This window comes from Pseudomonas lundensis (assembly GCF_002269125.1).
Classification (GTDB): Bacteria; Pseudomonadota; Gammaproteobacteria; order Pseudomonadales; family Pseudomonadaceae; genus Aquipseudomonas; species Aquipseudomonas lundensis_A.
The window spans coordinates 1-57,671 of record NZ_NQKI01000025.1 but is presented as its reverse complement, the minus strand read 5'-3'; the positions used below and the strand labels follow the sequence as shown (position 1 = coordinate 57,671).

Here is a 57,671-nt window from a genome sequence, read left to right as displayed (position 1 = left end):
TTTCAGTACCGTCTGGATATTTGGATATTCGTCCGGATTGATTTCGGCAGCAATCCCGGCTGGGTACTTATCCTTCCAAAAGCCTTCAAACATGGAAGCCCACTCCTCAGCGACGCGAATTCTTCACCGCATTTGATGCGGTTATTATTTGTTTGATTTTTATAATTGATAACTCTGGCTTTTTACTTACCGAGAAGTCACAAAGCGCGCCGAGAGTAGCAGCTTTGCCAAAGGCCGCCTAGAGCCAAAAATGGGCTCCAAAGTCACCAACCTGACTGTAGGACAATCCTAAGTCATCATTAGAATATAAACTCTATAACGTCCAAAACCCTTCTGCGCCGGGCCTTTCAGCGCGACAAACAGGTATTGGATGCATGAATGAGGACGAATAAAAACGCCCGTTTACTTTCCATAAACGGGCGTTTGTCGCCTCCTTGAACGAATCAGGCGATATCACGTAACTCGCGGCGCAAAATCTTGCCTACCGGGGACATGGGCAATGCGTCGCGTACGACGATTTGTTTTGGGACTTTATAACCGGTGAAATTGTCTTTGCAGTACGCCTTAAGTTCTTCAACGGTGATGCCGCCCGCACGCGCCACCACAAACAATTTGACTGCCTCGCCCGTGCGCTCGTCCGGCACGCCGATGACTGCACAGTTCGCCACTTGAGGGTGGGCCATGACGACGTCTTCGATTTCATTGGGGTACACATTGAAACCGGAGACGATAATCAGGTCTTTTTTGCGGTCCACAATCCGCACAAAACCGTCGGGATCAATCACGGCCACATCGCCGGTCTTGAACCAGCCTTCCGCGTCCAGCACCTCAGCAGTCGCCTGCGGATTCTGCCAGTAACCCTTCATCACCTGCGGGCCCTTGACGCACAACTCACCGCGCTCTCCAAGGCCAAGATCGACGCCGTCATCGCTGATGACTTTCATCGCTGTGCCCGGCACTGGCGTACCGACAGTGCCGAGCCGTGCCAATGAGCCACACGGGTTGGCGCTGGCCACCGGTGATGTTTCCGTCAAACCATAACCCTCGACGATGCGGCAACCGGTGAGTTTCTCCCAGCGCTCGGCCGTGGCCTTGACCAATGCCGTACCGCCGGAGTTGGTGACTTTTAGCCCCGAGAAATCCAGCGCCTTGAAGTCCGGGTGATCCATCAACGCCACGAACAGCGTGTTGAGCCCCAAAAACGCCGTGAAACGCCAGTTATTGAGCTCTTTGACAAAGCCCTTGATGTCGCGGGGATTTGTGATCAGCACGTTGTGGTTGCCCGTCACCATCATGCACATGCAATTGGCGGTGAACGCGTAGATATGGTAGAGCGGCAACGGCGCGATCATGATTTCACGGCCATCGCGAAGGATCGACTGGCCTTGCGCGTCGTGCTGGGACAGGCACCCGCGAACTTGCAGCATGTTGGCAACCAGGTTGCCGTGGGTGAGCATCGCGCCCTTGGGTAAACCGGTGGTGCCGCCGGTGTATTGCAGCACGGCAATATCGTCGAGGGTCGCGCTCAGGGATTGAAGGGGCTGGCCCGCACCACGCTGCAAAACGGTTTTGAACGAAATTGCCTGCGGCACGCTATAGGGCGGTACGAGCTTTTTGACCTTGTCGACCACCAGGTTGGTCACCCAGCCCTTAACGACGGGCATCATGTCGCCCATTTTTGCTTCAATCAGGTAATCGATTTCGGTGTCTTGAAGGACTTCCTGCACCCGCTTGCCGAACATGTTCAAGTACACCAGCGCACGAATGCCGGCGCTCTGGAACTGATGACGCATTTCACGGGAGGTGTACAGCGGGTTGGTGTTGACCACTACCAGACCTGCCCGCAGCGCACCAAACACGGCAATCGGGTATTGCAAGATATTGGGCATTTGCACCGCGATGCGGTCGCCCGGCTTAAGGTCGGTGTGCTGCTGCAAATAACCGGCAAAGGCCGCACTGTAACGCTCAAGCTCGGCATAGGTGAGGGTCACGCCCAGATTGCTGAAGGCGGGCCGGTCGGCGAATTTCTTGCAGGAGCGTTCAAACACATCCACGACCGACGAAAAGGCCGTCATATCGATGTCCAGCGGTACACCGGCGGGACGTTTGTCATTCCAGAAATCAGGTTGCATTGTTTTTATCCTCTTACCTGAGCGAGTCTGGCCGCCTCTTTCATGCACTAAAAAGCGGAACCTGCGGACGTTAACAGTTCTCAAGTAGTAGGCAAATACAGCGATCTTCGCCATTTACATCTTGAATTGTTTTGCTGCAAGCAGGCTGTTAAGTGGCCAGCACGCAAATGCGCTATACACTGCTACGACTCGCGAGGAAGGACTCACCATGACCACGGACAGTTTTTGGCTGGATGCAAACGACCGCACCGGTCTTTTCGTCAATCGCTGGCTGCCCACTGGCGCAGCCAAAGCCATTGTGTTGCTGGCCCATGGCATGGCAGAACATGGCGGGCGCTACGCACGCCTCGGCCGCGCCCTGTGCGACGCCGGTTTTGGCCTGTATGTTCACGATCAGCGCGGCCACGGCAAGACCGCTGAAGGCGGCACGCCGGGCTATTTTGCCGATCACGATGGCTGGTGCGCAGTGGTCAGCGACGTGGCAAGCCTGCAACAGCACATTAACCAGGCGCATCCTGGCATCCCTGTGTTTTTGCTGGGGCACAGCATGGGCAGCTACATTGCCCAGTCCTATTTAGTGCACCACAGCGCCAGCCTGCACGGCGCGATCCTCAGTGCATCGAACTTTCAGCCAGTCATGCTTTACCGTGCTGCCAGCCTGATTGCCCATGTTGAACGCTGCCGTCAGGGACCCAAGGGGCGCAGTGCGCTGATCGAATGGCTGTCGTTCGGTTCGTTCAACAAAGCCTTCACACCCAATCGCACCCGCTATGACTGGCTCAGCCGTGACCCTGCCGAGGTCGATGCCTATGCGGCAGACCCGCTGTGCGGGTTTCGCTGTACCAATCAACTCTGGATCGATCTGCTGGACGGCTTACAGCAAATCAGCAAACCCGCGAACCTGTCACAGATCGACGCGAGCCTGCCAATACTGGTCATCGGCGGAGAATGTGATCCGGTCAGTGCAGGCAAGCGTCTCACTGACCTGGCCAATGCATTACGCCAATCGGGCAATCCGTCTGTGCAACTGAAGGTGTACCCGCAGGCGCGGCACGAACTGTTTAATGAAACCAACCGCGACGCGGTGATGGACGACGTCATTGCCTGGCTGGAAGAGGCGCTGAGCTGCCCGCGGCCCGTTCGCAGCGAATGAACACCATTTATTTAAAAAGCCTTTAAAATCAAACACTTGAAATTAAATACCCGGCACAGGACATGCGCTAGATGACTCAGGTTACCAACACCCCGTACGAAGCTCTCGAAGTCGGCCAGACGGCCAGCTACAGCAAGACTGTGGAAGAGCGTGACATTCAACTGTTTGCGGCCATGTCCGGCGACCACAACCCGGTCCACCTTGACCCCGAGTTCGCCGCCGCCACCATGTTCAAGGAACGCATTGCGCACGGCATGTTCAGCGGAGCGCTGATCAGCGCAGCGGTCGCCTGCGAGTTACCCGGCCCAGGTACCATCTATATCGGCCAGCAAATGAGCTTCCAAAAACCGGTAAAAATTGGCGACACCCTCACCGTTCGCCTGGAAATTCTGGAAAAACTGCCGAAGTTTCGCGTCCGTATTGCTACCCGCGTATTCAACCAGCGCGACGAACTGGTGGTGGACGGTGAGGCAGAAATCCTCGCCCCACGTAAACAACAGACCGTCACCCTGCCGACATTGCCAACGATCAGCATTGGTTAAATGACGCGCACAAAAAACGCCGGCTAACCGGCGTTTTTTTCATTTCAGGCTGCACTCAAGACTGAGCGCGGGCCTGATTGCGCAACGCTTTCACTTGGTCGTGGTTACGTTGTACACCGTGGTACTGGCGCTCTACCAGGTCACGGATGCCCACCAGATTATGCTTATTGATTGTTTCGATGGCGTCTTTGTAAGCCTTCAGCGCATGGTCTTCACCGCGCTCGGCTTCATTCAACACAGCCTCTTCATCCTTACCGGTAAACATGGACTTCACGTCCACCCAACGGCGGTGCAAATCACCGGCAACGCTGGTGCTGGTCTCCGGGTCGCCGCCCATGCTGCGCACGGCAGCCTGGAGTTCTGCCGCTGCGGCGGCGCAATCAGCGGAGCGCTTGGCGAACAAAGCTTTTAGCTCAGGGTGCTTAATGTCTTCTGCACAGGTTTTGAAACCTTCCTGGCCGTCTTTGCTGGTTTCGATCAGATCGTTCAAAACTTTGATGGATTCTTTATTGATGTCAGTCATTGTTCAATTCCTTACAAGGTTGAGGATCGTGCAATAGAGATTGCATGGCCCGTGCCAGACTTTTTATTTTTAAAAATACCTTTAAAAACAATGACTTAGTAATTAACTGAACTTCTGTATCCGGTTTTTTTGCATGATCTGTCAATTGGCCTGCATGCAGAATGCCTGTATTTTCCTGTTCAACGTTTCACGTAAGAAAGGCCGAACCATGAACCCCGAAAAACTCGAACTGCTGGTGACCCGCGAAATGCCGTTCGGCAAATATAAAGGCAGAATCATTGCCGACTTGCCCGGCCAGTACCTCAATTGGTTTGCGCGCGAAGGGTTCCCTCATGGAGAGCTGGGTGGTTTGCTGGCCTTGATGCAAGAGATCGATCACAACGGGTTGTCCGACCTGCTTGACCCGTTGCGTGCCAAACACGGAAAACCCAAACCCCGCCATTGACAGAGCGCCTCTATGCCAAGGATTGAAGATAACGCTCGCGACGAACACTTCTGGCACGCCATCACACAACGCTACGACTTGGCCCCCGGCCCGATCAATCTGGAGAACGGCTACTTTGGGCGCATGACCCGTGGCGTCGCGCAGGACTATGAGCGTCAGGTCGACTTCATTAACCGCAGCAACGCAGTGCATGTACGCCAGCGGTTTGATAACACGCAAAACCTGGAAATCCGCGATCAATTGGCCAACGTGCTCAAGGTCAGTCCTGCCAGCATTGCCCTGACCAACCGCGCATCAGATGCGTTGCAATCGCTGATCCGCAACTACAAGGGGTTGCAGCCCGGGGATCAGCTGCTGATCTGCGACCTCGAATACCACAGCGTTGAGTACGCCATGCGCTGGGTGGCGCAACAACGAGGGCTGGACGTCATTGAGATCACCCATGCCCATCCCGCCACGTACGAGAGCCTGCTGAACAGCTACCGCGAAGCCTTTGCGCAAAACCCGCGCATCAAACTGATGGCCCTGACCCATGTCACCCATCGCACCGGGCTGGTGATGCCAGTGCAGGCGATTATCGAATTGGCCAGAGAGCATGGTGTCGAGGTCATCCTGGACGGCGCTCATGCGCTGGGGCAGATCGAATTTGACCTGCCTGCCATGGGTGTCGCGTTTGCCGGGTTCAACCTGCACAAATGGATCGGGGCGCCGCTGACACTGGGTTTTATGTACATCGACCCGCAACGGCTGGCCGACATTGAACCGGACATGGGCAGCCAGCACTACCCCGAGCCAGACATCCGCAACCGCGCCCCTTACGGTACGCCTAATATTCCGGCCTGGTTGACCTTGCCCAAGGTGCTGCAAGAACACATCGACCTGGGGGGGGCACCGGTCAAGGGCGCACGCCTCAAGTACCTGCGTGATCTGTGGGTCAGTGAAGCGCGCAGATTGCCGGGTATCGAAGTACTGACGCCGGATGACCCGCGGCTGTATTGCGCCATTACTTCGATGCGCTTTACCCACGTGGACGATCAGCAGCCGATGGTTGAGCGCCTGCTTAAGGACTACAACATTTTTACCGTGGCGCGTAATGGCTCGGCGTGTGGCAGTTGCATTCGCATCACCGTAGGGTTGGCCACGACGCTGGATGACATCCATCAGTTGATCCGGGCCTTGCGAGAGATGGCGCAGGGCTAAATATCACAGGTAAAAAAAAGGTGCGCCGACCAAGCGCACCGAAAAACCGTAGAACACACAACACATTCGTTACAAAAGAATCAGTCCAGCAAGGCCAGGGCTTCAGCTGTGCACTCCTGAATGCGACTCCAATCGCCGTTTTTGATCCACTCGCTGTCGAGCATCCAGCTGCCGCCGACACACATCACGTTTTTCAACGCCATGTAGCTGCGGATATTGGCCGGGCTGACGCCACCGGTCGGGCAGAATTTCACTTCACCGAATGGCCCGCCCAGTGCCTTGATGGCCGCCACGCCACCGCTCACCTCTGCCGGGAACAGTTTGAAACGGCGATAACCCAGCCCGTAACCTTCCATGATCCCCGACGCGTTGCTGATACCGGGCAGCAGTGGAATATCGCTGGCCACACTGGCTTGCAGCAGGTCGCGGGTGATGCCCGGCGTCACGATAAATTGCGAACCCGCTTCTTCTGCCGCCGCCAGCATATGACGGTCCAGAATGGTGCCCGCACCGGTCACCAGCTCAGGGCGCTGATCACGCAGGATGCGAATCGCCTCCAGGCCAAACGCCGAACGCAGCGTGACTTCAAGGGCAGTGAGACCGCCCGCTGCCAGCGCATCGGCCAGCGGCAGAATGTCCTGCTTACGCGCAATGGTGATGACCGGCAGGATCCGGGCCTTGGCACACAGCGCATCGATCAGGGCGACTTTCTCAGCCATCGAAACGTTCGGGGTGGTTGTTTGCATGGCAGCTGATCCTTGGCTCATGGGCACCAGTAAATCTCTAACGTGGGTTGCAGAAAGGCACGAATCGGCAAGGCAGCAACATCAGTGCCGGCCAATGCCGTGTCAAGGGTGTTCAATTTGGCCTGCCCCTGAATCGACAGCACGGTGTGCTTTGCGCTGCTCAGCAGGCTACGGCTCATGCTCAGGCGCTGATGGGGCACGGTAGGCGCCAACATGGGCCAGCAACGACGCGGGTTATCCAGGTCTAAAGCGCTGGCCAGATTCGGGCTGCCCGGGAACAACGAGGCGGTGTGACCGTCATCGCCCATGCCGAGGATCAGCACGTCAATCGGCGGCAACTCGGCCAACTGGCGATCCGCTTGTTGTGCGGCCTCCTCAAGATTGGCCGCCACGTTGTATAAACCCACAAAGCGCGCCTTGGCTGCCGGGCCTTGCAGTAAATGCTTTTTAAGCAGGCCTGCGTTGCTGTCGGCATGTTCAACCGGCACCCAACGCTCATCGGCCAGACTGACCACTACGTGTGACCAGTCCACAGGCTGTTCAATCAGGCTGTGAAAAAACGCCACCGGGCTACGCCCGCCCGACACCACCAGCGTGGCGACGCCCTGCTTTTTAATCGCGTTGTTCAGTTGCAGGGCCACTGCCGCGGCCAATGTATCGGCCAACACGGCCGGAGCCGTGAAGGTGTGCGCATGGACGCCTTCAGGCAGTTTCAAATCAGATATCGCCATACCAGGACCTCCCGTCTCGGGTAATCAGGGCAATGGAACTCATCGGTCCCCAGGAGCCCGCCGCGTAAGGCTTGGGCGCATCGCCAGACTTCTTCCAGCCGGCGATCAACTGGTCGCACCATTTCCATGCCGCTTCAATTTCGTCTTTGCGCACAAACAGGTTTTGATTACCGCGCATGACTTCCAGCAATAGACGCTCGTAAGCGTCCGGGACCCGCGCACTGTGATACGTGTCGGAAAAATTCAATTGCAGCGGACCGCTGCGCAACTGCATGCCTTTGTCCAGGCCCTGGTCTTTGGTCATCACACGCAAAGAAATGCCTTCGTCCGGTTGCAGGCGAATGATCAGCTTGTTGCCGATTTGCAGACGCTGCTCAGGGGCGAAGATGTAGTGCGAGGGTTCTTTAAAGTGAATGACGATCTGCGACAGCTTCTGTGGCATGCGTTTACCGGTGCGCAGGTAAAACGGCACACCCGCCCACCGCCAGTTACGGATGTCGGCACGCAGCGCGACGAAGGTTTCGGTGTCGCTCTGGGTGTTGGAATTCTCCTCCTCCAGATAGCCCGGCACCGACTGCCCTTCGCTGTACCCGGCGATGTACTGGCCGCGTACAACCTGGGTGGTCAGACCCTCCGGGGTGATCGGTGCCAGCGCCTTGAGCACCTTGACTTTCTCATCACGAATGCTGTCGGCCGAAAGGTCCGCCGGCGGGTCCATGGCAATCAGGCACAACAGCTGCAACAGGTGGTTCTGGATCATGTCGCGCAGTTGACCGGCCTTGTCGAAATAGCCCCAGCGCCCTTCGATCCCGACCTTCTCCGCCACAGTGATTTCCACGTGGGAGATGTAACGCTGGTTCCACTGGGTTTCGAACAGGCTGTTGGCAAAACGCAGAGCGATCAGGTTCTGGACGGTGTCTTTGCCCAGGTAGTGGTCGATACGGTAGATACGGTTCTCGGGGAAGAACTGCGCAACGGCATCATTGACCTTGCGCGAAGATTCGAGGTCCGAACCGATCGGTTTTTCCAGCACCACACGGGTATTTTCGGTCAGGCCGACGCGGGACAAGTTTTCGCAAATGGCCCCGTACACCGACGCCGGGGTGGCGAAATAAGCGATCAAACGTTGTGCAGCGCCGGCCTGTTCGGCCAATGCCACGTAATCGTCCGTCTTGAGAAAGTCCACATGCAGGTAGCTCAATCTGGCCAGAAAGCGGCTGATGGCCTGGTCTTCGATTTCCTTGTCGCCCACGTACTGGCGCAACTGGCTGTCGATATGGGCCAGATGCGTGAGGGCGTCACCCGGCTCGCGGGCCAGTGCCAGAATGCGCGTGTTGTCATGCAACAGACCGGCACGATCCAGTTGATATAAAGCAGGGAACAATTTGCGCAGTGCCAGATCGCCAAGGGCGCCAAACAAGGCAAAGGTGCACGGTTCAACCGTAATCGAAGACATGATGTTGGTTCTTTTATCAAGTTAAGCTACAAATACCTTTTTTCAAGGCATCACTCAAGGAGAAATGTAGTAATAAACACAACATTTTCTCTAAATGCAGATTGCTACTAGTGGTGGTATCGGGCCAACAGTAGGATAGGCCACCTTCCAGCGCCGCATTCACGTGCGGCTCTTTTGCATCGACGCCCCAAGGAACATAAATGGACCGCGTGCGCAATTTACTCGAACAAATCAAAGGCCGCCTCGAAGAGCTGAACAAGGCCGAGCGCAAAGTGGCCGAAGTCATTCTGCAAAACCCGCAGCAGGCGACCCGTTTCAGCATCGCGGCGCTGGCCCAGGCCGCGTCGGTCAGCGAACCGACCGTCAACCGTTTCTGCCGCTCATTCGGCGTCAGCGGTTACCCCGAGCTCAAGCTGCAACTGGCGCAAAGCCTGGCCAGCGGCGCCGCGTATGTCAGCCGCGCCGTGGAAGCGGACGACAACCCCGCCGCTTACACCCAGAAAATTTTTGGCAGCGCCATCGCCTCGCTGGACAGTGCGTGCCAGGCACTGGACCCAAACCTGATCAGCCGCGCCGTGGACCTGTTGATTCAAGCCCGACAGATCCACTTTTTCGGTCTCGGCGCCTCCGCCCCGGTCGCACTGGACGCCCAGCACAAATTTTTTCGCTTCAATTTGGCAGTCACGGCTCACGCGGATGTGCTGATGCAACGCATGATCGCCTCCGTGGCCCACACGGGCGAACTGTTTGTGATTATTTCGTACACCGGGCGCACCCGCGAACTGGTGGAAGTGGCCCGCATTGCACGGGCCAACGGCGCTTCCGTGCTGGGTTTGACGGCAGAAAACTCACCACTGGCCAAGGCCAGCACCTTGAGCCTGAACATTCCGCTGCCTGAAGACACGGACATCTACATGCCCATGACCTCACGCATTATCCAACTGACAGTGCTGGACGTGCTGGCAACCGGCATGACCCTGCGCCGTGGTGTGGATTTCCAGCCGCACCTGCGCAAAATCAAAGAAAGCCTCAACGCCAGCCGTTACCCGGTGGGCGATGAGCTGGAGTGAATGGCCTCCAGATCGCGGCCTGATCCCGGGCGATTACCCGGCACACAACCCCGCTCGCGCATGCAGGCTTAAATGCGCCTGTTCACCCGGCGCCAGGCTCTGATGCCGGGTGCCGCCACTGGTGGACTCGACACACACAAACCCCATGACTTCGCTCCAACTGACGCCCAGCAACGGGCGTTTGCCAGGGTGCCACACCACGGTGTTGCCACTGTCGCCGGTATCAATGCTCAACGCACGCTGCCAGGCCTGGTCGTTGAGCTGCATTTCACCGTCGTGGTGAAACACGCGCTGGCAACCGCCTTCCACCCGCAACTCGCCTTTTTGTTTACACGGCTCACGATTCAACTGGTCATACCCCACCACCCCGTCCAGCCCGGACAGCGCTACCTCAGCAACGTCACCAATACGCCAGTAAGCGCGTAGCGCCTGACTCATGTGGCAGGGTTCATCATCTTGATGCTCAGTACTCAGGCGCAATTCCATGTTCTCACCCAACCGGGCGTGCAAATCCACTTGCCAGTCGCACAACTGCAAACGCCAGTGCAGGCTTACGCCCTCTTCGTCCGCATGGCTGTCCAGCAACTTCCAGTCGATCAACCGCGCCCAACCATGGGACGGCCACGCATTTTCGCTTGGATGACGGCCGTACCAGGGCCAGCAGATCGGCACACCTCCGCGAATGGCGCCCACTTGCGGCCATTTCGCTGCACACCAGAGCCAAGGCTTTTGCCCGGTCGGCTTGAAGTGCAGCAACTGCGCGCCCTGACGACTGAACACGGCCTGACAATGGGGATGGTCGATTACCAGCACGTCGCGTTGCTGAAAGCGTTCCCACTGAAAAACAGGCTGTTCACGTTTGGATTTGAAAAAGCGATGAAGTGGATGCTCGTGCATGTGCCGCAGTCCTGAAAAATCATGCGTCGGGTTGGGCCGACCCGAAAAAAAGCGGATAGCCGAGGCTACCCGCTAGATAAAGCGCAAGCTTAGCGCAATTAGAACGTCGACTGAATTTTCAGCCCGGCGACCAATGCGTTATCAACGTTGTCCACGCCGCCCGGGTGAGCGATGTATTGCAGGTTTGGACGCACGGTCAACCAATTGGTCACGTGGAAGCCGTAGTTGAGTTCGTAGTTGTACTCAGTGGAGCGCAAAGGCGAGTACAGCGGATCACTGTAATCGGTAGCGCCGATGGACGCGTTAATCAGCTCAGCGCTTTTCTTCACGTCATCGTTGACATGGATACGGGCTGCGCCGATGCCGATGTCATCTTTAGGACGCGCATCGAAAGGCCCTTTGTACACGAACATCAGCGACTGGTAGTTGTCGACGATGTTGGTGGCCTTGTCGTGAAAGGTAGCATTGGCAGCTACGTGCAGGCCGCGAGACGGGTCACCGTTGTGTTGCGTGAGCTGTTGCTGCACGACAAACCAGTAACCATGCTTGCTGTCGCGCACCCGGTAGCTTTGACCGTCATTGGTGAGGTCGACCCGCACGTCATCAGCTGGCGCGGTGCTCTTGTAGTAACCGACCCGGTACTCGCCCGGCAAATCGTTGACCTTGGGCGACCAGACCAATTCAACCGGCAAGACGGTGCCTTTGGTGCCGCTGCCACTCAGCTTGAAACCATTGCCGTGTTCGAGCTGCGACGGGTTCTGGTTGTAGGCGCCGATCTGCGCATAAAGCTCGGGCGTGATGTTGTACTTGACCCGCAACGCCGCCTGACTGACCGGCCAGTTGTACCAAATGTTGGTGGCCCAGTTGCCCACCTGGGAGCCGCAGAACGCCAGGTTCTGGAACTCGCAAGGGAAGGTATTGAAATCCTCGCCTTCGCCAAAGTACCCCGCTTTGACGTCCAGCTTACCTTCGAGGAACTGATGCTGGATCCACAATTGGGTCAAACGCACCATATGGCCACGGCCGTAAACTTCCTGCGAGGAACTCAACGTGCCTGCCCGCGGATCGCCTACGCGGTCATTGGAGATACTTTGGCCATTACGGTTTGTGAGCTGAATCTTGGCCTGGGTGTTATCCCATCCCCAGAGTTTTTCCAGGTCCAACGCCACGCCCAAACCAAACTGATCGCTGTAACGCGCCGTTTTGTCGTGGTTGTACCCCCCATGCAGGTTGGCCCCCACTTCACCAACGTAATCCGCCTTGATGTCGATACCCTGCTCGATCAATTTGGTCCGCTCGCCGCCCCAGTCGCCTGTCATCCATTTCGAGTCGGCGCTGAAGGCTTCGGCCGCATAACTGCCGGTCGCACCCAAGCTGAGTGCGGCAATCACCGACAACTGGCAGGCCAGACGGGTGCGGGTCATTGTGTTGTTCATCCCTTGGATCCTCGTTGGTTTCTTATTGGCTTTGTTTAACGCGGCACCGCTCAAGAAGCACCTGATGACAGGCTCCCTGTACAGATTCAACGCCCCTTGAAATGCGCCACGTTATCCGCCCGGTTCTGCGCGGGGGGCGCACTCATTGCCCCCAATCGCTCACCTGTGTTTGCATCAAACAGTAGCACTTTCGCAGGATCGAACTGCAAGTTGAGGCTTTGACCGACCTGAGGCGCATCATCAGGGGCCAGACGGCAGCACACTTTGCTGCCATTGAGGCTCACAAACACCAGCGTGTCCGGCCCGGTGGGCTCTACCACCTGCACTTCAGCGCGGATGGTCGGCAGCCCATTGGGCTCGCTTGCCGCCAGCACGATCTGTTCGGCGCGAATACCAATGATCACGTCACGGTCTTCCAGACCCGCGTCACGCGTGCCCAACGGCAACTCGCAACGCGCCTGACCGCTGTCGAGCAACGCCAATAAGCGCCCTTCCTGGCGCTGTAAACGCAACGGGATGAAGTTCATCGGTGGCGAGCCAATAAAGCTGGCGACAAACAGGTTAGCCGGATCGTTGTAGATCTGTTTGGGGGTGCCGAACTGCTGGATGATGCCATCCTTCATTACCGCCACTTTGTCACCCAGGGTCATGGCTTCGATCTGGTCATGGGTGACATACACGGTGGTCGTTTTCAGGCGTTGATGCATCAACTTCATTTCGGTACGCATCTCGACCCGCAGCTTGGCGTCGAGGTTGGATAACGGCTCATCGAACAGATAGATCTTCGGCCGGCGAGCCAGCGCCCTGCCCATGGCCACGCGCTGCTGTTGCCCGCCCGACAGTTGGCCCGGCTTGCGATTGAGCAGGTGCTCGATTTGCAGCAACTTGGCCACCCGCGCCACCTCTTCATCAATGGCTGCAGTGCTCATTTTGCGAATCTTGAGGCCGAAAGCGATGTTGTCGCGCACGTTCATCGTCGGGTACAGCGCGTATGACTGAAACACCATGGCGATGTCACGATCCTTGGGGCTCATGCCACTGATGTCGGCATCGTCCACCAGAATCGCCCCGCCGCTGATGCTCTCCAGCCCCGCGATGCAGTTCATCAACGTGGATTTGCCGCACCCCGACGGGCCAACCAGAATTAGAAACTCGCCGTCGTCGATTTTCAGTTCGATGTTTTTCAGCGTGTCCGGCAAACCCTTGCCATAGGTTTTGTTGACGTTGCGTAATTCGAGCGTTGCCATGCGTTACCCCTTGACCGCGCCGGACGTCAGCCCGCGCAGGAAATACTTGCCCGCAAAAATGTAGACCAGCAGTGTCGGCAGCCCGGCAATCATGGCCGCAGCCATGTCGACGTTGTATTCCTTGGCCCCGGTGCTGGTGTTGACCAAATTGTTCAGCGCCACAGTGATGGGCTGCGCGTCGCCACTGGCAAACACCACGCCGAATAGAAAGTCGTTCCAGATTTGAGTGAACTGCCAGATCAGGCACACCATGATGATCGGCACCGACATCGGCAGCAGAATCCGCCCGAAAATCGTGAAGAACCCCGCACCGTCCAGACGCGCCGCCTTGACCAGTGCGTCGGGGATGCTTACGTAGTAGTTACGGAAAAACAGCGTAGTGAAGGCCAGCCCGTAGACGACGTGCACCAGCACCAGACCGGTGGTGGTGTTGGCCAGCCCCAGCTTGCCGATGGTGAACGAGGCTGGCAGCAAGACGGTCTGGAACGGCAGGAAGCAGCCGAACAACAGCAATCCGAAAAACAGCTGCGAGCCGCGAAAGCGCCACATCGACAGGACATACCCGTTCAGGGCGCCGATGAACGTGGAGATCAGCACCGCCGGAACGGTGATTTTGACCGAGTTCCAGAAATAGCCGCCCACCGTGTCCCAGGCCTTGAGCCAGCCAATCCCGTCGATCACCTGCGGCCAGCTCAGCAGGTTGCCGGTGCGGATGTCTTCCGGGCTTTTGAAACTGGTGAGCAACATCACCACCAGAGGCACCAGATACACCGCTGCGGCGAGGATCAACGTGGCGTAAATCGCCAGACGGCTGAAGGTAAAACGCTGCGCATTAATCATGGCGTTTATTCCTCAGTTCGGAATACAGGTACGGCACCAGAATGGCCAGGATCGCCCCCAGCATCATGATTGCACTGGCAGAGCCGACGCCCATTTGCCCACGGCTGAATGTAAAGGAGTACATGAACATGGCCGGTAAGTCAGACGAGTAACCCGGCCCGCCTGCGGTCATCGCGGACACCAGGTCAAAACTCTTGATCGCGATGTGCGACAGAATCATGAACGCGCTGAAAAAGACCGGACGCAGGCTGGGCAACACGATGCGTAAATAGATGGTCGGCAGGCTTGCACCATCGACTTGAGCGGCGCGAATGATAGATTGATCCACACCGCGCAACCCGGCCAAAAACATCGCCATCACAAACCCCGAGGCTTGCCACACGGCGGCGATCACCAGGCAATACACCACACGGTCCTGATCCAGCAGCCAGTCGAACCGAAAGCCCTCCCACCCCCAGTCGCGGAGCATCTTGTCGAGCCCGAGCCCGGGATTGAGCAGCCATTTCCAGGCGGTACCGGTGACGATCATCGACAGCGCCATCGGGTACAGGTAAATGGTGCGAATGAAGCCTTCTTTGCGGATGCGCTGGTCGAGTAGCACGGCCAGAAACACGCCTAACACCAGGCTGATGGCAATGAACAAACCGCCAAACACTGCCAGGTTTTTACTGGCCACCCACCAGCGATCGTTTTCCATCAGGCGCACGTATTGCTGCATGCCCACCCATTTGTAGCTGGGCATGAAACTGGAGTTGGTGAACGACAGCACAAAGGTCCACAGAATGTAGCCATAGAAGCCAACCAATACGATCAGCATGCTGGGTGCCAATACCAACTTGGGCAACCAGCGTTGCAGCGCATCAAACGGCGAGGCTTTACTCAAAACAGCCACGGCACTCATCGAATTGCTCCCGAGAGGGTATGCCGGCATCTGCCACTGCAAATGCCGCACAAGCCGGGTAAATAAGAGGACGCCGCACGGGCGTGCGGCGGTTCATGTCAGCGGATTACTGGGCTGCCTTGATCGCTGCAAACAGTTTCTTGCCTGCCTTTGACGGGTCGGCGTTTTTGTCACTCATGAAGTTGGACACGGTGTCGAAGATCGCCCCCTGCACCGCCAGGGAGGTGGCCATGTTGTGGGCCATGCTTGGCACCTGGCCTTTTTCACCCGCGCCGGCAAAGTCTTTGGCCGAGGCTTGAGCACAGCTGTCGAACTTGCTCATGTCCAGGTCATTGCGAACCGGAATCGAGCCTTTGTTCTGGTTGAAGACGTACTGGAACTCAGGTTCCAGCGCGACTTTGGCCAGATCGTCACGTGCTGCATTGTTGCCGGGGGTGTCATTCTTTTTGGCCAGCTTGAACATCGCCAGTGAATCGATGTTGTAGCTGAAGCTGCCGTCGGTACCGGGGAATGGCACGCATTGGTAATCCGTGCCGGCTTTTTTGCCGGCCGCCGTCCATTCACTTTTCGCCCAGTCGCCCATGATCTGCATACCGGCCTTGCCGTTAATGACCTTGGCTGCTTCCAGGTTCCAGTCCTGCCCCGTGCCGTCCGGATCCATATAGCCCTTCAGCTTTTTCAGGTGGGTGAAGACTTCGGTCATCTGCGCGCTGGTCAACGTCCCTTCGTCGAGGTCTACAAAAGCCTTTTTGTAGCCCTCTGGCCCCATAACACTCAGCACCAGGTCCTCGAACACTGTGCTGTCCTGCCAGGGTTGTCCGCCGTGGGCCAATGGAATAAAACCGGCCGCCTTGAGCTTGTCGCCTGCGGCATACAGTTCATCCAGGGTGGTGGGCGCCTTTTCGATACCGGCGCTCTTGAAGACTTCAGGGTTGATCCACAGCCAGTTCACACGATGGATGTTCACCGGTACGGCTACGTAGTGGCCGTCGTACTTCATGGTGTCGGAGACCGTTTTGGGGAGCAGCTTTTCCCAGTTGTTGGTCTTTGCCACTTCATCCACGTTGGTCAGCAAGCCGAGGGCGGCCCAGTCCTGAATATCGGGTCCCTTGATTTGCGCGGCAGACGGCGGGTTACCCGACACGGCACGGGTCTTGAGCACGGTCATGGCCGCTGCGCCACCGCCCCCTGCCACCGCGCTGTCCTGCCAGGTGTAGCCGTCTTTTTCGACCAGCTTTTTCAGCACATCGACTGCTTTGGCTTCGCCACCTGACGTCCACCAGTGCACCACTTCAACGTTACCGTTGGTGTCGGCTGCATAGGCATTGAGAGGGAAAATGGAGGCGAGAGAAATAACAAGGGCGAGGCGATTGAACGCGTTCATCGGTAGACCTTTCTTGTTGTTATGACGGGGCAAGTCTGGTGCTTGCGCTTGGGTCGAGTGTAGTCATCCGGCATTGGCCGCACGTAACGAAGAGATGCGTCTTTGTCACCATCCAGTGACAAAGCACGTAAATACGATCGTTTTAAACAGCATTCACGTACTACAAGCTGGTGAATCTGAAAAAAAGAAGATTCTTTTCCATCAGACGTGTAAAGCAATTTCCGCATTGCCTGTAGGACGCATCCCTAAGTCCCTTTCCCACGTTGTACCCATTAAATACATCGGCGAATCTTCTCTACATCGTTACAACTTATGAACGGATGTCGACACCCATCAGGAGATAACAGCCATGTCCAGAAGTAACCCTTTTCTGCCCAACCAGCACTTCATCTACCCGCTTAAACATCAGAACGGTGAGATTTACGCCTGGAAAGTCGATATCCAGCGTGCAGGAAAAGTACACGTTCAAGTGTTCGATGCGAACGAGTATGGCGGTATAGACGCAGCGTTACAGGCCGCTGAGCATGCGCGCAATCAATGGGTGTTGAAAATGCCGCAGACCTTTAGCTATGAGAGCCGTCAACGCTTGATGCCTCACAACACCAGCGGCCATGCCGGGGTTTACCGGATCCAGTCCAACAATATTGAATATTGGCGGGCCACAACCCGCATTCACGGTTACAACTTGAGCAAAAGTTTTCGCATCGACCGTTATGGCGACGAGCAGGCCAAAATGATGGCACTGCAAGAGCGCAAGCGGCAGTTAACGCTGTGTAACGAACCTTACGACGTGGCCATGGAAAAGCTGCAGCAGCACTTCAGTCAAACCAGCGCACGCATTCGAGAAAATCGTATCAAAGCGGCCATGAGCAAAAAGGTTCAAGAACCCGAAACCGAGCCCGCTGCCAGTTCTTGCCTGGAGCCTGTGCTGCCCATTACGCCAGAACAGGCAAGCCTGTCCATCAGTCGGCATTTGGCGGCAAGCGGCAAATGACCCGAAGGTTTGCGATGTTGCTCTTGCAGTCTTGGGCCGGGAACTCCCCGGGCCCGTTTTAATCCGCCGCTCGCGGTATCGACAACGTGACCCGCAAGCCACCCTCGCGCAGGTTCTGCAAGCTGACTTCCCCTCCGTGGCTATGGGCGATGTTGCGGGCGATACCCAGCCCCAAACCATAGCCCTGCTGATGCCCGGACAGCCGAAAATGCGGCTCGAACACTTGTTCCAGCCGCTGCTCAGGAACCCCGGGGCCGTCATCGTCTACATGCAAGACGAACGTGTGCGCATGGTCTTCGATCACCAAATGCGCGTGCTTGCCGTACTTGAGCGCATTGTCGATCAAGTTACCCATGCAGCGCCGCAAGGCCAGGGGTTTGCCGGAAAAGGGCCGCAACGCGCGCCCGGTCACTGTGACGCGACCATTACCGTGCGGCAGCACGTAGGGCTCGATCAGACAATCCAGCAAAAGAGTCAGGTTCACCGATTCGATGTTCTCGTGAATATCGGTGTCTTTCACACATTGCAAAGCACCTTTGACCAGCAACTCAAGCTCATCAAGATCCCGCCCGAACTTGTGTTGTAACGCCTCGTTTTCCAGTAGCTCGACGCGCAAGCGCAATCGGGTGATCGGGGTCCGCAGGTCGTGGGAAATTGCGCTGAACAATTGGCTGCGCTCCGTGAGATAACGGCTGATGCGTACCCGCATGGTATTAAACGCTCGCCCGACCTCAGCCACCTCGCTGCCGCCCCCGATCTCGACCGGCTCGACGTCTTCCTCGCCCAGCGACAAATCCCGCGCAGCACGAGCCAGACGCTTGAGTGGACGACTTTGCCAGTGCACCAGCAAACCGATGGAGAGCAACAAGAACCCGCTGCTCAGCGCGATAAACCATAACTGCATCGCGGGCAGGCCTTCTTCCTCGAGGCTGGTGTAAGGCTGGGGCAGCAAGGAAGCGATGTACAGCCACTCTCCGGGGGACATTTGGATTTGCGTCACCAGAACTGGGGGATTGACCGGTTCCAGCGTCAGGGCAAAGTGCGCCCAGGAACGTGGCAGCTCATCCAGCGTCAGGCCGGCGTTGAAAATCCGCAGGTCTTGCGGGCTGACGAATTTCACCGACATGTCGACAGCGGGGCCCAAGGATTCACGCAGCACCTGGTCCACCGCCTCAAGAACAGCCTGTTTGCGCTGTGTCAGCGGCAACGCGCGCATCTCTAGGGGCCGCTCATTGAGGCTCACAACAAAGCGCGTACCGCCCATGCTGCGCATCTGGTCCAGTACCAGTGGCCGGTAGGCCAGCGGCAGTGACTTCATATAACTGACGGTGGCATTCATCGAATGCGCCAGGCTGCGCGCACTGGTGACGAGCCCTTGCAGTTGCGTCGCCCGCAGTTGCGACAGCCAGATCACGCTGGACAAGGTTTGTGCCAGCAAGATGGCGATCAACGTGAGCAACAGCATGCGGCCAAGCAATGAGCGGGGTATACGCGGCCTGCGCCAGTTCTTAATGGCCATGACCCGTCGTCACCTCGGCAGCCAACTGATAGCCGCTGCCGCGAATGGTGCGGATCAATCGCGGGGGCTTTTCGGTATCGCGCAGGCGCTGGCGCAAACGGCTGACTGCCATGTCGACAATTCGATCCAGCGGCATCAGGTCGCGACCACGGGTGGCATTGCCGATGGTGTCGCGGTCCAGAATTTGTTGCGGGTGGTCGAGAAACAGTTTGAGCAAGGCAAAGTCGGCCCCCGACAGAATCACCTCTTCGCCGTCCGTGTGAAATAGCCGATGGGTAACGGTGTTCAGGCGCCACGCTTCAAACGCCATGATTTCATGGCCTGCCCCTGCGCCAGCAGTGGCAAATTCCACACGCCGCAGCAGCGCCTTGATTCGCGCCTGTAATTCGCGGGGGCTGAACGGTTTTCCAAGGTAGTCGTCGGCGCCCAGTTCCAGGCCGAGCACGCGGTCAGTTTCATCGGAACTGGCGGTGAGCATGATGATGGGCGTGCGGGCACAACGCGGATGCTGCCGGACCCAGCGACACAGGCTGAAGCCATCCTCGTCGGGCAACATGACGTCCAGAATCAACAAATCGCAGGGTGTGTGTTCGAGGGCGTTGCGAAAGCTTGCGCCATCACCCACCGTGCACACCTGAAAACCGGCGCGGGTCAGGTAGATATCCAGCAGTTCACGAATTTCCTGATCGTCGTCGACCAGCAAAATGGATTTACCGAGTGAGCTCACAGCGGTGTTCCTTATTATTTTTGTGAGTCCGGGGTTCCGCGGTCAGGCGAACGCTTGTTGCAGTGCTACGCCCGCCCCCATCAACCCCGGATACGGCGCCGTCACCAGCCACACCGGTATGCCCTTGAGGTAGTCGCTCATGCAACCCTTATCAGCAAAGCTGTGGGCGAAACCGCTGGCCAGAAAAAGATCGGCGAAACGTGGCACTACGCCACCGACAATGTACACCCCACCCCGTCCGCCCAGCGTCAGGACATTATTGCCCGCCACCCGACCCAGCCAGCAACTGAAATGCTCGATCACTTGCAAAGCAATCGGATCACCTGCCAAAGCTGCAGCGGTGATCGCCCGGTCGGTGTCCAGCACCGGCGTATGGCCATCAACGGCGCAGATGGCACGGTAGACACGCGGCAGTCCGCTGCCACTCAACACAGATTCGGCGCTGACATGGCCGATTTCGTTATAAATGTGCTGCCACAACTGGACTTCACGCGGGGTACTCATCGGCAAGTCGACATGCCCCCCCTCCCCCGGTAAAGCCCTCCACTGCGCTTCGCCCAGATTCAACAGCGTGCCAACGCCAAGCCCGGTGCCGGGCCCGATCACCACCGCAGGTCGCGTGGGTTCTGCCAGACCGGCACACACCTGGCGCACGTCGCCGGGTTGCAAGCGCGTCATGCCCAGCGCCATGGCACTGAAATCATTGATTAGCAGCAGGTTGTCCACTTGTAAGGTCTGACAAAACGCCGAACGGCTCAGGCGCCAGTGATTATTGGTAAAGCGGAATTCATCGCCGCTGACCGGTCCGGCCACCGACAGACAAACCGCACCTACCGCGCCCAACGGTAAGTCCAGGCCTTGCAGGTAGAGCGCGATGGCGTCTTCCGGGCATGCAAAGTCGGCGGTGGCCAGCACGCTGATAGCGCGCAATTGATCGTTTTCCCACAACGCAAACCGCGCATTGGTGCCGCCGATGTCACCGACCAAAGCAAGCTTCATTTAAGGTTTTCCAGAGACGAGGTAAAGGTACTGGCGCCCTGCTCGGCCGAACTGAAGGCCTGACGCATAAACGCAAACAACTCACGCCCGGTACCTACCGCGTCGCTCAGGGTGCCGATGGCCGGGGTGCGCGCGGCGAATTCTGCCTCATCCACCAACAGTTGCAACGTCCCTTTGACCCCGTCGACGCGAATCATGTCGCCATCCTGCACGCGGGCCAGCGGGCCGCCGACGGCGGCTTCGGGGCTGACGTGGATTGCCGCCGGGATTTTGCCCGAAGCGCCCGACATGCGTCCGTCCGTAATCAACGCGACTTTGAAACCGCGATCCTGCAATACCCCCAAAAAGGGCGTCATTTTGTGCAGTTCCGGCATGCCATTGGAGCGCGGTCCCTGAAAACGCATCACGGCGACAAAATCGTGTTCCAGCTCACCGGCTTTGAACGCATCCGCCAGTTGTTGCTGATCCTGAAACACCCGTGCCGGGGCTTCGACAAGTTGATGCTCGGGCGCCACGGCCGAGACTTTCATCACCCCACGGCCCAGGTTGCCTTCCATTACGCGCAAGCCGCCCTCTGCCGAAAAGGCACGCGCCACAGGGCGCAGGATGCTCTCATCAAGGCTTTCAATCGGGCCCTCACGCCATACCAGCTCACCGTCCACCAGGAACGGTTCACGGGTGTAACGGCTCAATCCCCGGCCAGCGACAGTGTTGACGTCTTCATGCAGCAAGCCGGCTTCCAGCAGCTCGCGAATCAGGAACGCCATGCCCCCCGCAGCCTGGAAGTGGTTAATGTCGGCCTTGCCGTTGGGATAGACGTGGGACAAGGTAGGCACCACCTCGGAGAGGTCCGCCATGTCTTGCCAGGTCAGTTGAATACCTGCGGCCTGTGCGATGGCGGGCATATGCAACGTGTGGTTGGTGGAGCCGCCGGTGGCATGCAGCGCCACAATCGAATTGACCAGCGAGCGCTCATCCACAATCTCGCCCAACGGCATGAAGTTGCCGCTTTGCTTGGTCAGACGGGTGACTTGATGCGCGGCCTCGCGTGTCAGCGCATCGCGCAATGGTGTGTAGGGATTGACGAACGAGGCACCCGGCAAATGCAGTCCCATCACTTCCATCAACAGCTGATTGGTGTTGGCGGTGCCATAGAACGTGCACGTGCCGGGGCTGTGGTAAGACTTCATCTCCGACTCCAACAGCTCTTCGCGGCTGGCTTTGCCTTCGGCGTAGCGCTGGCGCACGTCGGCTTTTTCCTTGTTGGAAATGCCTGATGGCATCGGCCCGCCCGGCACAAAGATCGTCGGCAGATGACCGAAACGCAGGGCGCCCATCATCAAGCCCGGCACGATCTTGTCGCAAATGCCCAGCATCAGCGCGGCGTCGAACATGTTGTGGGACAGCGCGACCGCCGTCGACAGGGCGATCACTTCGCGGCTCAGCAGGCTCAGCTCCATGCCCGCCTCACCTTGGGTCACGCCATCGCACATCGCCGGGGTTCCGCCGGCGAATTGACCCACAGAGCCCATTTCACGCAGGGCCTTTTTGATTTGTTCGGGAAAGTGTTCGTACGGCTGATGCGCCGACAGCATGTCGTTATATGACGAAACAATCGCCACATTGGCGGCGTTCATCAAGCGCAGGTTGTTTTTATCTTCCGTGCCACATCCGGCCACGCCATGGGCGAAATTGGCACATTGCAGCTTGCCGCGTTGCGGGCCGTCACTGGCGGCGCCGCGAATGAGTGTCAGGTATGCCTCACGGGTTGCTCGACTGCGGGCAATAAGACGCTCGGTGACTTCAAGAACGCGGGGATGCATGTGTTGAACTCCAGGCTAACGGATGTGGCGACCTGTGCGTGTCCTATGCTGATCGAGGGGCCAGACACGCACTTCGATCATTTGGACCCGTTGATTCAGGTCACTCGTTGTAGATAAAACAAAATATTGCCACCAAAATGGCTTGTTTTCTATTTCTATGCGAATAATCTTGTAATTCCAACAACAAATCGATGGCAGGCGCTTTCCATGACTCTACGAATCGCAATCAATGGTTTTGGCCGGATCGGCCGCAACGTCCTGCGCGCACTGTATACCCAAGGCTACCGTCAGGACCTGCAGATCGTCGCCATCAACGATCTGGGTGACAGCGCAATCAACGCCCACCTGCTCAAGTACGACACCGTTCACGGTACTTTCGATGCCACCGTTGAACACGATCAGGAAAGCCTGACAGTCAATGGCGACCGCATTGCCGTCACTGCCATTCGTAACCCGGCTGAACTGCCGTGGGCTGCCTTGAAGATCGACGTGGTGTTCGAATGTACCGGTTTGTTCACCGAACGCAGCAAAGCTCAAGCACATATTAGCGCTGGCGCGCGCAAGGTCATCATCTCCGCACCGGGCAAAAACGCTGATGCGACCGTGGTGTATGGCGTGAACCACGACATCCTGCGCCAATCGCATCAAATTATTTCCAGTGCTTCCTGTACCACTAACTGCCTGGCGCCGGTCGCACACATCTTGCACCGCGAACTGGGCATCGAAAACGGCTTGATGACCACCATCCACGCCTACACCAATGACCAGAACCTGACCGACGTTTACCACAGCGACCCCTACCGCGCGCGCTCGGCCACGCAGAACATGATCCCGAGTAAAACCGGGGCCGCTGAAGCGGTGGGCCTGGTACTGCCGGAACTGGCGGGCAAATTGACCGGCATGGCGGTACGCGTCCCGGTAATCAACGTGTCGCTGGTTGACCTGACCGTTGAGCTCAAGCGCGAAACCACGGCCGCTGAAGTCAACGCACTGTTTAAGGAGGCCAGCCAGCATTCCAAAGTGTTGGGCTATAACAGCCTGCCACTGGTATCGAGCGATTTTAACCACAACCCGCTGTCGTCGATTTTCGATGCCAACCACACCAAGGTCAGCGGCAAAATGCTCAAAGTGCTGGCGTGGTACGACAACGAATGGGGCTTCTCCAACCGCATGCTCGATAACTGCCTGGCGCTGTGCAACGCGGAGTGACGCGATGATCGGTATCAGCTTTACGACGGCCACCCTGGCGGCGCGCAAGCGTATCGCCCTGGTGGCTCACGATCACTGCAAAGGGTTTCTGCTGGAGTGGGCTGAACGCCACAAGGCCACCCTCAGCCAGCATGACCTGTGCGCCACCGGCACCACCGGTCTGCTGCTGAGCCAGCACCTTGGGCTGCCGATCGAAAGCATGATCAGCGGCCCGTTGGGCGGGGATCAGCAAGTGGGCGCACGCATCGCCGAGCAACGGGTCGACATGCTGGTGTTCTTCTGGGACCCTTTCGAGCCGCAGCCCCATGATCCGGATATCAAGGCCCTGTTGCGGGTCGCAGCAGTCTGGAACATCCCCGTGGCGTGCAATGAATGCAGCGCGGATTACCTGCTCAGCAGCCCGCTCATGAGCCAGCCCCACGATCACCGGATCCCTGATTACGCTGCGTATTTAAAGGGACGTGTGTAAACCCGCAGCGCTGCTGGCGTTATTGGCCGCTTAAACGGCCGGTAACAAAAACAGCGCTTGACCCAGCCCATAGATGATAAGCATTATCATTCGCTAATATCTGGTCTGGTAGTGCTGTGAGTCAGTCCCACTTCAATCACGTCTTCCTGACGCAACGGGTGATCCTGTTGCGCACCTTGCAGCGCATGGTCAACAACCCGAGTACCGCTGAGGACCTGTTGCACGAGACTTACCTGCGCGTCACCCGCGCGTTGAACGAACGCACGGTCGAGCATCTTGAGCCGTTTGTGTTCCAGACCGCACGCAACCTGGCACTCGACCACCTGCGCTCGCGGCGCATTCAGTCGCGTACGGTGCTCGAAGACGTGCCCACCGACGTCATCGAAGGCGTCCCTTCCTCTCTCAGCACCCCCGAAGAAGCCCATCAAGCCGCACAACTACTGGAGCGTTTGAGTGTGAGCCTTAGCCAGCTAAGCGCACGCCAGCAGCGGATTTTCATACTCAGTCGCCTGCATGGTTGCAGTTACCAGGAGATCGCCCAGGCGCTTGAGGTGTCTCTGAGCACGGTTCAAAAGGAACTCAAACTGATCATGGCAATCTGTGTCGGGGTAGCCGATCGAATCAATCGGCCGTAATCTTGCCGGGACACACCCGTAAGAAAATTCCGATATGGCAGCTTTCACGCCATGGATTCCGAGACGTTGAACAACACTGTGCCTGAGACTGCCAAGGATCACCCGTGAAGGACACTCCACCCCCTGCCGTGCCGGAACTGGCGCAGGATGCTCTGCAAGACAGCGCCATGGATCAGGCGCTGGACTGGCTGATCACCCTGGAGTGTGCCGACGCGTCCGAAAAAGCAGCGTTCCAAATGTGGCTCAAGGCAGATCCGGCCCATGCCCAAGCGTTTGCCAAAGCCAATGCCGCATGGAACAGCCAGCCGCTGATTGAAGCGGCACGTACCCTGAACACCCGGCGTGCGCCTACGCTGTTGCGACGTATTGGCCGTCACTGGAAGCACGTGGCCACTGCCGCGGTACTGGTCATTGCTGTGGGCAGTTACAGCAATGTGCCATTGCGCTTGCAGGCCGATCACTTGACCGTGGTGGGCGAGCGCCAGCACCTGGAGCTGGAAGACGGTTCAAAAGTGTTGCTCAACACCAATTCGGCGTTCTCCAGCGACAGGATCAATGCGCAAAGTAATGCGCGGTTGTATCAGGGCGAAGCATTTTTCGAGGTGCCAGCCAATCTTGAACGCCCGCTGGTTCTCGATGCCGGGCCGGTGCGCGTCAGCGTGCGCGACACTGCTTTCGCCGTCAGCTACCTCAACGGGCAGGCTCAAGTACGCGTACAACGGGGTGATGTCGATTTACGCATGAACAGCATTGGCACGCAGATGCGGTTGTCTGCCGGTAACAGTGTGAGTATCGGCCCCAATGGTTTTGGCCAACCGGTCAAGCTCAATCAGCAAACCGATCTGGCGTGGGTTCAGGGACGACTGGTGTTTGAAAATTGCCCCATGAGCAAAGTGCTGGATGAAGTGCGGCGCTATTACCCCGGCTGGATCGTCAACAATAACGAGCAACTGGCCAGCGTCGCAGTGACAGGCAATTACCGTCTGGACCAGCCTCTGGACATCGTCCGCTCCCTCGCCCACATCACCTCGTCCAGCCTCTCCGAATTCCCGGCACTGGTTATTTTCAACTGAATACAGTTTTTTTTACGCGATAGCCCAAGGTCATACGTCTCGTTTTAGTCAATGCAACTGATTCGCATTTTGAGTCAGCTTCGCAACTATAAGAGTCGTTCACCACGGAGCGCTATCAATGCCCACACGTTTCAACAGCCGGTCTTCATCCAAGGGTCGCACCCGCCCTACGCACTCGCGTACTTTGTCGTTGTTGACCGTCGCCCTGCTGATGGCTGGCGTACATGCCGTTCCGGCAATAGCTGCGACCGATACGCCATCTGAAAGCCGCGCTGTGGGCAATTATAAATTTGCGATTTCCCAGCAACCGCTGGTGGCTGCGCTCAACGACTTTACGGCGGTCACTGGCTGGCAAGTCGGTTTGCCGGCAGAGCTGGGGCAGAACGTTTCTTCCCCGGGTGTACGCGGGTCTCTGCCAGCAGAAAAAGCCCTGGACCGTCTGTTGATCGGCACCAATTTGGGCTATCGCAAACTGGGCGGCAATAACATCGTCCTCGAAAAACGCGCCCCCGGCAGCGGCACCCTCGCCTTGCAGCAAGTGACCATCAGCGCCACGCGCCAGGCGCAAGACGTCATCAGCGTGCCCAGCACCGTGACCGTGCATGACCGCGAAGAACTCGACCGTCAGAACGTCAACACCATCAAGGAACTGGTGCGCTATGAACCGGGCGTGTCCGTGGGCGGAGGCGGCCTGCGCGGAGGCATCAGCGGTTACAACATTCGCGGCATCGACGGTGACCGGATTCTGACGCAGGTCGATGGCGTTGAAATCCCCAACTCGTTCTTCAACGGCCCGTTCGCTAAAACCCAGCGTAATTACGTCGACCCGGAGATCGTCAAGCGTGTTGAAATTCTGCGCGGCCCGGCCTCGGTGCTGTACGGCAGCAATGCCATCGGCGGCGCGGTGAGCTACTTCACCCTCAACCCGGACGACATCATCAAACCGGGTCAGGATGCAGGCGCACGCCTGAAGACCGGTTACAGCTCGGCCGACCGCAGCTGGCTCAAGTCCGCCACCGTGGCAGGCCGTGCCGACCAGTTCGACGGTTTGCTGCATGTGAGCCGCCGGGACGGCCACGAAACCGAATCCTATGGCAACCACGGCGGCACCGGCCTGAACCGCACTGCGGCCAACCCTGAAGACGTGAACACCACCAACGTCTTGGCCAAGGCTGGCTGGAACTACAACGATGACGACCGCCTGGCGTTTACTTACGAAAACTACCGGGACGAACGCGACATCAACTTGAAAAGCGTGGTCGGTGGCCCGTTTAACTACGGCGTACCGATGGGCATGTACAAGTCGCGCAACGGCACTGACACCGTCACCCGCGAGCGTTTTGGCCTTGAGAACACCTTCGCGCTGGACAGCCTGCTAGCTGACCACGGCAAGCTGAGCCTGAACTATCAAGTGGCCAAGACCGACCAGAGCACCGAAGAGCGCTACTTCCCGTTTAGTCGCGACGTGTACCGCACCCGCGACACCCGCTATAAAGAGCAGCAATGGGTGTTCGATGCACAGTTCGACAAAGCCTTCGCGGTCGGCCCGACCGACCATTTGCTGACCTACGGCACCACTGTCAAACACGACAAAGTCACCGGCTCGCGTTCCGGCAGCGCGGTGTGCCTTGCTGTCGGGAGGAACTGCGCAGCAGTGGGCGCGCTGAGCACGGCCAAAGGCGATGTGTTCGCCAAAGTCAGCGACTTCCCGGACCCGACCATCGACACCTACAGCCTGTTTGCACAGGATGAAATCAGTTGGAACCAATGGACGTTCATGCCCGGCGTACGCTACGACTACACGCGCCTCAAGCCCAAAATCACCCAGGAGTTCCTGAACGCAGTAAACCCGGATGGCAAGTACTCTGTCAGCGACCCTGAAAAAACCTGGCATCGCCTTTCGCCAAAACTGGGCGTGACCTACGCGTTCAACGACCACTACACCTGGTTCGGCCAATACTCCGAAGGCTTCCGCACGCCAACCGCCAAAGCGCTGTATGGCCGTTTCGAAAACCTGCAGGAAGGCTACGTCGTCGAGCCCAACCCGAACCTTGAACCGGAAAAAAGCAAAAGCTACGAAACCGGCCTGCGCGGCAATTTCGACGAAGGCTCGTTTGACCTGGCTGTGTTCTACAACAAATACCGCGACTTCATCGATGAAGACAACGTCACTCCCGGCTATGACCTGAACAGCTTCCAGAGCCGCAATATCAAGCACGCCACCATCAAGGGCATCGAACTCAAAGGCCAGTTGCAACTGGACGCCTTCGGTGCACCGCGTGGTCTGTACACCAAAGGTTCGATTGCTTACGCCTATGGCCGCAACGACGACAACGGCCAGCCGCTCAACAGCGTCAACCCACTGACCGGTGTGTTTGGCCTCGGGTATGACCGCGACAACTACGGCGGCCTGGTGAGCTGGACGCTGGTCAAGAAAAAAGACCGCATCGACGACACGGCCTTCAAGGCGCCAGACATTCAGGGCAAGCGATTCGAAACCCCGGGGTTCGGGATTGTGGACGTGAGCGCCTACTACAAAGTGACCCGTGACGTGACCGTCAGCGCAGGCGTGTACAACCTGACCAACAAGAAATACTGGCTGTGGGATGACGTACGCAGCTACGACGGGGTGGGTGAAGCGTCCACCGTGAACCCGGCCAACCTCGATCGCCTGACTCAGCCGGGCCGCAACTTCGCGATCAACCTGGCCTGGGACATCTGAGCCAGCCTCCTCACTGCGCGGTGTTTTTCACTGAGCAGTGAGGATTTTTTACTGTCACGCGTCTTCTTGTTCGTCTAGTTACCAAGCGCATCTCATTCTCAAGGACATCTTCATGACCTCCCAAGACACTGCACAGCGTCCTGCCCTGCGTTCACAACGCCTGAACCAGATCACCAACGAGCCTCATCAAAAACTCGACGCGCTGGTCAAGGCCCACAAGCCCTTTGAGACACGGGAAAACTTTGCCCGTTTTGTAGTGGCTCAATACCTCTTTCAATCAGAGCTGCAAGCGCTGTACACCGACCCGGCCCTCCAAGAAATCGTCCCGGACTTGCCTGCACGGTGCCGCGCAGAGCAAGCCAAAGCTGACCTCGCTGACCTCAACACAGACGTCCCGGCCCCTGTCGCGGGCGCGGTGAACGCGCCAAGCAAGGCACAAGCACTGGGCTGGCTCTTTGTATCGGAAGGTTCCAAGCTGGGCGCCGCCTTCCTGATCAAACGTGCCGTGGCACTGGAACTGAGCGAAACCTTCGGCGCCCGTCACCTGGGCGAGCCAGCCGGTGGCCGCGCCGAAGGCTGGAAAAGCTTCGTCAAAACCCTTGATAGCCTGCAACTGAGCGCCGAAGAAGAGGCCGATCTAGACCAAGGTGCAGTAGCCGCTTTCGAGCGTTTCACCGTATTACTGGAACACGCCTACGCTGCTCAGCCAGAACTGGCTTAAGCTAGACCCGCTCGGTCGGCGCGCGCTGGCCGAGCACTCTTTTTTGCGTCTTGAGCTTATGACCCGCCAAACTCAATCCCCGTCGAAAATAGCCCAAATCCTCTTCGGCTTGCTGGCCTACGTCAGTCTGGGTATCGGATTGGTCGCCATTGTGGTGCCGGGGCTGCCGACCACCGAATTCATATTACTGGCGGCCTGGGCCGCAACCAAAAGCTCGCCGCGGCTAAGTGCCTGGCTGGAAAACCACCGCCTGTTCGGCCCGATCCTGAGCAATTGGCGCAATGGGAAAATCATTCAACGCAAAGCCAAAGTCAGCGCCACCCTCAGCATGCTGATCTGCGCGGGGTTGATGCTGTATGTGCTTGAGCATCAATGGCCGTTGTTTCTGGCCATTGCCGGCATGGGCCTGGGCAATGCGTGGATTTGGTCCCGGCCGGAACGTTTACCCCCAGCGTTGTAGAAGGCTGCTCCACAGGTTCAGCCCCGCACGGGCCAAGGCTTTATCTTTCTTACAACGTCAACACACTGCCATAGAGCCCATAAGCCGCCGCCAGCGCAGCCACCACCACAGCACCGAATATCGCCCGCTCTGCCGCCACAAACAGCGGCTCACCCTGTTCGTGCTTGGCCTTGGCAAAGAAAAACACCCCGGGCGCGTACAGCAACGCCGAGAGCAGCAAGTACTTGGGCCCCGCCGCATACAGCAACCACATGGCGTAAACCAGGGCGATCAACCCCACCAACAGGTCTTTGAACCGCGAGCGGCTGGCGTGCGAGTAGGTTTCGCCCTTGATGCACAACAACACCGAATAAGCCGCCGACCACAGGTAAGGCACCAGAATCATCGACGACGCCAGGTAGATCAGGCTGGTGTAAGTCCCTTTGGACACGAGGGTGATGAGCAGGAATATCTGGATCATGCTGTTGGTCAGCCACAGCGCGTTGACCGGTACATGGTTGGCGTTTTCCTTTTTCAGGAAAGCCGGCATGGTGTTGTCCTTGGCCGTAGCAAACAGGATCTCGGCGCATAACAACGCCCACGACAGCAGCGCACCCAGCAACGAGATGGCCAGCCCGATACTGATCAAGATCGCGCCCCACTCCCCCACCACATGTTTCAGCACGCCAGCCATGGACGGGTTTTGCAGTTTGGCCAGCTCCGGCTGAGTCATGATCCCCAGCGACAGCACATTCACCAGCACCAGCAGCGCCAGCACTCCCAGAAAGCCGATTACCGTGGCTTTGCCCACGTCGGAGCGTTTTTCGGCGCGTCCCGAATACACACTGGCGCCTTCGATGCCGATAAACACAAACACCGTCACCAGCATCATGTTGCGCACCTGGTCCATCACGCTGCCAAGGCTGGGGGTTTCGGTCCCCCAGAAATCCAGGGTGAAAATGTCGGCCTTGAACGCCACGCCAGTCAACACGATGAACATCACAATCGGGACGATTTTCGCGATGGTGGTCAACTGGTTGATGAACGCGGCTTCCTTGATGCCGCGCAGCACCAGAAAGTGCACCCCCCACAGCAACAGCGAGGCGCAGCCAATGGCTACGGGGGTGTTGCCCTGCCCGAACATTGGCACGAAATACCCTAACGTACTGAACAAGAGTACGAAGTAACCGACGTTACCCATCCACGCACTGATCCAGTAACCCCAGGCTGACGAAAAGCCCATGTAATCGCCAAAACCAGCCTTGGCATAGGCGTAGACACCCGAGTCGAGTTCCGGCTTGCGGTTGGCCAGGGTCTGAAACACGAACGCCAATGCCAGCATGCCGACGGCGGTGATTGCCCATCCGATCAACACGGCCCCGCCCGCTGCCCGTTCGGCAATGTTTTGCGGCAGGGAAAAAATACCGCCGCCAATCATTGAACCGACGACTAACGCGATCAGAGCATTGAGCCGAAGCTTCTGGGTTTGTTGCGTCATCGCCACCTCTTTATACGGTCTTGGACATTTTTTGATACACAGGCCACAGGCTACAGATGTTCACTGACTAAATATATGCACCGGTTAAACGTCTATTAGTACCGCGCAATAAGCCCCCTCTTTTTAATCGCAAGAATGTCTATTGAAACCTCAAAAATTCACCTTATGTACATCACGGTTTAATTTCATGCCGCGGCTCATGAAACATGAAAGTGACATTTGCAAAATTGAAAATAGTGACTAGCTTCAATCTCCACGACCCCGCGGCAAGTTGCGTATTAAAACCCTTTAAGTCCTCTGGAGTGGGCCTTTCGGGAAGCGTCAAAATAATACGTGATTGCGACCTTTCCCCGCTTCTAACAATGGAATGTAGTAATGCCCTGATCTAAGTCAAATGGCTGAAATACCAACGGAATTAACGTAAGGCCTCACTTCTCCTAGATTGGAGTCAACACAAATGTCTGATACTCCCGGAAAACTACGATTGGGTGCGTTGGTTGCTCTGGTAGTCGGCTCAATGATTGGCGGCGGTATTTTTTCGCTGCCACAAAACATGGCAGCAAGTGCCGATGTTGGAGCCGTTCTTATTGGATGGGCAATCACCGCTGTCGGTATGCTGACCCTCGCTTTTGTCTTCCAGACCCTGGCCAACCGCAAACCCGACCTCGACGGTGGCGTCTACGCCTACGCCAAGGCCGGTTTTGGCGATTACATGGGTTTCTCGTCAGCCTGGGGTTACTGGATCAGTGCCTGGCTGGGCAACGTCGGTTATTTCGTGTTGCTGTTCAGCACCCTGGGGTATTTCTTCCCGATCTTTGGGGAAGGCAACACCCCGGCCGCGATCATCGGCGCGTCGGTCCTGCTATGGGCGGTTCACTTCCTCGTCCTGCGCGGTATCAAGGAAGCCGCGTTCATCAACCTGGTGACCACGGTTGCCAAGGTCGTGCCGCTGATCCTGTTCATTCTGATTGCCGTCTTCGCCTTCAAACTGGACATTTTCACCAGTGACATCTGGGGCCTGAAAAACCCGGATCTGGGCAGCGTGATGGACCAGGTGCGCAACATGATGCTGGTCACCGTGTGGGTGTTCATCGGTATCGAAGGCGCGAGCATCTTCTCTTCCCGTGCCGAGAAGCGTTCGGACGTGGGTAAAGCCACTGTGATCGGCTTCATCACCGTGCTGCTGTTGCTGGTGCTGGTGAACGTGCTGTCGCTCGGGATCATGACTCAGCCTGAACTGGCCAAACTGCAAAACCCTTCAATGGCGGCCGTGCTTGAGCATGTGGTCGGTCACTGGGGTGCAGTGCTGATCAGTGTCGGCTTGATCATCTCGCTGTTGGGTGCCCTGCTGTCGTGGGTCCTGCTGTGCGCGGAAATCATGTTCTCGGCCGCCAAGGACCACACCATGCCGGCCTTCCTGAAAAAGGAAAACGCCAACCATGTACCGGTCAATGCGTTGTGGCTGACCAACGCCATGGTGCAGCTGTTCCTGGTCATCACCCTGTTCTCGGCCAGTACTTACCTGTCGCTGATCTACCTGGCGACCTCAATGATCCTCGTGCCTTACCTCTGGTCAGCAGCGTATGGCCTGCTGCTGGCGGTGCGCGGCGAGACTTACGAGAACGCACTGGCTGAACGCAAGAAAGACCTGATCATCGGCGGTATCGCCCTGATCTATGCCGTGTGGCTGTTGTATGCCGGCGGCCTGAAATACCTGCTGCTCTCGGCCCTGCTGTACGCACCTGGCGCAATTTTCTTCGCCAAGGCTAAACGCGAGACAGGCCAACAAGTATTTACCAACATTGAAAAAGTGATTTTTGCTGCCGTGATCATCGGCGCCCTGGTGGCGGCCTATGGGCTCTATGACGGCTTCCTGACCCTGTAAGTCCCTGATTATGTACTTTGGAGGTTGACTGTAATGACCACAGAAAAAGTGAAATACGGCGTACATTCCGAAGCCGGCAAACTGCGTAAAGTGATGGTTTGCTCCCCTGGCCTGGCTCACCAGCGCCTGACACCCAGTAACTGCGACGAGCTGCTGTTTGATGACGTGTTGTGGGTCAATCAGGCCAAGCGCGACCACTTCGATTTTGTGACCAAGATGCGCGAGCGCGGCATCGATGTTCTGGAAATGCACAACCTGCTGACCGACATCGTGGCAATGCCTGAAGCACTGGACTGGATCCTCGATCACAAAGTGACGCCGGATCAGGTGGGTGTCGGCCTGGTGCACGAAGTCAAAGCCTGGATCAAAAGCCTGGAGCCCCGTAAAGCCGCTGAATACCTGATTGGCGGCGTATCGGCTGACGATCTGCCAGACAGCTTCGGTGGCAAAACCATCGAGATGTTCCGTGATTTCCTCGGCCACACCAGTTTTATCCTGCCACCGCTGCCAAACACTCAGTTCACCCGTGACACCACTTGCTGGATTTACGGTGGCGTGACGCTGAACCCGATGTACTGGCCTGCGCGTCGTCAGGAAACCCTGCTGACCACCGCGATCTACAAGTTCCACCCTGAGTTCACTAACGCTGACTTCCAGATCTGGTACGGCGACCCAACCGTGGACCATGGCAACTCAAGCCTGGAAGGCGGCGACGTCATGCCAATCGGCAAAGGCGTGGTACTGATCGGTATGGGCGAGCGGACATCGCGTCAGGCCATCGGCCAACTGGCGCAGAGCCTGTTCAAGAACAAAGCCGTGGAACGTGTGATCGTGGCCGGTATGCCTAAATCCCGCGCCGCGATGCACCTGGACACCGTGTTCAGCTTCTGCGACCGCGATCTGGTGACGATCTTCCCTGAAGTTGTGAACCAAATTGTCGCCTTCTCGCTGTACCCCGACGAGAGCAAACAGGGCGGCATCGACGTTCGACGTGAAGAAAGCAGCTTCCTGGATGTGGTCGCCAAAGCACTGGGCGTTAAAACCCTGCGTGTGGTTGAGACCGGCGGCAACTCCTTCGCGGCAGAACGCGAGCAGTGGGACGACGGCAACAACGTTGTAGCGCTGGAACCTGGTGTGGTGATCGGTTACGACCGCAACACCTACACCAACACCCTGCTGCGCAAGGCGGGCGTGGAAGTCATCACCATCAGCGCCTCTGAGCTGGGACGCGGCCGTGGCGGCGGTCACTGCATGACCTGCCCAATCATCCGCGACCCGATTGACTATTAATTCATCCCTTTGAATGCTTGCGCCAGCCCTTATCCGGGCGGCGCAAGCCGGTTACCAGAAACCCAGGAGATCCCCATGGCGTTTAACATGAAAAACCGCAGCCTGCTCAGCTTGGTGCACCACACCCAACGCGAACTGCACTATCTGCTGGACCTGTCCCGCGACCTGAAACGCGCCAAGTACACCGGCACGGAAGAGCCGCACCTCAAAGGCAAAAACATTGCGCTGATCTTTGAAAAAACCTCGACCCGTACCCGTTGCGCGTTCGAAGTGGCGGCCCACGATCAAGGCGCACACGTGACTTACATCGACCCGGTTTCCTCGCAGATCGGTCACAAAGAAAGCATGAAAGACACCGCCCGCGTTCTGGGTCGTATGTTCGATGCCATTGAATACCGTGGCTTTGCGCAGGAAATCGTTGAAGAGCTGGCCAAGTACGCTGGTGTACCGGTGTTCAACGGCCTGACCGCCGAATTCCACCCGACGCAAATGATCGCCGACGTGCTGACCATGCGCGAACACAGCGACAAGCCTCTGCACGATATCAGCTACGCCTACCTGGGCGACGCCCGGAACAACATGGGTAACTCGCTGCTGCTGATCGGCGCCAAATTGGGCATGGACGTGCGCATCGGCGCCCCTAAAGCCCTGTGGCCAGAAGAGTCGTTCGTCAAACAGTGCGAAGAGTTCGCCAAGGAAAGCGGTGCCAAAATCACCCTGACCGAAGACCCGAAAGCTGCCGTCAAAGGCGTGGACTTCATCCACACTGACGTTTGGGTCTCGATGGGCGAACCCGTTGAAGCCTGGAACGAGCGCATCAAATTGCTGCTGCCTTACCAAGTCAACATGGACCTGATCAAAGCCGCCGGTAACATCCGCGTGAAATTCATGCACTGCCTCCCAGCGTTCCACAACTGTGAAACCAAGGTCGGCAAGGACGTGGCAGAGCACCATCCAAACCTGAAGGACGGCATTGAAGTGACCGAAGAGGTGTTTGAGTCTCCTTACAACATTGCCTTCGAACAAGCCGAAAACCGCATGCACACCATTAAGGCAATCCTGGTCGCAGCCCTGGCTGATATCTAAGGACGTGCATGGCTGCCGGAGCGGGCTCGCCTGCTCCGGCACAACCCGGCTGTATGTGAACTTCCCTTCTATAAGGAATTACCTATGCGTATCGTCGTTGCACTGGGCGGTAACGCCCTCTTGCGTCGCGGTCAGCCCATGACTGCCGAGAATCAACGCGAAAACATCCGCACCGCTACTGCTCAAATTGCCCGTATTGCCCCCGGTAACGAATTGGTCGTCGCCCACGGCAACGGCCCGCAAGTGGGCCTGCTGTCGCTGCAAGCTGCCGCTTACACCGCCGTCAGCCCTTACCCGCTGGACGTGCTGGGCGCCGAAACCGAAGGCATGATCGGTTACATGATCGAGCAAGAACTGGGTAACCTGTTGCCGCAGGACGCGCCTTTTGCCACCTTGCTGACCCAGGTTGAAGTCGACCCCAAAGACCCGGCTTTCCAGAACCCGACCAAGCCCATCGGCCCGGTGTACAGCGAAGCCGAAGCCAAAAGCCTGGCGGCTGAAAAAGGCTGGAACATTGCCCCCGATGGCGACAAATTCCGCCGCGTGGTGCCAAGCCCTAAACCAAAACGCATCTTCGAAATCCGTCCGATCAAATGGCTGCTGGAGAAAGGCACCATTGTGATTTGCGCGGGCGGCGGCGGTATTCCGACCATGTACGGCGAAGACGGCAATCTCAAAGGCATCGAAGCGGTGATCGACAAGGATCTGGCCTCTTCCCTGCTGGCACAGCAACTGGACAGCGACTTGCTGGTCATTGCGACCGACGTCAATGCAGCCTTCATTGACTGGGGCAAACCGACCCAGAAGGGCATTGCCCAAGCGCACCCCGACGAGCTCGAAAAACTCGGCTTCGCCTCCGGTTCCATGGGGCCAAAAGTTGAAGCTGCCTGCGAATTCGCGCGTAAAACAGGCAAAACCGCTGTTATCGGTGCCCTGGCAGATATTGAGGCCATCGTGCAAGGCAAAGCCGGTACTCGCGTCAGCACTGAAAAATCTGGTATTACCTACTTCTGAACTGCGGGGCAGGCCTCAGGGTCTGCCCTTTTACCTTTGCTCAAGGAGTCACCCTATGGCCTCGTTCGAACCCGGTCACCTGCATATCCACCGCGAACCGCTGCAACCTGGCGATTTCGGGTATGACATCAAGATCGATTACCAGGTCGTTCAGGATCCCAAGGAAGGCAAGTCGATGCAGTTCGACATGCATGGTCAGATCAACGGAAAGGATTTCAAAGACTCATTCACGCTGCCCAAAGACGTGGCCTTCAATTTTGCCCACGATGCCTTTCAGATTGCCGTCAAACATGGCATTCCCAAGACCGCTGACATCCGTTCGATGCACGGTTACTACGACAAAATGTATTTGGACGTGATGGCCCAGCTCAATCACAAACCTGGCGATCCGATTAACCTCGATCATCTGGACTGATTCGCCCTGTACGCCACAGCCTGAACCGCTTCCCCCTCCCCTCGCACAGCAGCGCTGCGCGCGCCATCGAAGGCAGCGCCAGCCGCTACAGGACGTACCTCTTTGTCCTGCTGCCGCGCCCAAGGCATACTGGCCATCTTACGGCCAACAGTGTTCCCCGTTCTCATGCGTATCCATGTCAGCTTTATTGACCGCGTCGGTATTACCCAGGAAGTGCTGGCACTGCTGGGGGCACGCAACCTCAATCTCGATGCCGTGGAGATGGTCCCGCCCAACGTCTATATCGATGCCCCAACCTTAAGCCCGCACGTGCTCGATGAATTGCGCGAGGCACTGTTCCGGGTTCAGGGCGTGCAGTCGGTGATGGTGGTAGACATCCTTCCCGGTCAGCGACGGCATCTGCAACTCGATGCGCTGCTGGCCGCGATGACCGATCCGGTGTTGGCACTGGACAGCGAAGGCCATGTGTTGTTGGCCAATCCGGCGCTGGTCTCGCTCTATGGCCGCGAACCTGCTGGCCAAAGTATTGCCGAGTTGTTCACCGACCCCAGCTTGCTGACCGCCTTGCTGGAGAACGGCTTCCGCTTGCCCCTGCGCGAAGTCACGCTCAACGGCCATCCGCTGATGCTCGATGCCACGCCGATCACCGATGCGGGCGCCTTATTGACCCTCTATCAGCCCAGCCGTATTGGCGAGCGGCTGGCCGCGCTGCATCACGACCACGCCGAAGGCTTTGACGCGTTGCTGGGTGAGTCGCCCGCGATCCGAACCCTCAAGGCCCGGGCACAGCGCGTCGCGGTTTTGGATGCGCCATTGTTGATTCAGGGCGAAACCGGCACCGGCAAAGAACTGGTGGCCCGCGCTTGCCATGCCATCAGTGATCGCTTCAGCGCGCCGTTTCTGGCCCTGAACTGCGCGGCATTACCGGAAAACCTGGCCGAGAGCGAACTGTTTGGCTATGCCCCCGGCGCCTTTACCGGCGCACAACGCGGCGGTAAACCGGGCCTGATGGAACTGGCCAACAACGGCACCGTGTTCCTTGATGAAATCGCGGAAATGTCACCCTACCTCCAGGCCAAATTGCTGCGTTTTTTGAATGACGGCAGCTTTCGCCGTGTCGGCGGCGAACGGGAAGTGAAGGTCAATGTCCGCATCCTCAGCGCCACCCATCGCAACCTCGAAAAAATGGTCAACGAGGGCACGTTTCGCGAAGACCTGTTCTATCGCCTGAACGTGCTCAACATCGAAGTGCCACCCCTGCGCGAGCGCGGGCAGGACATCCTGTTGCTGGCCCGCACTTTTATGCAGCAGGCCTGCACTCAAATACAGCGCCCCGTATGTCGCCTGGCGCCGGGGACATACCCGGCGTTGCTCGGTAACCGCTGGCCAGGCAACGTTCGTCAGTTGCAAAACGTGATCTTCCGCGCCGCTGCCATATGCGAAAGCAGCGTGGTCGACATTGGCGACCTCGACATTGCCGGAACCTCCGTCGCGCGGCAAAGCGACGGGGACGTTGAAACCCTGGAACACGCCATTGAACGTTTTGAAAAAGCCTTGCTGGAGAAGCTATACGTCAGCTACCCCTCGACCCGCCAACTGGCCAGCCGCCTGCAAACCAGCCACACCGCCATCGCCCATCGATTGCGCAAATACGGGATCCCCGGTAAGGCGTGAAGGTTGCGATGTACTCATCGCACGCGCTGCCCGGGCAATGACAGCAGAGGCCACGGGACGTGGTTGACGACCGCGCCTGACTGTATTGATTTCACTCCACTGTAGCGAATTCGATACACACCAAGGATGACGCACTGCTGCAAGGCTTTGATCCACTTCGTTTTTTTAAACCCGCCCCCCGTGTAGCGATTTCGCTACAGCCTCACCGCGCCACGCACTTTTTCAATCACGCAACAGCTTGATAAATAACAACTTTTTAATAGTGGCAACTATCTTGCAAAGCAATCCTCAATGCGCTCGTCCATGCACGAGTACTTACCTGCGACCACCAGACGAGTCTGGCCTTGAGGAGTTTCCATGAGCGAATTGCGTTTTACTGAAGACCACGAATGGCTACGCGCCGAAGCCGATGGCAGCGTGACCGTGGGCATTACCGCGTTTGCGCAAAACGCTCTGGGCGATGTGGTGTTTGTGCAATTGCCCGAGTTGCAGGTTTACGAAAAAGGCGCAGAAGCCGCCACCGTTGAGTCGGTCAAGGCCGCCAGCGGCGTGTATATGCCCCTGGACGGCGAGGTGGTGGAGGTTAATCCGGTACTGGAAAGCAGCCCCGAACAGGTCAACGAAGATCCACTGGGCGCAGGCTGGTTCTTCCGCTTCATCCCTGCAGACGCCAGCGCTGTCGGCCAGTTGCTGGATCAGGACGCCTATGACCGCCTGATCAAAGCCAATGCCCAAGCCTGAGGACAGCGCCATGACCGTTAATCTGAGTACCGCCAACGAATTCATCGCGCGCCACATCGGCCCTGATCACGCCGATGAACAGGCCATGCTCGCCACGCTGGGCTTTGACTCGCTGGAGGCCCTGAGCGCCAGTGTGATCCCTGAGAGCATCAAGGGCACCAGCGTGCTCAACCTGCCCGCTGGGCAAAGCGAAGCCGATGCATTGGCATCGATCAAAGCCATCGCCGGTAAAAACCAGCTCTGTAAAACCTACATCGGCCAGGGCTATTACAATTGCCACACGCCCGCGCCGATCTTGCGCAATCTGTTGGAAAACCCGGCGTGGTACACCGCGTATACGCCATACCAGCCGGAAATTTCCCAAGGGCGTCTGGAAGCGCTGCTCAATTTCCAGACCCTCATCAGCGACCTCAGCGGCCTGCCGATTGCCAACGCTTCGTTGCTCGACGAAGCCACCGCTGCGGCTGAAGCCATGACCTTCTGCAAACGCCTGAGCAAAAACAAATCCGGCCGTGCATTCTTTGCATCGCGCCATTGCCACCCGCAAACCCTCGACGTGTTACGCACCCGTGCAGAACCGCTGGGCATCGAGGTGGTCGTAGGCGACGAACGCAGTCTGAGCGACCTGTCCCCGTTCTTCGGCGCACTGCTGCAATACCCGGCGAGCAACGGCGATGTGTTCGACTACCGCGAGCTGGTCGAGCGCTTTCACGCCGCCCACGCCCTGGTGGCCGTGGCTGCAGACTTGCTGGCCCTGACCCTGCTGACGCCTCCGGGCGAATTCGGGGCCGACGTGGCCATCGGCAGCGCACAGCGTTTTGGCGTGCCACTGGGTTTCGGCGGCCCGCATGCAGCGTATTTCGCTACCCGTGACGCGTTCAAACGCGACATGCCGGGGCGTCTGGTGGGTGTGTCGGTGGATCGTCACGGCAAACCTGCGCTGCGTCTGGCCATGCAAACCCGCGAGCAGCACATCCGCCGCGAGAAGGCCACGAGCAATATCTGCACCGCGCAAGTGTTGCTGGCCAACATCGCCAGCATGTACGCCGTCTACCACGGCCCTCAGGGCCTGGCTCAAATTGCCCGGCGCGTCCATCAGCTTACGGCCATTCTGGCCAAGGGCCTGACTGCACTGGGGCTGAGCGTGGAGCAGATCGAGTTTTTCGACACCCTGACCCTGCACACAGGCGCCCACACAGCGGCCCTGCATGCCAACGCGCATGCCAAACGCATCAACCTGCGCGTGGTGGATGACGAGCGTCTGGGCGTGTCGCTGGATGAAACCTGCGGCCCGTCCGATGTCACTGCGCTGTGGGCCCTGCTCGCTGCAGAAGGGCAAGCACTGCCGGACTTCGACACCCTGGCCGCCCACGTGAACGGCACCCTGCCCGCCGCCCTGCTGCGCCAATCGCCGATCCTCAGCCACCCGGTGTTCAACCGTTATCACTCTGAAACCGAACTGATGCGCTACCTGCGTCGTTTGGCAGACAAGGACCTGGCACTGGATCGCACCATGATTCCGCTGGGCTCTTGCACCATGAAACTCAACGCGGCCAGCGAGATGATCCCGGTGACCTGGGCCGAGTTTGGCAACCTGCACCCGTTCGCTCCGGCCGAGCAAAGTCAGGGTTACCAGCAGCTCACGGCTGAACTGGAAGCGATGCTGTGCGCCGCCACCGGTTATGACGCCATTTCCCTGCAACCCAACGCAGGCTCACAGGGCGAATACGCCGGGCTGCTGGCCATTCGTGCCTATCACCAGAGCCGTGGCGACGAGCGCCGCGACATCTGCCTGATCCCGTCCTCCGCCCACGGCACCAACCCGGCGACCGCCAACATGGCGGGCATGCGCGTGGTGGTCACGGCCTGCGACGCGCGCGGCAACGTTGACATTGAAGACCTGCGTGCCAAGGCCATCGAACACCGTGAACATCTGGCAGCACTGATGATTACCTACCCGTCGACCCACGGCGTGTTCGAAGAGGGTATCCGTGAAATCTGCGGCATCATTCACGACAACGGCGGTCAGGTGTACATCGACGGCGCCAACATGAATGCGATGGTGGGCTTGTGCGCACCGGGTAAGTTCGGTGGCGACGTGTCTCACCTCAACCTGCATAAAACCTTTTGTATCCCCCACGGCGGCGGCGGCCCGGGCGTCGGCCCGATTGGCGTCAAGTCGCACTTGACCCCCTTCTTGCCAGGCCATGCCAGTTTGCCTCGCAAACAGGGTGCGGTGTGCGCCGCACCGTTTGGCAGCGCGAGCATTCTGCCCATCACCTGGATGTACATCCGCATGATGGGCGGCGAAGGCCTCAAGCGCGCTTCGCAAATGGCCATTCTCAATGCCAATTACATCGCCCGCCGCCTCGAAGAGCACTACCCCGTGCTGTATTCGGGCAGCAACGGGCTGGTGGCGCACGAATGCATCCTCGACCTGCGCCCGCTCAAGGACAGCAGCGGGATCAGCGTAGATGACGTGGCCAAGCGCCTGATCGACTTCGGCTTCCATGCGCCCACTATGTCGTTCCCGGTGGCCGGCACGCTGATGATCGAACCTACCGAGAGTGAGTCCAAACACGAGCTGGATCGCTTCTGCGACGCCATGATCCGCATTCGCGAAGAAATCCGCGCGGTTGAAAACGGTACGCTGGACAAAGAAGACAACCCGTTGAAAAACGCCCCGCACACGGCGGCGGAAATGGTCGGCGAATGGACCCACCCGTACAGCCGCGAACAGGCGGTGTACCCGGTCGAGTCATTGATCGATGGCAAATACTGGCCGCCGGTTGGTCGTGTCGATAACGTGTTTGGCGATCGCAATCTGGTCTGCGCGTGCCCATCCATCGAGAGCTATCAGGAGGCCTGACATCACCCATCCCCCGCCGGAGCGGGTTAAACCGATCCGGCGGGCTTATCGACTTTATGCCAATACCTTTATAAGAAACCGGAGAACCCCATGGCGTTAAGCGTGTTCGACCTGTTCAAAATTGGCATCGGCCCTTCCAGCTCACACACTGTCGGCCCCATGCGGGCTGCAGCACGGTTTGTTGAAGGGTTGCAGCGTGATGAACTCTTGCAGCAAACAGCCTGCGTCAAAGTGGAATTGTATGGCTCGCTCGGAGCCACAGGTAAAGGTCACGGCAGCGACAAGGCCGTACTTCTGGGGCTCGAAGGCGAACACCCGGATACCGTCAATACGGACACCGTGGACGAACGTCTGGCCACAATTCGCCACAGCGGACACTTGAACCTGCTGGGCTGCCACAGCATCGAATTCAACGAAAAATTGCACTTGGCGATGATTCGCAAACCCCTTCCCTACCACCCGAACGGCATGATTTTTCGCGCCCTTGACGCGGCGGGTATTCAGGTCCGCAGCCGCGAGTATTACTCGGTGGGGGGAGGCTTCGTGGTGGACGAAGGGGCGGCGGGAGCTGACCGGATCGTCGAGGACAGTACCGAACTCACCTACCCGTTTAAGACAGCCAAAGACCTGTTGCGCCACTGCGTCACCCACAACCTGTCGATCAGCCAGGTCATGCTGGCCAATGAACGTGCGTGGCGGCCTGAAGCCGAGACCCGAAGCGGTTTGCTGAAGATCTGGCAAGTGATGCAGGACTGTGTCAGCGCGGGCTGTCGTCATGAAGGCATCCTGCCAGGCGGGTTGAAGGTCAAACGCCGGGCTGCAGCCTTGCATCACCAGTTATGCACCAACCCTGAAGCCTCATTGCGCGACGCGCTGTCAGTACTCGACTGGGTGAACCTGTACGCGCTGGCCGTTAACGAAGAAAACGCCAACGGTGGCCGGGTGGTCACAGCCCCTACCAACGGCGCGGCCGGCATTATTCCGGCGGTACTGCATTACTACATGCGCTTTATCGGGGGCGCCAATGAAGAGGGCGTCGTGCGCTTTTTGCTGACGGCGGCGGCCATTGGCATGTTGTACAAAGAAAACGCATCGATCTCAGGGGCCGAAGTTGGCTGTCAGGGCGAAGTCGGGGTGGCCTGCTCGATGGCCGCAGGAGCCCTGTGCGAAGTACTCGGCGGTACTGTGCAGCAAGTCGAAAACGCCGCTGAAATCGGTATGGAGCACAACTTGGGGCTGACCTGTGACCCCATTGGCGGGCTGGTGCAAGTGCCTTGCATCGAGCGCAACGCCATGGGTTCAGTGAAAGCCATCAACGCCGTGCGCATGGCCCTGCGCGGCGACGGTCAGCATTTTGTTTCGCTGGACAAGGTGATCCGCACCATGCGCCAGACCGGCGCCGACATGAAAAGCAAATACAAAGAAACGGCTCGCGGTGGCCTGGCCGTCAACATTATTGAGTGCTGATTTTCAAGGAGTCATGAATGTCTACCGAACAACTGCTTAAAACCCCGCTGCACGCCCTGCATCTTGAGCTCGGCGCGCGCATGGTGCCGTTTGCCGGCTATGACATGCCGGTGCAGTACCCGCTGGGCGTGATGAAGGAGCACCAACACACCCGCGAACACGCCGGATTGTTTGATGTGTCGCACATGGGCCAGATCCGCCTGCGCGGCGCCCAGGCGGCAAAAGGCCTTGAGACGCTGGTCCCGGTGGATATCCTCGACCTGCCGGTGGGCATGCAACGATATGCCATGTTTACCAACCCACAAGGCGGCATTCTGGATGACCTGATGGTGGCCAACCTGGGCAATGATGAGCTGTTTCTGGTGGTCAACGCAGCCTGCAAGGCGCAGGACCTCGCGCATCTGCGTCAGCACTTGGGTGATCGCTGCAAGATTGAGCCGCCGTTTGAGTCACGCGCCCTGCTCGCCTTGCAAGGCCCCGAAGCCGTCACGGTGCTGGCGCGTCTGGCCCCGGAAGTGGCGAAGATGACGTTCATGCAATTCGCCCCGGTCAACCTGATGGACGCGGACTGCTACGTCAGTCGTTCCGGCTATACCGGTGAAGACGGTTTTGAGATTTCAGTACCCCGCGAACAGGCTGAAACACTGGCGCGTCATCTGCTCGACCAACCCGAAGTAAAGACCATTGGCCTTGGCGCACGTGACTCGCTGCGACTGGAAGCAGGGCTGTGTCTGTACGGTCATGACATGAATGCGCACACCACTCCGATTGAAGCAAGTCTGCTATGGGCCATCTCAAAGGCCCGCCGCGCAGACGGACCCCGTGCAGGAGGGTTCCCGGGGGCCGAAACGATCTTCGCCCAACAACAGAACGGCGTTGCACGCAAACGGGTCGGCCTGCTGCCCCAAGAACGAACACCCGTGCGCGAAGGGGCCGAGATTGTAGATGCGCAGGGCAATGTGATTGGCAATGTGTGCAGCGGAGGGTTTGGTCCTACGCTGGGCGCACCGCTGGCCATGGGTTATCTGGACTTCGCCTATACGCCCGTGGACACCGATGTATGGGCAATCGTGCGCGGTAAGCGAGTCGCGATGAAAGTGTCGAAAATGCCGTTTGTGCCACAGCGTTATTACAGAGGTTAAACGCTTCACTGAAAGTTACACAGTTGCATGTTCAGCCCACCGGCGCGTCATGCAACTGCCACATAAGTGTGCACACTTTCGATAGTGAAACCCCGCGTTTAATTATGAAAACAATTGAACCGTTCTATACCGCAAGCGCTTTTAAAAAAAAGTCATAGCCTTTGAAAAGCAGGGATGGACGGTTTATTTTCGGGGCTTGTTTTTATCATCTAAGTTGTCGTAGAGTTTGCCCACTGTGTTTGCATGGGTCGCTGGAATCGTGACCTGGGCAGTAGCTCTAAGTTTGCTACAACCCGTTCGACGTCTCTTACTTTCCTGCAACCCAGCACCAGTACTCTTTCCTGTGAAAGAGACTGTCATTAATTGTTAGCGTCAAGGAATTAAGAAATGTCCCAACGTCAGAGCGGTACCGTTAAGTGGTTTAACGATGAGAAAGGTTTTGGTTTTATTACGCCGGAAAGCGGTCCGGATCTGTTCGTGCACTTCCGTGCCATTCAGGGCAACGGTTTCAAAAGCCTGAAAGAAGGCCAGAAAGTGACCTTCATCGCTGTGCAGGGCCAAAAAGGCATGCAGGCTGACGAAGTTCAAGCCGAAGCTTAACGTTCTCGTACAGAAAAGCCTCTGATGGTGACATCAGAGGCTTTTTTATGGGCGTAATTCCGTAAGATGGCTTTTTTCCTTCAGAGACCCTGCCATGTCGAAACAACCTTTAAGCCCTCAAGGCGCGTTTCCCGCCGCTGGACTGGGGCGCCGCCTGGCAGCCATGTTCTACGATTTTTTGCTGTGCACGGCGCTGATGATCGTTACCACGTTCATTTACAAACTGATCATGATGGCGTTTATCGGCGAGGCCAAAATGCGTGCCTTGTCCGAAACCGGCGCACTGGACGGCGATCCCTTGTTATCAACTATTCTGTTTTTTGTATTGTTCGGGTTCTTTGCCAAGTTCTGGACGCACTCCGGGCAAACCCTTGGCATGCAGGTGTGGGGCGTTCGTGTCCAGAATGCAGACGGAACGGCTATCAGCCTGTGGCAGGCGCTGCTGCGGTTTATTGTGTCGATCGGTTCGTGGCTATGTTTCGGGCTCGGCTTCGTCTGGTCACTCTTCGATAAACAAAAACGCACCTGGCATGACATGTACTCCGGCACGAAATTAGTCAGAATTCCCAAGCAAAAAAAGAAATAAGCCATCACAAAAAAACCCGTATCTCTCGATACGGGTTTTTTCATTACAGCGGTTGCGTCAGGTTTCGATCATCGTCGCCACCGATACAATCTGACGGCTTACTCTGCCAGCTTGAAGGTGATGAAGCTCGCACGACCTTGACGCAGTACGCGCATCGACACCGAACGGTTCTTAGGCAATGCCTTGGCAATTTCAGTGAACTGCTTGGCATCGCTGATCGCCTGGTTGTTAAGGTGCGTGATGACATCGCCAGGACGCAGACCAATCAGGGCAGCCGGGCCATCCTGAACATCCTTGATGATCACGCCACCTTTGATGTCATTGGCTTTCTTCTGCTCTTCACTCAAGTCCGCCACAGATACACCCAAACGGTTGCTGCTGCGTTCTGCGCCACTTGGGGAATCCATTTCCTTGCCTTCGTCAGGAATCGCACCCACGGTCAGGTCGAGGGTTTTACGCTTGCCGTCGCGAACGACTTCAAGGCTCGCCTTGCTCCCGGCTTTGAGTGCGCCTACCAAATGCGGCAAATCAGCTGACATGACGATCGGTTGACCGTTCATGCTCAAGATCACATCCCCCACTTGCAGCCCGCCTTTGGCAGCCGGTCCGTCTTCCAATACCTGAGCCACCAGCGCGCCAGCGGGTTTTTCCAGACCGAAGGATTCAGCCAGGTCTTTGTTGACCTCTTGAATCACTACGCCCAGCCAGCCACGGCTAACCTTGCCACCGCTTTTAAGCTGGTTGGACACGTCCATCGCGACATCGATAGGGATAGCGAACGAAACACCCATAAAGCCGCCTGAGCGGGTGTAGATCTGGGAGTTGATCCCGACCACTTCACCGGCCAGGTTAAACAACGGACCACCAGAGTTACCCGGGTTGATTGGCACGTCGGTCTGGATAAACGGTACGTAGCTTTCGTTCGGCAGGCTGCGCCCGATGGCGCTGATGATGCCTTGGGTCACGGTGTGGTCGAAGCCAAACGGCGAACCGATTGCAACCACCCACTGGCCAGCCTTCAAGTCCTGCGACTTGCCGAGTTTGAGCACAGGCAGGTTTTTGCCATCGATTTTCAGCAGCGCCACGTCAGAACGCGGGTCAGTGCCGATCAATTTGGCTTTCATTTCGCTGCGGTCTGACAAACGAACGATGATTTCATCCGCATCCGCCACTACGTGATTGTTGGTCAGGATGTAGCCATCGGGAGAAATGATGAATCCCGAACCCAAGGACTGGGCTTCACGTTGACGCCCGCCGCCGCTGCGCGGTGCCTGCGGGATGCTGCGTTCGAAGAAGTCACGCAGGCCTGGCGGCAAGCCTTCCAGGTCAGGCATTTGCCCCATGTTGGAGACCCGACGCTCGGGAAGTTTTTGCGTGGTGCTGATGTTCACGACTGCCGGGGAGGCTTGTTCCACCAATTGCGTAAAGTCCGGCAGCTGCACCAAGGGCGCATCTGCCAAGGCCGGAACTGCCTGCCCTAACATCATCACGGCCGCAAAAATGGGTAAATAATTTTTCAATCGAGGCATCGACATACAGCTCCCGTTAATAGCAAGCAGAGTTAAGCGGCTGGTATCCAAAGATCCAGGTCAAAGCATAGACCCAATTTTTGGATACCCGAAAACAAACAAGGCCAGAGCCTTTAGGGCTCTGACCTATAGAAAAAGATGAAAGGTTTGGCAAATGAAATTCATCACCAGACATTTCTGCGCACCACTATGGCTTAGCCTGTGCGGGTGCCTGACCGGCACGCATGTTCAGGGCAATGCGTTCAGCAGTTCCGATCGGGATCTCCCCGACCACAGTGGCCAGAATATCGCCATCGCTGGTCGTAAGATGCCGTGAAACCGCCGCAGTAGGGCCTAGCTGAACCCGTGTGTCGGGGGCTGAAGCGCCATTCAGAGGCTCCAGAAAGACAGAGAATCGAGTCAGGCCATCGTCATACAGGAGACTGGTGACTTCGGATTTGCTCTTCGGATCTCGGTGTGCAGTACTGTTGACCAACTCAAAACCGGGCGGAAGCCATTCCGAATGCCAACTGTGAGTCGCTTTGACGCCTTGGTCTTTGGACTCAGCAAGGTTGATCGGACGACATTGAACAGTCGGCTTGAGCAACTCGGCATCGGGCGTCCGTGGATCAAGGTCCGTGAACTGAAAACGTTCCAACAACTGCCCTTTGTCATTGAGCAGCAATGACTTCAGCGGCAAGCCTGTCTGGCGATCCAGATACAGTTCAATGCCATACCGGTGCTGATCGCGCGGGGTCAGTGAAATAACAGCAACCGGCCGTCCCGCCACACGTGAATCACCCGCTTTGGCAACGCTATACCAATTGCTGACTTTATCGGCATCCAGTATGCGTGCCGAGGCAGCCGACACACCTGCAAGACCCGACACTAACTTGCCGGTAACACACTCGGTGCGGCCATCCGTGCGCACCACTTCTTGAGCAGCACCGTCAAGTTGCAACAAACGCTCACGAACCTTCCCATCCTGCACCAAGTGCCAAATGCTGTGGGTAGAAAAACTACCGTTACGTTCGTAAACGAAAGTGCCTTGATAGCTCTGCTGTTGCTCGGCCTGCCCAAGACGTTTGAGCCAGTCCTGAGCTTCATCGGCATGGGCTGGTACTGTAAACCAGCCACTGAGCAACAGCGGTAACAGAGGGAGGACGCGCATGGGGCTTAACGGTTTTCCAGACTGGCTGCACGTGCGTACGGCAGTACGCCTTCAGTGCCTTTCATCGCAGCTTGCTGGGCATGCTGACGCAAGTAGCCAGGCAAACGTTGATCCTGCCAGCCCGACTGACCTTGCAATACACCGTTAGCCATCGGGCCTGTGGCCTGATCAGCACTTTCGCTGTAGTTAGCCAGCACTGCCGGACCTTTGACCATCGGTGCGCTCATGCTTGGCTGAGTGCCTTGCTGGGCCAGTTCAGCACCCACGATGTCATCCTGGTTGTAAAGCCTTACGCCCGCCAGAACTGCCACGGTCACTGAAGCCGCGACAGCCAGACGGCCAATGCTCTTCCAGGGACCACGGGCCACTTTGACCGGGGTTTGTTCTTCGGCCAAGGCGGCCGATACGGCAGATGCGATGTCCAGCTTGGGAATCATCAAATCCTTGTGCATCGCCGCACGGGCTACCTGGTAACGGGACCAGGTATCACGTGTATGCGCATCGTCAAAGGCGTTCAACACCCGACGTAATTCCAGTTCGTCCGCTTCGTTATCCATCACCGCGGACAGCGATTCCTGCAGGGCTTCACGACTCATGGCGGTTCCTCTCTTGGCTGTCGCCGCTGTCTCAGGTTTCCTGCAACAAAGGTTGCAGGGCTTTATCGATGGCTTCCCGAGCGCGGAAAATCCGGGAGCGCACGGTACCCACCGGACATTGCATGACGCTCGCAATGTCCTCGTAACTCAGACCGTCGAATTCGCGTAAAGTTAACGCCGTTCGTAGATCTTCTGGTAATAGCTGAATCGTGCGATGAACGGTTCCTTCAATCTCGTCACGGAGCAATGCGCGCTCCGGTGATTCAAGATCTTTCAGGCCATGGTCACCATCGTAAAACTCAGCGTCCTCAGAACTCACATCACTGTCAGGCGGACGTCGACCGCGTGAAACCAGGTAATTCTTCGCCGTGTTAATGGCGATTCGGTACAGCCATGTATAAAAGGCGCTGTCACCGCGAAAATTACCAAGTGCCCGGTAAGCCTTGATAAAGGCTTCTTGTGCAACGTCCTGGGCTTCATGGGTGTCGTGCACAAAACGCACGATCAACCCGAGAATTTTGTGCTGGTATTTCAGCACTAGCAGATCAAATGCACGCTTGTCGCCACGCTGTACGCGCTCGACCAGCTGCTGATCCTCTTCCTGGGTTAGCATGAATACTCCTCATAAGACCGAGAGGGTGATTGCTTTGCTAATTGATCAGGCTTGCAAACATAGACTCGGGCTTTACGCAAAAGTTCTCTCCCCCCTGGCAAGTTTCCTGCGCACTCGGATTTGGCACGCACGAAAACGCAGCACGGGCCTGGCCGGCTGCGTCGATAATCTTGTCGTTGAATTTACCGGCTGAAGCCGTACCGCAAGCTCCGCTTCAAAGCCAACGCTGCTCCCCTTCATGATGGGCAACCCTCTATGGAACATTGGCCTATAGAAAAAGTTCAATAATCCGACAGAGGTGCCGCGCATTGTTTGACTGCATCGAAATGGAGCCCTACAAGCGTTCAGCCCGGCCGATGCTGGCAGATTTATTCTGCAAATCGGCATACAGATGCCTCACGAGTGAGGCACACTTCGTGCCCGCTGTAGTTTCACAATGCCATAAAGGCCCGGCTATTGTGCCGATCCCCCCCTCTATATACTAGTGGGCGCTTTTTTTGCGGACGTCAGAAGAATGAGCCAACATTTTCAACACGATGTGCTGGTGATTGGCAGCGGCGCTGCCGGTTTGAGCCTCGCGCTTACCTTGCCCAGCCACTTGCGCATTGCAGTCCTCAGCAAGGGCGATCTGGCCAATGGCTCGACGTTCTGGGCACAAGGTGGCGTGGCCGCCGTGCTGGATGACACCGACACCGTTCAATCCCATGTCGAAGACACCCTTAACGCCGGTGGCGGCCTGTGCCATGAAGACGCCGTGCGCTTCACCGTCGAACACAGTCGCGAAGCCATTCAGTGGCTGATCGATCAAGGCGTGCCCTTTACCCGCGATGAACCTGCCGACCCGCTACATGCCGGGTTTGAGTTCCACCTGACCCGCGAAGGCGGTCACAGCCATCGGCGCATCATCCACGCAGCCGATGCCACCGGCGCCGCCATTTTCAAAACCTTGCTCGAACAGGCACAGCAGCGGCCCAACATTGAGCTGCTCGAGCAACGGGTCGCTGTGGATCTGATTACCGAACGCAGGCTGGGGCTGGAAGGCGATCGCTGCCTGGGCGCCTATGTTCTCAATCGCAGTACCGGTGAAGTTGACACGTTCGGGGCGCGCTTCACTATTCTGGCGACCGGCGGAGCTGCCAAAGTCTACCTTTATACCAGCAACCCCGATGGCGCCTGTGGCGATGGCATTGCCATGGCATGGCGCTCCGGTTGCCGGGTGGCGAACCTGGAGTTCAATCAGTTTCACCCCACCTGCCTGTACCACCCGCAAGCCAAAAGCTTTTTGATCACCGAAGCCCTGCGGGGCGAAGGCGCTCATTTGAAACTGCCGAATGGCGAGCGATTCATGCACCGCTTCGACCCTCGAGGTGAATTGGCGCCTCGCGATATCGTCGCCCGTGCCATTGACCACGAGATGAAGCGCCTGGGCATTGATTGCGTTTATCTGGACATCAGCCATCAGTCCGAAACATTCATCAAAACCCACTTCCCGACTGTTTATGAACGCTGCCTCGGCTTTTCCATCGACATCACCCGCCAGGCTATCCCGGTAGTACCGGCTGCGCATTACACCTGTGGCGGGGTGATGGTGGACGCCCATGGCCGAACCGACGTCCCGGGCCTGTATGCCATTGGCGAAACCAGCTTCACCGGCCTGCATGGCGCCAACCGCATGGCCAGCAACTCGCTGCTGGAATGCTTTGTGTATGGCCGTGCAGCCGCTGACGACATCCTCTCGCAGTTGCAACAAGTGGCCATTCCAGTGGCCTTGCCAAGTTGGGACGCCAGCCAGGTTACCGACTCGGATGAAGACGTGATCATCGCCCACAACTGGGATGAGTTGCGGCGCTTCATGTGGGACTACGTGGGCATCGTGCGCACCAACAAGCGCCTGCAACGCGCCCAGCATCGCGTGCGTTTGTTGCTGGATGAAATCGACGAGTTTTACAGCAACTACCGAGTAAGCAGAGACCTGATTGAACTGAGGAACCTTGCCCAAGTAGCGGAACTGATGATCAGGTCTGCCATGGAACGTAAGGAATCTCGGGGTCTGCACTACACGCTGGACTATCCAGGGATGCTGCCAGAGGCGAAGGATACGATCCTTACACCGACCTGATGAGGCACGTTAGGAGCCCATAGCGTAGCACCATAGGACCCCGATTTGTAACAGCTTTGGCTCACATTTATCCCAACGCTGGGGTCCTTATCGCCTGCCCGCAAGGGTCCTTATCGTGCGCCTGGGCGAGCATGCGAGGGCCTACGGGGGTAAGCGCGCAGGTTAGTAATTACAGGTGGTCACTCAGATTTTTGTGTCATTTTCTCATCACCCTTGGGGCGTCTTTGAGTCAACGTTGAGTAGCCAGCAAGTCATGCCCTGGGGCTCTAAAGAGAGATAGTGAGCTGTCTTATAAGACTCACTGGCCTTGACCTCTATAACATCCATACGCCTCCTGGGAGACAGGCCACCATAACCCGTAGACCGTAGGGTCTCAGGATGCGAATAGGGATAAAGGACAAGCCAGTGAGGCCTCAACGATACAGTTAAGGGAGGTGATGCTTATCAGCAATAATCACCAATCACTGAGGAACCCGATGAGGTGCCATTAAGGCTCTCGAAGTATCCTGGCTGAAGTTCCACGGGATTGGCGTTAACTATCGACGGTCAGTGTCGGATTGCGAACCTAAGGGACCTTTAAGGTAACGCTCATAGAGAGGTCATTAAGGGACTATCAGGGAGGTCTCTCCTCTCTCCTCTCTCCTCTCTCCTCTCTCCTTAGTGAGGGGATCCGGGATTGAGATTTTGACGCTATCAAACTGACACAGTGACAACCAACTGACATACCCAAAGGTGGCTATAGGGCCACAGCTCAGGGTCTGTCAGGTCATCACACAGCGGCCACAAGAGTGACCCACGGGGCAGTCAGTACAGCAGCGGCTATGCCTGTGCCCAGGTCAGACAGCACCTCCCGGACAACCTCAGAGATCAGCTCAAGCATCCACTCCGGGACGTTAAGCCAATCAGCAAGGCCACAGTACCGACCAGACGCCAGAAGGCCTTAGTCTTGAGGGTCGCCATAAGGACGGCCTTTAGGGTTTCTTTCTTCATGGTAGGCGTTCCTCCTTGAAAAGTAAGGGAGACCCCAGGGCCGTCACCTTGCCAATTCACACAGGAGCGCCTAAGGGGCCATCATTGCGCAGCCGTTGAGAGCCACATAGGTACACGCACTGGGCCGTCATACTCGACAGCATCAGCAAGGGCACCTTTAACGGTATCCCAGTTGTCACGAGCAGCCCCCCGGACCAGCTCAAGGACCACACGGCGGTTCTCCTCGGATTGGGTCGAGTAGGCATGCGGTGTATCAGGGAATGAGTCAGCCGGGATCTTGCCCAGTTGTCTCAGGCGAGTAGCCAGGATGGCCCAGGCAGTGGAACCACTCAGGGCCCCGCTACGCCAATAGGCATCATTGGTGGAGACAGGCGGCCCAATATCGGCCCGGTAGTTGCTCAGGGTGTAGGTTGCCCCAGGGGTCGCCCCGACGATCTCCGCAAGGGAGTACATAGGGTTCAGGCCCCAAGGTGTGTGTATTGCCAGGATGGTCACACCGACAAGAGTCAGCGGCATGGCGTGGAGTTTGACCTTTGCCATAGACAGGCCTCCTTAGGTTGGACGTTCGGGCCCCTCATAGGGTCGGGAGATGGTGAAGCGTCAAGACTTCGATAAGATCCCTCACAGTCACCCGGCGTATAAATCCAGTGGATTAGTGTTTTGGTGAAACCTTATTCCTCAAGGACCTCATATCAGAGGACCGAAAGGGATCTTATCGAAGCCCACAAGGAACCCTTGCGGGAGCCCTGTAGGTGCATCGGGTGTCACTTGGTTTCCAGTTCGATCAAGGTAACCACTGGATACTTGACGGTCTCGGTTTGCAGCTTCTCTTTAGGGTCGGCTGGGTTGGCGATCTTGAGGCGGACCATAGCGTTAGCCACTACGTCAGCCACACCGCTAATCTCGATGTCGAAACCTTGGATGGCTGGGTTACGGGTAACATGGGTCGACCAGATGTCGCCGTCACGTTGCTCACGGAAAGACAGCATGGCGAAGGCGTTAGGGACCATAAAGATCAGACCTTTAGGGCCGCTGTGGTACTGGATACCCGCGCCGATCAACTCGGACACGTCCTCTACGCCAGCACGCTGTGCGGCACGATCAAGGGTCGGCCCCATGCTGATTGGGAGCATGTAGGTGAAGTCATCCAGACCTGAACCAAAGGCGGTGTCTACGTTGACGGCCAGGATGTCGATAAGGTCCTCAGCGACTTCACGCGGTGCGCCTTTAGGCATGGTTGCCTTGACCTTACGCAGGTTGGCGGTCTTAGCCAGGATCTTAGCCACGGTGGTGTTGCACTGGATTTGGAAGTCAGTCAGCAGCTTGACGATGGTTTGTTCTGCGCCGTTGGCGGTGAAGCCTGCGATGACGTTTTCATCCAGCACAGTCAGGCGGGTCGAGAACAGGGCGGCAGTGCTGCAAGGCTCAGAGAACAGGAAGTCACCGGCGATGGCCTTACCCTTGGTGACCACTTGCGAACGGTCATACAGGGAGGTGCGTGGGTCGAACTCGATGTCTCGGCTTTCCAGTAGGGCCACTTGTTGCACGGTCGGCTCAGTACCTGTAGGACGGAACTCACAGGAGATTGCCTCCTCAGCAGCCTCACGCCAGTCCTCGGAGTTGAGGTAAGTGTTGATACCGTTCTGCATGAAGGCCACGTAGTCCAGTTCGTTAGGTGCAGCGCCTTGACGTAAACGGGAGTCACTGAAACGGGCCACAGTGGAACCCTCAACGACCGACTCAACGTGCATACGGTCAGGCATGGCGAAACGGTCACGGGCGTCACGGTGGTCAGTGTTGCGGTTAATGGTGCCGGTTGCTTGGTTCAGTTTTACTTTAGACATGTGGGAATCTCCTTTAGGGAATCAATAGGGTCTCGCTCAGCGCCTGAATGGGCTAAGTCGACAAGGTGTCTTGCAGGTGTTCTTGATGAGGCGTGAAGGTCCACAGAGGGGCCCTCAGCGGGTGGCTCTAAGGGTGACCCTGGGATTAGATCCAGGTGTCGTTTTCATCCCACGCCATGATTGAACGGCCACCATTACGGGCCGCACGGATGTTCTGACCATGGGCACGAATCTTGGCCTCTTTGGCCTCACGCTCAGCCTTCTTACGGGCGATTGCCAGCGGGTCATGTGCCTCAGCCATTTGACGGTTGCGCTCAGCAAAGAACGCAGCGTCCTTACGGCGCTTTTCTTCCTCACGGCTAACCTCAGCGCGTTGAATAGAGACCTTGCGGAACTCGTCAGGGAAGCCACGCGGCGACAGGCCGACAGCTTCATACTGGTCACAGATTTCAGTCATGCGGTCTACGTTGCGACCACAGGCAGCGAACAGACCGGCCAGCATTGCACCCTCGGCAAATTCCTTGGTGACCTCTTGGCCTTGGACTTCATACTTGGTTTCAGACAAACGGGAAATATTGAGTTTCATGGTGGTAGCTCTCCTTTGTGTGTTGGTGGTGTGGGCCGAAGGTGTCCCGCGCTGCTGACTCATACTTGGTCAGACTCACGCTGCGCTGTGCCGTATCGGACAGACTTAGTTAACGGGACGCTCTACTCTCTCCTTAGTGAGGTGAAACGGGATTGAGATACGGGCTTAGGGTTGAGGACCCATTGAGGGCTCTTGAAGCTCGGTCACGTCGCTGTCAGTGCGACGACCTTTGCCATGTGCCCAGGCTTGCGGACCACAGCGGCCAGCATTAAGCCAATCGCCGGGGAGACCAAAAGGGTTTCATAGCGAGCCTGTGAGGCGTTCAGGTAGAAACCATGCTCGGCCACAACGTCACCGGGAAAGGACGGGTGAGGACTGGTCAAGGCCCAACGAAAACCGCCAAGGTGTGGCGCTTTGGTCACTGCGCCGGATTCTTCAAGGTTGTTCAGAATGATCTCAGCGCGGTCCTTAACGGTTCGGTGTTCACCGCCCAGGGTGATAGCGATAGCGTGGGTTGCGGTCATCTGTGTGGTTGTCATAAGGGTTCTCCTTTTAGAGGTCGATAGGGTGCCGCCCAGGCTCTCAGTGAGCCCAGGAAGGTGGAGGTGTGTGGTTGCTTTAGGATGACCTTAGATACGACCCTGCGCGGTGTTGTCCGGGTCTTGGAACATCAGGGAGCCTTTAATCAGAGGGATGCGTAGGTGGGCGCAAAGGATGCCCGCAAGGTCAATGCCCTGCTCTACCAGTCGCTCAAAGCGCTCAACGGTACGAACACCCACATAGCTACGCATGTCAGCCAGGACAGCCGGTGCATCGAAGGTGACACGCTTGGCCTCATGGTCCCAGGTACGGAACTCACAACGGCGGTTGTTATAGCGTAGGCGCATGTCGATGAATGCAAGGCGGGCAGCCGCTGGGAATTCTTCATTGATGGCCTGTAGTTCGGCCTCGGTGATAGTGGTCACAGACTCACGGTCCTCCTTTAGTTGTTCGATACGTGCCAGCTCGGCACGCTCAAAGGTTGTCAGCTCGTTCCCGTCAAGGTCTTCCTCAAGGGCAAATACGATGTCTTCAGGGTCAAAGCTGAATTTCTCGCCAGTGGCAGGCCGGTACACAATGACCGACCCTTTAGCACGGGGCTCACCTTTGAGGGCCTTCCGGGTGCGGACAGAACGCAAGCCTGTAGGGCTCTCAGGGTCCAATGCCCACAGGGTACGGCAGACCTCGATAGGGGGCAGTCCCAGGGGCAACGAGCGGGCGGCCCATCGGCGCTGTTCAAGGATGATCTTGACGCGGCTCAGTCCGTGACCTTGCAGGGCCTCAGGGCGGCCCTCATAAAAGTCAGCCCACATATTCATAAGTCGGCTAACGTCCACGCTCGCCCCAAGGGCCCCCACGATGGTTGCTGCGCTCAGATGCTGCGCTGTAGGGAAAACTTTGTAGCGCTCTGCCAGCTCACTCAGCGGCTCCTCAGTGGTGGTCATCCATTCGACCCAGGCAGGCAAGTCGTTAGGGTCCACCTCAGGCGGGCAAGGGCGGGACGGAATGACGGCAAGGTCAGCGCGGATAGAAACCTGCAAGGCAGCAAAGGCCTCAGCGGTCAGGATGGTCGGTGCAGTGGTGGTCTCCGTGGTCATCGTGGTGGTCTCCTTAATTTCAATCGTAAATGTGTGTCAGCTCATGCGGCTCTCACAATGTTGGTGGTGGAAAGTAAAGGGGTGGTGTTCTGTAACCTCAGTGAGGGTTTCTGTTCCCAGTAGCCTCACGGGCCTTAGCTTCGCGTACCTTCTTGGCCTCACGGCGGCGGGCCTGGGTGACCTCAAAGTACTCACGGATCTCCTCAAGGGTGTGGCCTTGTAGGTCCAGCTGTAGTGGTCTAATGAAACCGGACACTCATTTAGGCGAGAATGCTCGCCATATCGAGGTGTCAGATGACCAAGCAAC

General features: G+C 57.5%; 52 protein-coding genes (1 of these 52 running past the window's edge). 26 read left to right on the top strand and 26 right to left on the bottom strand.

Going from position 1 to position 57,671, the window contains the following annotated elements:
* Together fadD1 and fadD2 are read right to left on the bottom strand one after the other, a co-directional pair.
* Positions 1–93, bottom strand: the 5' portion of a protein-coding gene (fadD1, locus tag CJF39_RS15730; RefSeq protein ID WP_094994244.1) for a long-chain-fatty-acid--CoA ligase FadD1. The gene continues 1,599 nt to the left of window position 1, outside the view; the window shows 93 of its 1,692 coding nt (coding positions 1–93); it begins with the start codon at positions 91–93; the stop codon falls past the left edge of the window.
* Positions 94–443: 350 nt separating this feature from the next.
* Positions 444–2,132 (bottom strand): long-chain-fatty-acid--CoA ligase FadD2, encoded by a 1,689-nt coding sequence (fadD2, locus tag CJF39_RS15725; RefSeq protein WP_094994243.1) that lies wholly within the window; start codon positions 2,130–2,132, stop codon positions 444–446.
* A gap of 208 nt (positions 2,133–2,340) precedes the next feature.
* Between fadD2 and CJF39_RS15720 the strand changes: the two genes are divergently transcribed.
* Positions 2,341–3,285 (top strand): alpha/beta hydrolase, encoded by a 945-nt coding sequence (locus tag CJF39_RS15720; protein WP_094994242.1) that lies wholly within the window; start codon positions 2,341–2,343, stop codon positions 3,283–3,285.
* Positions 3,286–3,356: 71 nt separating this feature from the next.
* A complete protein-coding gene (locus tag CJF39_RS15715; RefSeq protein ID WP_094994241.1) occupies positions 3,357–3,827 on the top strand; it encodes a MaoC family dehydratase in 471 nt (156 codons plus the stop codon).
* Positions 3,828–3,882: 55 nt separating this feature from the next.
* Here CJF39_RS15715 and CJF39_RS15710 read toward each other — a convergent pair whose 3' ends face one another.
* Positions 3,883–4,350 carry a ferritin-like domain-containing protein gene (locus CJF39_RS15710; RefSeq protein ID WP_094994240.1) on the bottom strand — a complete coding sequence of 156 codons (468 nt, stop codon included), beginning with the start codon at positions 4,348–4,350 and terminating at the stop codon, positions 3,883–3,885.
* A 208-nt stretch (positions 4,351–4,558) separates the two neighbouring features.
* On the opposite strand from CJF39_RS15710, the gene CJF39_RS15705 reads away from it, so the two are divergent.
* Entirely contained in the window at positions 4,559–4,795 is a 237-nt protein-coding gene (locus CJF39_RS15705) for a DUF3820 family protein (protein ID WP_019693207.1), read from the top strand.
* A 12-nt stretch (positions 4,796–4,807) separates the two neighbouring features.
* On the top strand, positions 4,808–5,995 hold the full coding sequence (locus CJF39_RS15700; protein WP_094994239.1) for an aminotransferase class V-fold PLP-dependent enzyme: 1,188 nt from the start codon (positions 4,808–4,810) through the stop codon (positions 5,993–5,995).
* A gap of 80 nt (positions 5,996–6,075) precedes the next feature.
* On the opposite strand, the gene CJF39_RS15695 is transcribed toward CJF39_RS15700, so the two are convergent.
* The 3 genes from CJF39_RS15695 to zwf are packed head-to-tail and all read right to left on the bottom strand — an operon-like array spanning position 6,076 to position 8,928.
* Positions 6,076–6,741 carry a bifunctional 4-hydroxy-2-oxoglutarate aldolase/2-dehydro-3-deoxy-phosphogluconate aldolase gene (locus CJF39_RS15695; RefSeq protein WP_070412592.1) on the bottom strand — a complete coding sequence of 222 codons (666 nt, stop codon included), beginning with the start codon at positions 6,739–6,741 and terminating at the stop codon, positions 6,076–6,078.
* 17 nt (positions 6,742–6,758) lie between these two features.
* Entirely contained in the window at positions 6,759–7,472 is a 714-nt protein-coding gene (gene pgl, locus CJF39_RS15690; RefSeq protein ID WP_094994238.1) for a 6-phosphogluconolactonase, read from the bottom strand.
* Complete coding sequence (gene zwf / locus CJF39_RS15685) at positions 7,459–8,928, bottom strand: glucose-6-phosphate dehydrogenase (protein WP_094994237.1); 1,470 nt, start codon at positions 8,926–8,928, stop codon at positions 7,459–7,461. The genes pgl and zwf overlap by 14 nt, the downstream gene beginning before the upstream one ends.
* Positions 8,929–9,137: 209 nt before the next feature.
* On the opposite strand from zwf, the gene CJF39_RS15680 reads away from it, so the two are divergent.
* Positions 9,138–9,998 carry a MurR/RpiR family transcriptional regulator gene (locus CJF39_RS15680; protein ID WP_169835829.1) on the top strand — a complete coding sequence of 287 codons (861 nt, stop codon included), beginning with the start codon at positions 9,138–9,140 and terminating at the stop codon, positions 9,996–9,998.
* 33 nt (positions 9,999–10,031) lie between these two features.
* On the opposite strand, the gene CJF39_RS15675 is transcribed toward CJF39_RS15680, so the two are convergent.
* The 6 genes from CJF39_RS15675 to CJF39_RS15650 form a co-directional block, all read right to left on the bottom strand.
* Entirely contained in the window at positions 10,032–10,895 is an 864-nt protein-coding gene (locus tag CJF39_RS15675; protein WP_094994236.1) for a D-hexose-6-phosphate mutarotase, read from the bottom strand.
* A 98-nt stretch (positions 10,896–10,993) separates the two neighbouring features.
* Positions 10,994–12,331: a carbohydrate porin gene (locus CJF39_RS15670; RefSeq protein ID WP_094994235.1), complete on the bottom strand. Its 1,338-nt coding sequence runs from the start codon at positions 12,329–12,331 to the stop codon at positions 10,994–10,996.
* Between the two features lie 86 nt (positions 12,332–12,417).
* Positions 12,418–13,578 (bottom strand): ABC transporter ATP-binding protein, encoded by a 1,161-nt coding sequence (locus CJF39_RS15665; protein WP_094994234.1) that lies wholly within the window; start codon positions 13,576–13,578, stop codon positions 12,418–12,420.
* 3 nt (positions 13,579–13,581) lie between these two features.
* Positions 13,582–14,418: a carbohydrate ABC transporter permease gene (locus CJF39_RS15660; RefSeq protein WP_094994233.1), complete on the bottom strand. Its 837-nt coding sequence runs from the start codon at positions 14,416–14,418 to the stop codon at positions 13,582–13,584.
* On the bottom strand, positions 14,411–15,319 hold the full coding sequence (locus CJF39_RS15655) for a carbohydrate ABC transporter permease (RefSeq protein WP_094994232.1): 909 nt from the start codon (positions 15,317–15,319) through the stop codon (positions 14,411–14,413). The genes CJF39_RS15660 and CJF39_RS15655 overlap by 8 nt, the downstream gene beginning before the upstream one ends.
* A gap of 106 nt (positions 15,320–15,425) precedes the next feature.
* Positions 15,426–16,703: an ABC transporter substrate-binding protein gene (locus CJF39_RS15650; RefSeq protein WP_094994231.1), complete on the bottom strand. Its 1,278-nt coding sequence runs from the start codon at positions 16,701–16,703 to the stop codon at positions 15,426–15,428.
* A 349-nt stretch (positions 16,704–17,052) separates the two neighbouring features.
* Here CJF39_RS15650 and CJF39_RS15645 point away from each other — a divergent pair, with 349 nt between their 5' ends.
* On the top strand, positions 17,053–17,697 hold the full coding sequence (locus CJF39_RS15645; protein WP_094994230.1) for an AP2 domain-containing protein: 645 nt from the start codon (positions 17,053–17,055) through the stop codon (positions 17,695–17,697).
* A gap of 58 nt (positions 17,698–17,755) precedes the next feature.
* On the opposite strand, the gene CJF39_RS15640 is transcribed toward CJF39_RS15645, so the two are convergent.
* Genes CJF39_RS15640 through edd form a run of 4 tightly spaced genes read right to left on the bottom strand, consistent with a single transcriptional unit; the run spans position 17,756 to position 22,765 of the window.
* Positions 17,756–19,216 carry an ATP-binding protein gene (locus CJF39_RS15640; protein ID WP_094994229.1) on the bottom strand — a complete coding sequence of 487 codons (1,461 nt, stop codon included), beginning with the start codon at positions 19,214–19,216 and terminating at the stop codon, positions 17,756–17,758.
* Positions 19,206–19,943, bottom strand: coding sequence for a response regulator (locus CJF39_RS15635; protein ID WP_094994228.1), 738 nt, complete (start codon positions 19,941–19,943; stop codon positions 19,206–19,208). The genes CJF39_RS15640 and CJF39_RS15635 overlap by 11 nt, the downstream gene beginning before the upstream one ends.
* A gap of 42 nt (positions 19,944–19,985) precedes the next feature.
* On the bottom strand, positions 19,986–20,942 hold the full coding sequence (locus CJF39_RS15630; protein ID WP_094994227.1) for a glucokinase: 957 nt from the start codon (positions 20,940–20,942) through the stop codon (positions 19,986–19,988).
* Positions 20,939–22,765, bottom strand: coding sequence for a phosphogluconate dehydratase (gene edd, locus CJF39_RS15625; RefSeq protein WP_094994226.1), 1,827 nt, complete (start codon positions 22,763–22,765; stop codon positions 20,939–20,941). Before edd ends, CJF39_RS15630 begins: the two co-directional genes overlap by 4 nt.
* A gap of 207 nt (positions 22,766–22,972) precedes the next feature.
* On the opposite strand from edd, the gene gap reads away from it, so the two are divergent.
* The 7 genes from gap (at position 22,973) to CJF39_RS15590 (ending at position 30,054) form a co-directional block, all read left to right on the top strand.
* Positions 22,973–23,974: a type I glyceraldehyde-3-phosphate dehydrogenase gene (gene gap, locus CJF39_RS15620; protein ID WP_094994225.1), complete on the top strand. Its 1,002-nt coding sequence runs from the start codon at positions 22,973–22,975 to the stop codon at positions 23,972–23,974.
* A gap of 4 nt (positions 23,975–23,978) precedes the next feature.
* Positions 23,979–24,443: a methylglyoxal synthase gene (locus CJF39_RS15615; protein WP_094994224.1), complete on the top strand. Its 465-nt coding sequence runs from the start codon at positions 23,979–23,981 to the stop codon at positions 24,441–24,443.
* Between the two features lie 116 nt (positions 24,444–24,559).
* Complete coding sequence (locus CJF39_RS15610) at positions 24,560–25,078, top strand: RNA polymerase sigma factor (protein ID WP_094994223.1); 519 nt, start codon at positions 24,560–24,562, stop codon at positions 25,076–25,078.
* 167 nt (positions 25,079–25,245) lie between these two features.
* The gene (locus CJF39_RS15605) at positions 25,246–26,151 is read left to right on the top strand and encodes a FecR family protein (RefSeq protein ID WP_094994265.1); all 906 of its coding nucleotides are present in this window, start codon (positions 25,246–25,248) and stop codon (positions 26,149–26,151) included.
* Between the two features lie 118 nt (positions 26,152–26,269).
* Positions 26,270–28,873, top strand: a complete 2,604-nt coding sequence (locus CJF39_RS15600) for a TonB-dependent receptor (protein WP_094994222.1) — start codon at positions 26,270–26,272, stop codon at positions 28,871–28,873.
* A 112-nt stretch (positions 28,874–28,985) separates the two neighbouring features.
* Positions 28,986–29,594 carry a biliverdin-producing heme oxygenase gene (locus CJF39_RS15595; RefSeq protein ID WP_094994221.1) on the top strand — a complete coding sequence of 203 codons (609 nt, stop codon included), beginning with the start codon at positions 28,986–28,988 and terminating at the stop codon, positions 29,592–29,594.
* Between the two features lie 58 nt (positions 29,595–29,652).
* Positions 29,653–30,054 (top strand): YbaN family protein, encoded by a 402-nt coding sequence (locus CJF39_RS15590; protein WP_094994220.1) that lies wholly within the window; start codon positions 29,653–29,655, stop codon positions 30,052–30,054.
* Between the two features lie 49 nt (positions 30,055–30,103).
* Here CJF39_RS15590 and arcD (CJF39_RS15585) read toward each other — a convergent pair whose 3' ends face one another.
* Positions 30,104–31,531 (bottom strand): arginine-ornithine antiporter, encoded by a 1,428-nt coding sequence (gene arcD / locus CJF39_RS15585; protein WP_094994219.1) that lies wholly within the window; start codon positions 31,529–31,531, stop codon positions 30,104–30,106.
* Positions 31,532–31,988: 457 nt separating this feature from the next.
* Between arcD (CJF39_RS15585) and arcD (CJF39_RS15580) the strand changes: the two genes are divergently transcribed.
* From arcD (CJF39_RS15580) to CJF39_RS15520, 12 genes are all read left to right on the top strand, one after another.
* Complete coding sequence (arcD, locus tag CJF39_RS15580) at positions 31,989–33,416, top strand: arginine-ornithine antiporter (RefSeq protein ID WP_094994218.1); 1,428 nt, start codon at positions 31,989–31,991, stop codon at positions 33,414–33,416.
* A 33-nt stretch (positions 33,417–33,449) separates the two neighbouring features.
* Positions 33,450–34,706 (top strand): arginine deiminase, encoded by a 1,257-nt coding sequence (gene arcA / locus CJF39_RS15575; protein ID WP_094994217.1) that lies wholly within the window; start codon positions 33,450–33,452, stop codon positions 34,704–34,706.
* Between the two features lie 75 nt (positions 34,707–34,781).
* Complete coding sequence (locus tag CJF39_RS15570; protein WP_070412605.1) at positions 34,782–35,792, top strand: ornithine carbamoyltransferase; 1,011 nt, start codon at positions 34,782–34,784, stop codon at positions 35,790–35,792.
* A gap of 84 nt (positions 35,793–35,876) precedes the next feature.
* Positions 35,877–36,806 carry a carbamate kinase gene (gene arcC / locus CJF39_RS15565; RefSeq protein ID WP_070412606.1) on the top strand — a complete coding sequence of 310 codons (930 nt, stop codon included), beginning with the start codon at positions 35,877–35,879 and terminating at the stop codon, positions 36,804–36,806.
* 55 nt (positions 36,807–36,861) lie between these two features.
* On the top strand, positions 36,862–37,221 hold the full coding sequence (locus CJF39_RS15560) for a DUF5064 family protein (RefSeq protein ID WP_094994216.1): 360 nt from the start codon (positions 36,862–36,864) through the stop codon (positions 37,219–37,221).
* 165 nt (positions 37,222–37,386) lie between these two features.
* Entirely contained in the window at positions 37,387–38,895 is a 1,509-nt protein-coding gene (locus CJF39_RS15550; RefSeq protein WP_094994214.1) for a sigma-54-dependent transcriptional regulator, read from the top strand.
* Positions 38,896–39,252: 357 nt separating this feature from the next.
* Complete coding sequence (gene gcvH, locus CJF39_RS15545; protein ID WP_094994213.1) at positions 39,253–39,636, top strand: glycine cleavage system protein GcvH; 384 nt, start codon at positions 39,253–39,255, stop codon at positions 39,634–39,636.
* Positions 39,637–39,646: 10 nt separating this feature from the next.
* Entirely contained in the window at positions 39,647–42,505 is a 2,859-nt protein-coding gene (gene gcvP / locus CJF39_RS15540; RefSeq protein WP_094994264.1) for an aminomethyl-transferring glycine dehydrogenase, read from the top strand.
* Between the two features lie 90 nt (positions 42,506–42,595).
* Positions 42,596–43,972 carry an L-serine ammonia-lyase gene (locus tag CJF39_RS15535; RefSeq protein ID WP_094994212.1) on the top strand — a complete coding sequence of 459 codons (1,377 nt, stop codon included), beginning with the start codon at positions 42,596–42,598 and terminating at the stop codon, positions 43,970–43,972.
* Between the two features lie 17 nt (positions 43,973–43,989).
* A complete protein-coding gene (gcvT, locus tag CJF39_RS15530) occupies positions 43,990–45,114 on the top strand; it encodes a glycine cleavage system aminomethyltransferase GcvT (protein ID WP_094994211.1) in 1,125 nt (374 codons plus the stop codon).
* 387 nt (positions 45,115–45,501) lie between these two features.
* A complete protein-coding gene (locus CJF39_RS15525) occupies positions 45,502–45,714 on the top strand; it encodes a cold-shock protein (protein ID WP_007977299.1) in 213 nt (70 codons plus the stop codon).
* A 94-nt stretch (positions 45,715–45,808) separates the two neighbouring features.
* On the top strand, positions 45,809–46,300 hold the full coding sequence (locus CJF39_RS15520) for an RDD family protein (protein WP_094994210.1): 492 nt from the start codon (positions 45,809–45,811) through the stop codon (positions 46,298–46,300).
* 98 nt (positions 46,301–46,398) lie between these two features.
* On the opposite strand, the gene CJF39_RS15515 is transcribed toward CJF39_RS15520, so the two are convergent.
* The 4 genes from CJF39_RS15515 to rpoE all read right to left on the bottom strand — a co-directional run bounded on the left by CJF39_RS15515 (position 46,399) and on the right by rpoE (position 50,188).
* Positions 46,399–47,829, bottom strand: coding sequence for a DegQ family serine endoprotease (locus CJF39_RS15515; protein WP_432760247.1), 1,431 nt, complete (start codon positions 47,827–47,829; stop codon positions 46,399–46,401).
* Positions 47,830–48,016: 187 nt separating this feature from the next.
* Complete coding sequence (locus tag CJF39_RS15510; protein ID WP_094994208.1) at positions 48,017–48,979, bottom strand: MucB/RseB C-terminal domain-containing protein; 963 nt, start codon at positions 48,977–48,979, stop codon at positions 48,017–48,019.
* Between the two features lie 5 nt (positions 48,980–48,984).
* Positions 48,985–49,575, bottom strand: a complete 591-nt coding sequence (locus CJF39_RS15505; protein WP_094994207.1) for a sigma-E factor negative regulatory protein — start codon at positions 49,573–49,575, stop codon at positions 48,985–48,987.
* 31 nt (positions 49,576–49,606) lie between these two features.
* Positions 49,607–50,188 (bottom strand): RNA polymerase sigma factor RpoE, encoded by a 582-nt coding sequence (rpoE, locus tag CJF39_RS15500; RefSeq protein ID WP_047277106.1) that lies wholly within the window; start codon positions 50,186–50,188, stop codon positions 49,607–49,609.
* Between the two features lie 514 nt (positions 50,189–50,702).
* Here rpoE and nadB point away from each other — a divergent pair.
* On the top strand, positions 50,703–52,307 hold the full coding sequence (gene nadB / locus CJF39_RS15495; RefSeq protein WP_094994206.1) for an L-aspartate oxidase: 1,605 nt from the start codon (positions 50,703–50,705) through the stop codon (positions 52,305–52,307).
* 1,071 nt (positions 52,308–53,378) lie between these two features.
* Here nadB and CJF39_RS15490 read toward each other — a convergent pair.
* The 5 genes from CJF39_RS15490 to CJF39_RS15470 all read right to left on the bottom strand — a co-directional run bounded on the left by CJF39_RS15490 (position 53,379) and on the right by CJF39_RS15470 (position 57,364).
* The gene (locus CJF39_RS15490; RefSeq protein WP_094994205.1) at positions 53,379–53,837 is read right to left on the bottom strand and encodes a hypothetical protein; all 459 of its coding nucleotides are present in this window, start codon (positions 53,835–53,837) and stop codon (positions 53,379–53,381) included.
* 224 nt (positions 53,838–54,061) lie between these two features.
* Positions 54,062–55,141 (bottom strand): hypothetical protein, encoded by a 1,080-nt coding sequence (locus CJF39_RS15485; RefSeq protein ID WP_249275373.1) that lies wholly within the window; start codon positions 55,139–55,141, stop codon positions 54,062–54,064.
* A gap of 145 nt (positions 55,142–55,286) precedes the next feature.
* Positions 55,287–55,727 (bottom strand): hypothetical protein, encoded by a 441-nt coding sequence (locus CJF39_RS15480; protein WP_034118612.1) that lies wholly within the window; start codon positions 55,725–55,727, stop codon positions 55,287–55,289.
* A 203-nt stretch (positions 55,728–55,930) separates the two neighbouring features.
* A complete protein-coding gene (locus CJF39_RS15475) occupies positions 55,931–56,266 on the bottom strand; it encodes a hypothetical protein (RefSeq protein ID WP_094994204.1) in 336 nt (111 codons plus the stop codon).
* A gap of 90 nt (positions 56,267–56,356) precedes the next feature.
* Positions 56,357–57,364: a hypothetical protein gene (locus tag CJF39_RS15470; protein WP_094994203.1), complete on the bottom strand. Its 1,008-nt coding sequence runs from the start codon at positions 57,362–57,364 to the stop codon at positions 56,357–56,359.
* Between the last annotated feature and the right edge of the window lie 307 nt (positions 57,365–57,671).

Bases quoted from the DNA above. Each gene is read 5' to 3' on its own strand.
- CJF39_RS15695 (WP_070412592.1), bottom strand. From the start codon at position 6,741: ATGCAAACAACCACCCCGAACGTTTCGATGGCTGAGAAAGTCGCCCTG.
- CJF39_RS15570 (WP_070412605.1), top strand. From the start codon at position 34,782: ATGGCGTTTAACATGAAAAACCGCAGCCTGCTCAGCTTGGTGCACCAC.
- arcD (WP_094994219.1), bottom strand. From the start codon at position 31,531: ATGACGCAACAAACCCAGAAGCTTCGGCTCAATGCTCTGATCGCGTTA.
- zwf (WP_094994237.1), bottom strand. From the start codon at position 8,928: ATGTCTTCGATTACGGTTGAACCGTGCACCTTTGCCTTGTTTGGCGCC.
- arcD (WP_094994218.1), top strand. From the start codon at position 31,989: ATGTCTGATACTCCCGGAAAACTACGATTGGGTGCGTTGGTTGCTCTG.
- CJF39_RS15715 (WP_094994241.1), top strand. From the start codon at position 3,357: ATGACTCAGGTTACCAACACCCCGTACGAAGCTCTCGAAGTCGGCCAG.
- CJF39_RS15615 (WP_094994224.1), top strand. From the start codon at position 23,979: ATGATCGGTATCAGCTTTACGACGGCCACCCTGGCGGCGCGCAAGCGT.
- CJF39_RS15560 (WP_094994216.1), top strand. From the start codon at position 36,862: ATGGCCTCGTTCGAACCCGGTCACCTGCATATCCACCGCGAACCGCTG.
- CJF39_RS15490 (WP_094994205.1), bottom strand. From the start codon at position 53,837: ATGGCAAAGGTCAAACTCCACGCCATGCCGCTGACTCTTGTCGGTGTG.
- CJF39_RS15675 (WP_094994236.1), bottom strand. From the start codon at position 10,895: ATGCACGAGCATCCACTTCATCGCTTTTTCAAATCCAAACGTGAACAG.
- CJF39_RS15535 (WP_094994212.1), top strand. From the start codon at position 42,596: ATGGCGTTAAGCGTGTTCGACCTGTTCAAAATTGGCATCGGCCCTTCC.
- CJF39_RS15720 (WP_094994242.1), top strand. From the start codon at position 2,341: ATGACCACGGACAGTTTTTGGCTGGATGCAAACGACCGCACCGGTCTT.
- edd (WP_094994226.1), bottom strand. From the start codon at position 22,765: ATGCATCCCCGCGTTCTTGAAGTCACCGAGCGTCTTATTGCCCGCAGT.
- CJF39_RS15605 (WP_094994265.1), top strand. From the start codon at position 25,246: ATGGATCAGGCGCTGGACTGGCTGATCACCCTGGAGTGTGCCGACGCG.
- CJF39_RS15665 (WP_094994234.1), bottom strand. From the start codon at position 13,578: ATGGCAACGCTCGAATTACGCAACGTCAACAAAACCTATGGCAAGGGT.
- CJF39_RS15650 (WP_094994231.1), bottom strand. From the start codon at position 16,703: ATGAACGCGTTCAATCGCCTCGCCCTTGTTATTTCTCTCGCCTCCATT.
- CJF39_RS15480 (WP_034118612.1), bottom strand. From the start codon at position 55,727: ATGAAACTCAATATTTCCCGTTTGTCTGAAACCAAGTATGAAGTCCAA.
- CJF39_RS15700 (WP_094994239.1), top strand. From the start codon at position 4,808: ATGCCAAGGATTGAAGATAACGCTCGCGACGAACACTTCTGGCACGCC.
- CJF39_RS15505 (WP_094994207.1), bottom strand. From the start codon at position 49,575: ATGAGTCGTGAAGCCCTGCAGGAATCGCTGTCCGCGGTGATGGATAAC.
- CJF39_RS15515 (WP_432760247.1), bottom strand. From the start codon at position 47,829: ATGCCTCGATTGAAAAATTATTTACCCATTTTTGCGGCCGTGATGATG.
- gcvT (WP_094994211.1), top strand. From the start codon at position 43,990: ATGTCTACCGAACAACTGCTTAAAACCCCGCTGCACGCCCTGCATCTT.
- arcA (WP_094994217.1), top strand. From the start codon at position 33,450: ATGACCACAGAAAAAGTGAAATACGGCGTACATTCCGAAGCCGGCAAA.
- CJF39_RS15705 (WP_019693207.1), top strand. From the start codon at position 4,559: ATGAACCCCGAAAAACTCGAACTGCTGGTGACCCGCGAAATGCCGTTC.
- gcvH (WP_094994213.1), top strand. From the start codon at position 39,253: ATGAGCGAATTGCGTTTTACTGAAGACCACGAATGGCTACGCGCCGAA.
- CJF39_RS15600 (WP_094994222.1), top strand. From the start codon at position 26,270: ATGCCCACACGTTTCAACAGCCGGTCTTCATCCAAGGGTCGCACCCGC.
- CJF39_RS15660 (WP_094994233.1), bottom strand. From the start codon at position 14,418: ATGATTAATGCGCAGCGTTTTACCTTCAGCCGTCTGGCGATTTACGCC.
- fadD2 (WP_094994243.1), bottom strand. From the start codon at position 2,132: ATGCAACCTGATTTCTGGAATGACAAACGTCCCGCCGGTGTACCGCTG.
- CJF39_RS15550 (WP_094994214.1), top strand. From the start codon at position 37,387: ATGCGTATCCATGTCAGCTTTATTGACCGCGTCGGTATTACCCAGGAA.
- CJF39_RS15485 (WP_249275373.1), bottom strand. From the start codon at position 55,141: ATGTCTAAAGTAAAACTGAACCAAGCAACCGGCACCATTAACCGCAAC.
- nadB (WP_094994206.1), top strand. From the start codon at position 50,703: ATGAGCCAACATTTTCAACACGATGTGCTGGTGATTGGCAGCGGCGCT.
- arcC (WP_070412606.1), top strand. From the start codon at position 35,877: ATGCGTATCGTCGTTGCACTGGGCGGTAACGCCCTCTTGCGTCGCGGT.
- CJF39_RS15590 (WP_094994220.1), top strand. From the start codon at position 29,653: ATGACCCGCCAAACTCAATCCCCGTCGAAAATAGCCCAAATCCTCTTC.
- CJF39_RS15520 (WP_094994210.1), top strand. From the start codon at position 45,809: ATGTCGAAACAACCTTTAAGCCCTCAAGGCGCGTTTCCCGCCGCTGGA.
- CJF39_RS15470 (WP_094994203.1), bottom strand. From the start codon at position 57,364: ATGACCACGGAGACCACCACTGCACCGACCATCCTGACCGCTGAGGCC.
- CJF39_RS15655 (WP_094994232.1), bottom strand. From the start codon at position 15,319: ATGAGTGCCGTGGCTGTTTTGAGTAAAGCCTCGCCGTTTGATGCGCTG.
- CJF39_RS15595 (WP_094994221.1), top strand. From the start codon at position 28,986: ATGACCTCCCAAGACACTGCACAGCGTCCTGCCCTGCGTTCACAACGC.
- rpoE (WP_047277106.1), bottom strand. From the start codon at position 50,188: ATGCTAACCCAGGAAGAGGATCAGCAGCTGGTCGAGCGCGTACAGCGT.
- CJF39_RS15710 (WP_094994240.1), bottom strand. From the start codon at position 4,350: ATGACTGACATCAATAAAGAATCCATCAAAGTTTTGAACGATCTGATC.
- CJF39_RS15475 (WP_094994204.1), bottom strand. From the start codon at position 56,266: ATGACAACCACACAGATGACCGCAACCCACGCTATCGCTATCACCCTG.
- CJF39_RS15640 (WP_094994229.1), bottom strand. From the start codon at position 19,216: ATGGCCATTAAGAACTGGCGCAGGCCGCGTATACCCCGCTCATTGCTT.
- CJF39_RS15525 (WP_007977299.1), top strand. From the start codon at position 45,502: ATGTCCCAACGTCAGAGCGGTACCGTTAAGTGGTTTAACGATGAGAAA.
- CJF39_RS15670 (WP_094994235.1), bottom strand. From the start codon at position 12,331: ATGAACAACACAATGACCCGCACCCGTCTGGCCTGCCAGTTGTCGGTG.
- pgl (WP_094994238.1), bottom strand. From the start codon at position 7,472: ATGGCGATATCTGATTTGAAACTGCCTGAAGGCGTCCATGCGCACACC.
- gap (WP_094994225.1), top strand. From the start codon at position 22,973: ATGACTCTACGAATCGCAATCAATGGTTTTGGCCGGATCGGCCGCAAC.
- CJF39_RS15630 (WP_094994227.1), bottom strand. From the start codon at position 20,942: ATGAAGCTTGCTTTGGTCGGTGACATCGGCGGCACCAATGCGCGGTTT.
- CJF39_RS15510 (WP_094994208.1), bottom strand. From the start codon at position 48,979: ATGCGCGTCCTCCCTCTGTTACCGCTGTTGCTCAGTGGCTGGTTTACA.
- CJF39_RS15645 (WP_094994230.1), top strand. From the start codon at position 17,053: ATGTCCAGAAGTAACCCTTTTCTGCCCAACCAGCACTTCATCTACCCG.
- gcvP (WP_094994264.1), top strand. From the start codon at position 39,647: ATGACCGTTAATCTGAGTACCGCCAACGAATTCATCGCGCGCCACATC.